This window comes from Streptomyces sp. MST-110588, assembly GCF_022695595.1.
Taxonomy (GTDB): Bacteria; Actinomycetota; Actinomycetes; order Streptomycetales; family Streptomycetaceae; genus Streptomyces.
The window spans coordinates 113,080-169,695 of record NZ_CP074380.1; the positions used below are offsets into that span (position 1 = coordinate 113,080).

Annotated in this window: 52 protein-coding genes and 4 pseudogenes (2 of these 56 cut by a window edge); 27 read left to right on the top strand and 29 right to left on the bottom strand. The window is 70.7% G+C overall.

Annotated features, from left to right (window positions below; translation table 11 throughout):
* Positions 1 to 780: the 5' portion of an alpha/beta hydrolase gene (locus KGS77_RS00575; RefSeq protein ID WP_242577977.1), read on the bottom strand. The gene continues 72 nt to the left of window position 1, outside the view; 780 of the gene's 852 nt are visible here — the first part of the coding sequence; its start codon is at positions 778 to 780; the stop codon falls past the left edge of the window.
* Entirely contained in the window at positions 777 to 1,364 is a 588-nt protein-coding gene (locus tag KGS77_RS00580) for a TetR/AcrR family transcriptional regulator (protein ID WP_242577978.1), read from the bottom strand. Before KGS77_RS00580 ends, KGS77_RS00575 begins: the two co-directional genes overlap by 4 nt.
* Positions 1,365 to 1,824: 460 nt before the next feature.
* On the opposite strand from KGS77_RS00580, the pseudogene KGS77_RS00585 reads away from it, so the two are divergent.
* A pseudogene (locus tag KGS77_RS00585) lies at positions 1,825 to 2,205 on the top strand (tautomerase family protein); the annotation flags it as partial.
* An 82-nt stretch (positions 2,206 to 2,287) separates the two neighbouring features.
* Here the strand turns inward: KGS77_RS00585 and KGS77_RS00590 are convergent.
* Positions 2,288 to 3,520 carry a multidrug effflux MFS transporter gene (locus KGS77_RS00590; protein ID WP_242577979.1) on the bottom strand — a complete coding sequence of 411 codons (1,233 nt, stop codon included), beginning with the start codon at positions 3,518 to 3,520 and terminating at the stop codon, positions 2,288 to 2,290.
* Positions 3,521 to 3,686: 166 nt separating this feature from the next.
* Between KGS77_RS00590 and KGS77_RS00595 the strand changes: the two genes are divergently transcribed.
* The 4 genes from KGS77_RS00595 (at position 3,687) to KGS77_RS00610 (ending at position 8,066) form a co-directional block, all read left to right on the top strand.
* On the top strand, positions 3,687 to 4,397 hold the full coding sequence (locus KGS77_RS00595) for an N-acyl homoserine lactonase family protein (protein WP_242577980.1): 711 nt from the start codon (positions 3,687 to 3,689) through the stop codon (positions 4,395 to 4,397).
* A 42-nt stretch (positions 4,398 to 4,439) separates the two neighbouring features.
* A complete protein-coding gene (locus KGS77_RS00600; protein WP_242587230.1) occupies positions 4,440 to 5,108 on the top strand; it encodes a response regulator transcription factor in 669 nt (222 codons plus the stop codon).
* Positions 5,105 to 6,415 (top strand): HAMP domain-containing sensor histidine kinase, encoded by a 1,311-nt coding sequence (locus KGS77_RS00605; protein ID WP_242577981.1) that lies wholly within the window; start codon positions 5,105 to 5,107, stop codon positions 6,413 to 6,415. The genes KGS77_RS00600 and KGS77_RS00605 overlap by 4 nt, the downstream gene beginning before the upstream one ends.
* A 199-nt stretch (positions 6,416 to 6,614) precedes the next feature.
* Entirely contained in the window at positions 6,615 to 8,066 is a 1,452-nt protein-coding gene (locus tag KGS77_RS00610; RefSeq protein ID WP_242577982.1) for a hypothetical protein, read from the top strand.
* Between the two features lie 45 nt (positions 8,067 to 8,111).
* Here the strand turns inward: KGS77_RS00610 and KGS77_RS00615 are convergent, their stop codons facing one another.
* The 4 genes from KGS77_RS00615 to KGS77_RS00630 form a co-directional block, all read right to left on the bottom strand.
* Positions 8,112 to 9,692 carry an FAD/NAD(P)-binding protein gene (locus KGS77_RS00615; protein WP_242577983.1) on the bottom strand — a complete coding sequence of 527 codons (1,581 nt, stop codon included), beginning with the start codon at positions 9,690 to 9,692 and terminating at the stop codon, positions 8,112 to 8,114.
* Positions 9,689 to 10,564: a methyltransferase domain-containing protein gene (locus KGS77_RS00620; protein ID WP_242577984.1), complete on the bottom strand. Its 876-nt coding sequence runs from the start codon at positions 10,562 to 10,564 to the stop codon at positions 9,689 to 9,691. Before KGS77_RS00620 ends, KGS77_RS00615 begins: the two co-directional genes overlap by 4 nt.
* A gap of 337 nt (positions 10,565 to 10,901) precedes the next feature.
* The gene (locus tag KGS77_RS00625; RefSeq protein WP_242577986.1) at positions 10,902 to 11,780 is read right to left on the bottom strand and encodes an alpha/beta fold hydrolase; all 879 of its coding nucleotides are present in this window, start codon (positions 11,778 to 11,780) and stop codon (positions 10,902 to 10,904) included.
* A complete protein-coding gene (locus KGS77_RS00630; RefSeq protein WP_242577988.1) occupies positions 11,777 to 12,208 on the bottom strand; it encodes a helix-turn-helix domain-containing protein in 432 nt (143 codons plus the stop codon). Before KGS77_RS00630 ends, KGS77_RS00625 begins: the two co-directional genes overlap by 4 nt.
* 160 nt (positions 12,209 to 12,368) lie before the next feature.
* On the opposite strand from KGS77_RS00630, the gene KGS77_RS00635 reads away from it, so the two are divergent.
* The 3 genes from KGS77_RS00635 to KGS77_RS00645 are packed head-to-tail and all read left to right on the top strand — an operon-like array spanning position 12,369 to position 14,350.
* Positions 12,369 to 13,289 (top strand): hypothetical protein, encoded by a 921-nt coding sequence (locus KGS77_RS00635; RefSeq protein ID WP_242577990.1) that lies wholly within the window; start codon positions 12,369 to 12,371, stop codon positions 13,287 to 13,289.
* Positions 13,286 to 13,729: a DUF2716 domain-containing protein gene (locus KGS77_RS00640; protein ID WP_242577992.1), complete on the top strand. Its 444-nt coding sequence runs from the start codon at positions 13,286 to 13,288 to the stop codon at positions 13,727 to 13,729. The genes KGS77_RS00635 and KGS77_RS00640 overlap by 4 nt, the downstream gene beginning before the upstream one ends.
* Before the next feature lie 45 nt (positions 13,730 to 13,774).
* Complete coding sequence (locus KGS77_RS00645; RefSeq protein WP_242577994.1) at positions 13,775 to 14,350, top strand: TetR/AcrR family transcriptional regulator; 576 nt, start codon at positions 13,775 to 13,777, stop codon at positions 14,348 to 14,350.
* On the opposite strand, the gene KGS77_RS00650 is transcribed toward KGS77_RS00645, so the two are convergent.
* Together KGS77_RS00650 and KGS77_RS00655 are read right to left on the bottom strand one after the other, a co-directional pair.
* Positions 14,296 to 15,822 carry an amidase gene (locus KGS77_RS00650; protein WP_242577996.1) on the bottom strand — a complete coding sequence of 509 codons (1,527 nt, stop codon included), beginning with the start codon at positions 15,820 to 15,822 and terminating at the stop codon, positions 14,296 to 14,298. The two genes, KGS77_RS00645 and KGS77_RS00650, sit on opposite strands and share 55 nt — an antisense overlap.
* Positions 15,823 to 15,852: 30 nt before the next feature.
* Positions 15,853 to 16,038 carry a hypothetical protein gene (locus KGS77_RS00655; protein WP_242577998.1) on the bottom strand — a complete coding sequence of 62 codons (186 nt, stop codon included), beginning with the start codon at positions 16,036 to 16,038 and terminating at the stop codon, positions 15,853 to 15,855.
* 243 nt (positions 16,039 to 16,281) lie between these two features.
* Here KGS77_RS00655 and KGS77_RS00660 point away from each other — a divergent pair.
* Positions 16,282 to 17,197, top strand: a pseudogene (locus tag KGS77_RS00660) (MBL fold metallo-hydrolase).
* Here the strand turns inward: KGS77_RS00660 and KGS77_RS00665 are convergent.
* On the bottom strand, positions 17,177 to 18,517 hold the full coding sequence (locus tag KGS77_RS00665; protein ID WP_242578003.1) for an alpha/beta hydrolase: 1,341 nt from the start codon (positions 18,515 to 18,517) through the stop codon (positions 17,177 to 17,179). The pseudogene KGS77_RS00660 and the gene KGS77_RS00665 sit on opposite strands and share 21 nt — an antisense overlap.
* Before the next feature lie 608 nt (positions 18,518 to 19,125).
* Between KGS77_RS00665 and KGS77_RS00670 the strand changes: the two genes are divergently transcribed.
* The 4 genes from KGS77_RS00670 to KGS77_RS00685 all read left to right on the top strand — a co-directional run bounded on the left by KGS77_RS00670 (position 19,126) and on the right by KGS77_RS00685 (position 21,242).
* Entirely contained in the window at positions 19,126 to 19,290 is a 165-nt protein-coding gene (locus tag KGS77_RS00670) for a hypothetical protein (protein ID WP_242578005.1), read from the top strand.
* A gap of 157 nt (positions 19,291 to 19,447) precedes the next feature.
* A complete protein-coding gene (locus tag KGS77_RS00675) occupies positions 19,448 to 19,882 on the top strand; it encodes a hypothetical protein (RefSeq protein WP_242578007.1) in 435 nt (144 codons plus the stop codon).
* Between the two features lie 26 nt (positions 19,883 to 19,908).
* Positions 19,909 to 20,541, top strand: coding sequence for a TetR/AcrR family transcriptional regulator (locus KGS77_RS00680; RefSeq protein WP_242578008.1), 633 nt, complete (start codon positions 19,909 to 19,911; stop codon positions 20,539 to 20,541).
* Between the two features lie 146 nt (positions 20,542 to 20,687).
* Entirely contained in the window at positions 20,688 to 21,242 is a 555-nt protein-coding gene (locus KGS77_RS00685) for a hypothetical protein (protein WP_242578009.1), read from the top strand.
* On the opposite strand, the gene KGS77_RS00690 is transcribed toward KGS77_RS00685, so the two are convergent.
* Entirely contained in the window at positions 21,239 to 21,970 is a 732-nt protein-coding gene (locus KGS77_RS00690; protein WP_242578013.1) for a chitosanase, read from the bottom strand. The genes KGS77_RS00685 and KGS77_RS00690 overlap by 4 nt on opposite strands.
* A 519-nt stretch (positions 21,971 to 22,489) precedes the next feature.
* Between KGS77_RS00690 and KGS77_RS00695 the strand changes: the two genes are divergently transcribed.
* Entirely contained in the window at positions 22,490 to 23,527 is a 1,038-nt protein-coding gene (locus tag KGS77_RS00695) for a hypothetical protein (RefSeq protein ID WP_242578014.1), read from the top strand.
* A gap of 6 nt (positions 23,528 to 23,533) precedes the next feature.
* Here KGS77_RS00695 and KGS77_RS00700 read toward each other — a convergent pair whose 3' ends face one another.
* The 3 genes from KGS77_RS00700 to KGS77_RS00710 all read right to left on the bottom strand — a co-directional run bounded on the left by KGS77_RS00700 (position 23,534) and on the right by KGS77_RS00710 (position 27,074).
* Positions 23,534 to 24,496, bottom strand: a complete 963-nt coding sequence (locus tag KGS77_RS00700; protein WP_242578015.1) for an aminoglycoside phosphotransferase family protein — start codon at positions 24,494 to 24,496, stop codon at positions 23,534 to 23,536.
* 66 nt (positions 24,497 to 24,562) lie between these two features.
* Positions 24,563 to 25,915 (bottom strand): MFS transporter, encoded by a 1,353-nt coding sequence (locus tag KGS77_RS00705; protein WP_242578016.1) that lies wholly within the window; start codon positions 25,913 to 25,915, stop codon positions 24,563 to 24,565.
* 175 nt (positions 25,916 to 26,090) lie between these two features.
* Positions 26,091 to 27,074: an alpha/beta hydrolase gene (locus KGS77_RS00710; protein ID WP_242578017.1), complete on the bottom strand. Its 984-nt coding sequence runs from the start codon at positions 27,072 to 27,074 to the stop codon at positions 26,091 to 26,093.
* A gap of 421 nt (positions 27,075 to 27,495) precedes the next feature.
* Between KGS77_RS00710 and KGS77_RS00715 the strand changes: the two are divergent.
* Positions 27,496 to 28,185, top strand: a pseudogene (locus KGS77_RS00715) (DUF5995 family protein); the annotation flags it as partial.
* A gap of 291 nt (positions 28,186 to 28,476) precedes the next feature.
* Here KGS77_RS00715 and KGS77_RS00720 read toward each other — a convergent pair.
* Positions 28,477 to 29,361 (bottom strand): aldo/keto reductase, encoded by an 885-nt coding sequence (locus KGS77_RS00720; protein ID WP_242578019.1) that lies wholly within the window; start codon positions 29,359 to 29,361, stop codon positions 28,477 to 28,479.
* A gap of 288 nt (positions 29,362 to 29,649) precedes the next feature.
* Here KGS77_RS00720 and KGS77_RS00725 point away from each other — a divergent pair, with 288 nt between their 5' ends.
* Positions 29,650 to 30,573, top strand: coding sequence for a LysR family transcriptional regulator (locus KGS77_RS00725; protein ID WP_242578021.1), 924 nt, complete (start codon positions 29,650 to 29,652; stop codon positions 30,571 to 30,573).
* A 203-nt stretch (positions 30,574 to 30,776) separates the two neighbouring features.
* Positions 30,777 to 30,977: a DUF1918 domain-containing protein gene (locus KGS77_RS00730; RefSeq protein ID WP_242578023.1), complete on the top strand. Its 201-nt coding sequence runs from the start codon at positions 30,777 to 30,779 to the stop codon at positions 30,975 to 30,977.
* Between the two features lie 111 nt (positions 30,978 to 31,088).
* On the opposite strand, the gene KGS77_RS00735 is transcribed toward KGS77_RS00730, so the two are convergent.
* The 3 genes and pseudogenes from KGS77_RS00735 to KGS77_RS00740 form a co-directional block, all read right to left on the bottom strand.
* Positions 31,089 to 33,002: a molybdopterin cofactor-binding domain-containing protein gene (locus KGS77_RS00735; RefSeq protein WP_347404412.1), complete on the bottom strand. Its 1,914-nt coding sequence runs from the start codon at positions 33,000 to 33,002 to the stop codon at positions 31,089 to 31,091.
* Between the two features lie 181 nt (positions 33,003 to 33,183).
* Positions 33,184 to 33,984, bottom strand: a pseudogene (locus KGS77_RS34795) (2Fe-2S iron-sulfur cluster-binding protein); the annotation flags it as partial.
* Positions 33,956 to 34,801 (bottom strand): FAD binding domain-containing protein, encoded by an 846-nt coding sequence (locus KGS77_RS00740; protein WP_242578024.1) that lies wholly within the window; start codon positions 34,799 to 34,801, stop codon positions 33,956 to 33,958. The pseudogene KGS77_RS34795 and the gene KGS77_RS00740, both read right to left, overlap by 29 nt.
* 293 nt (positions 34,802 to 35,094) lie before the next feature.
* Between KGS77_RS00740 and KGS77_RS00745 the strand changes: the two genes are divergently transcribed.
* Positions 35,095 to 35,691 (top strand): dihydrofolate reductase family protein, encoded by a 597-nt coding sequence (locus tag KGS77_RS00745; RefSeq protein WP_242578029.1) that lies wholly within the window; start codon positions 35,095 to 35,097, stop codon positions 35,689 to 35,691.
* Between the two features lie 169 nt (positions 35,692 to 35,860).
* Here the strand turns inward: KGS77_RS00745 and KGS77_RS00750 are convergent, their stop codons facing one another.
* The 7 genes from KGS77_RS00750 to KGS77_RS00780 all read right to left on the bottom strand — a co-directional run bounded on the left by KGS77_RS00750 (position 35,861) and on the right by KGS77_RS00780 (position 42,634).
* Complete coding sequence (locus KGS77_RS00750; protein WP_242578033.1) at positions 35,861 to 37,048, bottom strand: oxygenase MpaB family protein; 1,188 nt, start codon at positions 37,046 to 37,048, stop codon at positions 35,861 to 35,863.
* Positions 37,049 to 37,167: 119 nt separating this feature from the next.
* Entirely contained in the window at positions 37,168 to 38,349 is a 1,182-nt protein-coding gene (locus KGS77_RS00755) for a polyprenyl synthetase family protein (RefSeq protein WP_242578035.1), read from the bottom strand.
* Entirely contained in the window at positions 38,342 to 38,659 is a 318-nt protein-coding gene (locus tag KGS77_RS00760) for a hypothetical protein (protein WP_242578037.1), read from the bottom strand. The genes KGS77_RS00755 and KGS77_RS00760 overlap by 8 nt, the downstream gene beginning before the upstream one ends.
* Positions 38,660 to 38,952: 293 nt before the next feature.
* Positions 38,953 to 40,251, bottom strand: a complete 1,299-nt coding sequence (locus KGS77_RS00765; protein WP_242578039.1) for a HEAT repeat domain-containing protein — start codon at positions 40,249 to 40,251, stop codon at positions 38,953 to 38,955.
* 125 nt (positions 40,252 to 40,376) lie between these two features.
* Positions 40,377 to 40,844: a hypothetical protein gene (locus KGS77_RS00770; protein ID WP_242578040.1), complete on the bottom strand. Its 468-nt coding sequence runs from the start codon at positions 40,842 to 40,844 to the stop codon at positions 40,377 to 40,379.
* 189 nt (positions 40,845 to 41,033) lie between these two features.
* Positions 41,034 to 41,771, bottom strand: coding sequence for a hypothetical protein (locus KGS77_RS00775; RefSeq protein ID WP_242578042.1), 738 nt, complete (start codon positions 41,769 to 41,771; stop codon positions 41,034 to 41,036).
* Between the two features lie 20 nt (positions 41,772 to 41,791).
* Complete coding sequence (locus KGS77_RS00780; protein WP_242578044.1) at positions 41,792 to 42,634, bottom strand: hypothetical protein; 843 nt, start codon at positions 42,632 to 42,634, stop codon at positions 41,792 to 41,794.
* A gap of 436 nt (positions 42,635 to 43,070) precedes the next feature.
* Here KGS77_RS00780 and KGS77_RS00785 point away from each other — a divergent pair, with 436 nt between their 5' ends.
* Both KGS77_RS00785 and KGS77_RS00790 read left to right on the top strand, forming a co-directional pair.
* Positions 43,071 to 44,318 (top strand): ABC transporter substrate-binding protein, encoded by a 1,248-nt coding sequence (locus KGS77_RS00785; RefSeq protein WP_242578051.1) that lies wholly within the window; start codon positions 43,071 to 43,073, stop codon positions 44,316 to 44,318.
* 85 nt (positions 44,319 to 44,403) lie between these two features.
* Complete coding sequence (locus KGS77_RS00790; RefSeq protein WP_242578053.1) at positions 44,404 to 45,189, top strand: class I SAM-dependent methyltransferase; 786 nt, start codon at positions 44,404 to 44,406, stop codon at positions 45,187 to 45,189.
* Between the two features lie 300 nt (positions 45,190 to 45,489).
* Here the strand turns inward: KGS77_RS00790 and KGS77_RS00795 are convergent, their stop codons facing one another.
* Positions 45,490 to 46,677, bottom strand: a complete 1,188-nt coding sequence (locus tag KGS77_RS00795) for an acyl-CoA dehydrogenase family protein (RefSeq protein WP_242578054.1) — start codon at positions 46,675 to 46,677, stop codon at positions 45,490 to 45,492.
* Between the two features lie 1,137 nt (positions 46,678 to 47,814).
* On the opposite strand from KGS77_RS00795, the gene KGS77_RS00800 reads away from it, so the two are divergent.
* From KGS77_RS00800 to KGS77_RS00815, 4 genes are all read left to right on the top strand, one after another.
* Positions 47,815 to 48,732, top strand: coding sequence for an SMP-30/gluconolactonase/LRE family protein (locus KGS77_RS00800; protein ID WP_242578056.1), 918 nt, complete (start codon positions 47,815 to 47,817; stop codon positions 48,730 to 48,732).
* Between the two features lie 143 nt (positions 48,733 to 48,875).
* A complete protein-coding gene (locus KGS77_RS00805) occupies positions 48,876 to 49,061 on the top strand; it encodes a hypothetical protein (protein ID WP_242578057.1) in 186 nt (61 codons plus the stop codon).
* Between the two features lie 12 nt (positions 49,062 to 49,073).
* Positions 49,074 to 49,391 (top strand): GNAT family N-acetyltransferase, encoded by a 318-nt coding sequence (locus KGS77_RS00810; RefSeq protein WP_242578059.1) that lies wholly within the window; start codon positions 49,074 to 49,076, stop codon positions 49,389 to 49,391.
* 101 nt (positions 49,392 to 49,492) lie between these two features.
* Entirely contained in the window at positions 49,493 to 50,035 is a 543-nt protein-coding gene (locus KGS77_RS00815; RefSeq protein ID WP_242578061.1) for a hypothetical protein, read from the top strand.
* 131 nt (positions 50,036 to 50,166) lie between these two features.
* Here KGS77_RS00815 and KGS77_RS00820 read toward each other — a convergent pair whose 3' ends face one another.
* Entirely contained in the window at positions 50,167 to 51,360 is a 1,194-nt protein-coding gene (locus tag KGS77_RS00820; RefSeq protein ID WP_242578062.1) for a glycosyltransferase, read from the bottom strand.
* 512 nt (positions 51,361 to 51,872) lie between these two features.
* On the opposite strand from KGS77_RS00820, the gene KGS77_RS00825 reads away from it, so the two are divergent.
* A complete protein-coding gene (locus KGS77_RS00825; RefSeq protein ID WP_242587231.1) occupies positions 51,873 to 52,574 on the top strand; it encodes a lysophospholipid acyltransferase family protein in 702 nt (233 codons plus the stop codon).
* A 160-nt stretch (positions 52,575 to 52,734) separates the two neighbouring features.
* Positions 52,735 to 54,372, top strand: a complete 1,638-nt coding sequence (locus KGS77_RS00830) for a GMC family oxidoreductase N-terminal domain-containing protein (protein WP_242578064.1) — start codon at positions 52,735 to 52,737, stop codon at positions 54,370 to 54,372.
* Positions 54,373 to 54,767: 395 nt separating this feature from the next.
* On the opposite strand, the gene KGS77_RS00835 is transcribed toward KGS77_RS00830, so the two are convergent.
* Positions 54,768 to 55,196, bottom strand: a complete 429-nt coding sequence (locus tag KGS77_RS00835; protein WP_242578066.1) for a hypothetical protein — start codon at positions 55,194 to 55,196, stop codon at positions 54,768 to 54,770.
* Positions 55,197 to 55,563: 367 nt separating this feature from the next.
* Here KGS77_RS00835 and KGS77_RS00840 point away from each other — a divergent pair, with 367 nt between their 5' ends.
* Complete coding sequence (locus tag KGS77_RS00840; protein WP_242578067.1) at positions 55,564 to 56,118, top strand: DUF6328 family protein; 555 nt, start codon at positions 55,564 to 55,566, stop codon at positions 56,116 to 56,118.
* A 17-nt stretch (positions 56,119 to 56,135) separates the two neighbouring features.
* Here KGS77_RS00840 and KGS77_RS00845 read toward each other — a convergent pair whose 3' ends face one another.
* A protein-coding gene (locus KGS77_RS00845) for an alpha/beta fold hydrolase (protein WP_242578069.1) crosses the window boundary here: on the bottom strand, positions 56,136 to 56,616 show its 3' portion. It continues 278 nt past the right edge of the window; the window shows 481 of its 759 coding nt (coding positions 279-759); the start codon falls outside the window, past its right edge; the stop codon is at positions 56,136 to 56,138.

A 56,616-nucleotide genomic window follows, 5' to 3' on the forward strand; every position in this document is an offset into this window, starting at 1 on the left:
GAACTCCACGAGCGGCCGATCGAGCAGTTCGGCCAGCCGGGCGGCCGGCCCGTACAGCGGCACCTGTTCGCGCGAGGCGAGTCCCGCCGCCGGGACCAGTTTGCCGGCAACAGGCCGCAGGGCTGCGAGGTCCGGCACGGACGACGAGAACGGACACAGGATGTGTTCCAGGAAGACCGGCAGGTTGGCGTGCATCCGGGGAGCCATTTCCTGGATCTCGGGCGGCAGTTCGGTCGCCCGCTCCGCCGGCCGGTCCCCCAGCCCCTCGCTGAACCGCGCCATCGCGGGGGCGGGTCCTTCCTTGCGGAATATCTCGCGCACCTCGGCGAACAGCGCCCGGTGCGGTGCGGGCTCCTCCAGGAGTTCCAGGAGCGGCGGCTCGTGCGCGATCACCCGGTGCAGCCGCTCGGGGTGCCGGGCCAGCAGGTTGAGCGCGACGATGGCGCCCGAGCTGCATCCGAGCACGTACGCGGCCTCGTCCGGCGCCAGGTGTTCGAGCAACCGGTACGCGTCGTCGCTCCACACCTCCACCCGCTGGTCGGCGAGGGGGCCGTCCAGCTTGCTGCGGGACAGGCCGCGCTGGTCGTAGGAGACCACGGTGTACCGGGTGGCCAGGTCGGCGGCCATGGCCTTGTACAGCCCGGCGTCACCGGCGCCACCGGGGATCAGCAGCAGTACCGGGCCGCTGCCGCGCTTCTCGTAGTAGAGGGTGGCGCCGGGCACCTTGAGGGTGCCCGTCGTGGTCATGCCCGTCGTGTCGGGCGTGTGGGGCGTGTTCATTTCTTGTTCCCATCGTCTCGGGAGGGCCAGTTCTTCAAGCACAGATGGAGCGCGTCCAGCGAGCGCGACCAGGATTCCCGGACGTCGCGGGAGTGGCCGAAGCCACCGCTGAGCTCCAGGTGGATGTAGCCGTGGAAGGTGCTGCGCAGCAGGCGGCCCGCGTCGGTCAGGTCCGGCTCGGTGAGGTCGTAGGCGCGCAGCATGCCGTACGTCAGCTCGACGCTGCGGCGGAATCCGGTGGTGTCGGTGATCTCCTCGGGATCGAACCGCATCTGGGTCGCCGCGTAGCGGCCGGGGTGGTCCAGGGCGTACTGCCGGTAGGCGTCCGCGAACGCGACGAGCGCGTCCTTGCCGGACCGTCCGGCCACCGCCGTACCGATGCGGTCGGTCATCTCCTCGGAAGCCAGCACGGCGATCCGGACCCGCAGGTCCCGCAGGTTCTTGACGTGCGAATACAAGCTGGCGTCCTTGACGCCGAAGCGCCGCGCGAGCGCGGACAAGGTGACCTTGTCCAGCCCCTTCTCGTCTGCCATCACCGCAGCCGCCTCCGTGAGCCTGACCGCGGTGAGCCCTGCGCGCACCATGCACACCTCCAACAAGTTCCCCAGGAACCAGAACCTAGGGCCTCTAGGTGAAAACCTAGCACCATTAGGTAGGCAGGGCTACGCATTACTGACGAGTGCTCAGCACCGCCGGACCACCGGGCGGGCGAAGCCTTGTCAGTCCTGGCTCTGCCGGTCCCGGCCTTGTCGGTCCCGGCCGTTGGCCTCACCCCATGACCCGCACCACCCCGCCTCGCCCCGTCGACATCGCCGCACTCTTCCCGGAGCTGGCGCCGCCGGCGCGTACCGCCGTACGGCTGCATCCGGGACGCCAACCGGCTCGACGGCAGCGCGTCTTGCGATTGTACCTACTGGTATGTACGGTCAGGGTGAAGATCACGGGGAGGACCGGAAGGGCCACCCGACAGACAGCCGTCCGACAGACAGCCGTCCGCCGGTCACGAGCCATCACTTCGGCCGCACCACAAGGAGATCCGCCGATATGCCGTTCGTTCGCATCGACGCCCTGGGGGCCGACAGGAATCGGCTGGACGCGCTCAGTCGCGCCGTACATGACGCCCTGGTCCAGACGATCGGCTTTCCGCCCGACGACCGGTTCCAGGTCGTGGTCGGCCACGACGGCGTCGGCAGCACGCTGCACTACGACGACTACCTCGGCGTGCACCGTGACGACGGCATGGTGTACGTGGCGATCACGATGCGCTCCGGGCGGACGCCCGGGCAGAAGCAGGCGCTGTACCGGCGGATCGCCGAACTCGCCCAGGAGTACGCGGACACCGCACCGCGAAACGTATGCGTGGTCCTGACCGAGAACGAGTCGGTCGACTGGTCGTTCGGCAACGGAGTGGCTCAGTACGTCGATTCCTGCGGCACGGCCGGGCCGGCCGTGCCGCAGGAATCGGACGGGCCGGAGGAGTCGGACGGGCCGTCACCGGCAGCCGCCTCTAAGTGCCGGCCGATTCCCCATGGCCCTGCCACGGCCGGGCGAGCGTGAGCAGCGCCGCCGTGGACAGGAGCAGGAAGCCCAGTACCACCACGGCCGTCGACATGGCGGTGGTGTTACCCAGGGCGCCGGGCAGCGGCGCGGCCACCGCGCCGATGACGAACTGGGCGCCGCCGAGCATGCCGGACGCGGCCCCGGGGGCGTCGCTGCCGACCGCGAGGATGATGGCGGTCGACGCGGGCAGCAGCACTCCGAACCCGGACGTCAGGCCGAACAGGCAGGCCCAGGTGACCGGGAACGTGCTGATGCCCAGGGCGAGCAGGGTCACCAGCGTGAGCAGGGAGGCCACGGTGATGACCACGCCGACGACGAGCAGGGAGTTCAGACGTACCCGCCCGGCCAGCCGCCCGAAGAGCACCCCGGCCACCACCGTACCGACGGCGTTCGTGGCGAAGACGAGGCTGTAGCCGGTGGGCGACAAGCCGTAGACGCCCTGGAAGACGAAGGGCGAGCCGCTGATGTAGGCGAACAGGGCGCCCAGTCCGCAGCCCAGGACGAGGAGATGGCCGACCAGTTCGGGACGCCGCAGCAGTCCGCCCATGGCGGCGAGTACGGACCGCAGGCCGCCGGTCCGGCGCCGCTGGACGGGCAGCGATTCGGGCACCCACGCCCGGACCGCGGTCAACAGCAGCAGCCCGGTCACGGCCAGCGCCACGAAGACCAGGCGCCAGGAGCCGATGCCGAGAACGAGGCTTCCCAGGACCGGCGCCAGCACCGGCGCGGTCGAGGCGACCACGCTCAGCGTGGAGAGCCGGCGGGCCGCGTGGGTGCCGGTGAACAGGTCGCTGATGACGGCCCGTCCGATGACGATCCCCGCGCTGCCGGCGATTCCCTGCAGCAGCCGGGCGACCTCGAACACGGCGATGGACGGGGCGAGCGCGCAGACCAGGGACAGCACGGTGAACATGCCGGACCCGGCCAGGAGCAAGCGTCGTCGCCCCATCGCGTCGCTCACCGGGCCGAGTACGACCTGGCCGACGGCGAGCCCGACGAGGCAGGCGGTCAGGGAGAGCTGGACGGCCGTTTTGGTGGTTCCCAGCGAGGTGACGATCTGGGGGAAGCCGGGCGCGTACATGTCGATGGCGAAGGGTGACACCGCCGAGAGACCGGCGAGGACGATGACGAGCCGCCCCGTTCCGGTCGCAGGGGTGGCGGAATCGATGCGGACGGTCATCGGCCTCCATCCGAAGATGTGTGTTCCGAGAGATACATAAGTTAGGCAAGGCTAGCCTTACTCCTGTTGCGGCTGTCAATTGATTTCGAGGCCGCGGGCGAACGCCGTACGGGCGTCCGCCTCGAAAGACACTGGACACCGCGCGGCGGCCTGGCAGGATGGCCGGATGGGGAAGAACACCGCGGTGCACCGTATCGATCTGGGGTACTTCATCCGGCCCGCGTCGGAGACCGGGAATCAGCAGCCGCGCGTCGAACCCGTACTGGCCTACCTCGTACGGCATGAGCAGGGTCTGATCCTCTTCGACACCGGGATCGGTGAGGGGTCCCCCGAAACCGACGCGCACTACCGGCCCCGGCGCCGGCCGCTGCCCGGCGCCCTCGCCGCCGCCGGGGTGGCCCTCGCGGACATCTCCCTGGTCGTGAACTGCCATCTGCATTTCGACCATTGCGGAGGAAACCCGCTGTTCAGGGGCACGACCATCCTCGTACAGGCCGAAGAGCTGGCCACCGCGCGCCGGGGCGGTCACACCATCGACTCCCTCGTGGACTTCCCCGGCGCGGTGTACGAGGAACTCACCGGCGAGGCCGAGATCCGGCCCGGGATCTGGATCGTTCCCACTCCAGGGCACACCGACGGGCACCAGTCGCTGGTGGTCCGCGGCCATGACGGTTCCGTGGTGCTGGCCGGTCAGGCGCACGACTTCGCGTCCGAGTTCGCCGGTGATCACCTGGCGCGCCACGCCGCGTCGGAGGGGGCGCGGGAGCCGCTGCCCCCGTACCGGCCGTGGCTGGACCGGCTCGCCGCGTTCGACCCGCGCCGGGTGCTCTTCGCCCATGACTGCTCGGTCTGGGAGCCGCCGCACAACTCCCCGTGAGGGGGCGTGCTTTACCGGCGGCGGTAATCTGTCGGCGTGCGGTTGCTGCTGGTGGAGGACGACGAGGAACTGCGCTTCGCGTTGCGGGCGGCGTTGCGCGGCGCGGGCTTCGCCGTCGACGCCGTCGGTGACGTACCGCAGGCGGACGAGGCGCTGGCCGTCAACGCCTACGACTGCGCGGTGTTCGACCGTACGCTGCCGGCCGGTGACGCCCTGCGGTACGTCGGTCGCCGCCGGGCGGCGGGCTGGACGCTGCCGGTGCTGTTCCTCACCGCCCGCGACACCGTTGCCGACCGGGTGGCCGGCTTCGAGCACGGAGGGGACGACTATCTGGTCAAGCCGTTCGCGGTGCCCGAACTCGTGGCCCGGGTACGCCGGCTGTGCCGCCGCGGCGACGCCGGGAGGCCGCCGGTGCCGGTACTGCGCTTCGCGGACGTGGAACTGGACACCGCCCGGCGCACGGTGCACCGCGGCGGGGTGCTGCTGAGCCTGACCGCCAAGGAGTTCGCCGTACTGGAGTGGCTGCTCGGCCGGGGCGAGGCGGTGACCACCCGCACCGAGCTGATCGAGCACTGCTGGGACGAGATGGCCGAGCCCAGGTCCAACGTCCTGGACGTGGTCATCGCGCAGGTGCGCCGCAAGCTCGGCCCGCCACAGATCATCATGACGGTCCGGGGCGCCGGCTACCGCCTCACGGAGCCCGGGGCGTGAAACACCCGCCCGCCACCGCCGCCCAGCGGCTCGCCCGGCTGCGCCTGCGCATCACGCTGCTGTTCACGGCCATGTTCCTGCCCGCTCTGGCCGTGCTCGCCGTCGTCGTGGTGGACGTCGACGAGGCGGCGCGCCGCCGGAGCCTGGACGACGGTCTGTACCGGGTGAGTTCGGCCGTGACCAGGCTGGTCGACTACACCGGCGGCCACGTCACGTTCGCCGGCATCACCCCGGACGAGATCGACGGGCAGTGCCCGCAGTTCACCGTGCTGCCCGGTGGTGCCCCGCCGTTCGAGCCGTACCGCAGCAAGAAGACCTGCGTCCAGGCCGACCGCAGGCAGCTCGATCCCGTCGCGATCGCGGCCGTGCGCGGCGGACGTCCGGTGGCCAGGAGCGTGACCGGGCCCAAGGGCGCGCGGCTGCGGGTGACCGCCGAGCCGTTCTGGAACGGCAAGGGGGACGCGTACGGGGGCGCCGTACTGGCCGTGGGTGACGAGGGCGCCGTGCACGCCGCCCACCGGCGGGTCCTGCTCGCGGTGACAGGCGGCGGTCTGGCCCTGCTGGGCCTCCTGGCCTGGGCGGGCCACGCCCTGTCGGGCCGGGTCATGCGCCCGGCCGTCACCGCGCTGGAACAGCAGGAGGCGCTGCTCGCGGATGCCGCGCACGACCTGCGTACGCCCCTGAGCACCTTGCGTACCCTGGCCGAGACCGCGCTGGCGGACCCCTCCCAGCGGGCCGAACTGCTGCCGCGCACCATCCGGCTCGCCGCCGGGATGGGCGGCATCGTCGAGGGCCTTTTGACCCGCGCCCGCCTCGCGTCGGGGGTCATGCCCCTGGACCGCCGGCCGCTGCGCCTGGACCAACTCGTCGAAACCGCCCTGGAGGAGCTGACCGGAGAGCTGACCGGGGGCCTGACCGGGCCCGGCCACCGCGTGACGAGCCGGCTCGATCCCTGTGTGGTGTCGGCCGATCCGGACCTGCTGCGCCGTGCCGTGGGCAACTTGGTCGGCAACGCCCTCCAGCACGGTCACGCGCCCGGCAGACCGGCCCACGTCCACGTCACCGTGGCAGACGGCCGGCTCACCGTCGCCGATCAGGGCCCCGGCATCGCTCCGGAGGCGGCGGACCGGGTCTTCGAACGCTTCCACAGCGGTTCCGGCTCCACCGGCCTGGGGCTCGCGGTCACCCGCTGGATCGCCGAGGCACACGGCGGCAGCCTCGTCCTCACCCCCGCCCCGCCACCCGGCGGTGCCACCTTCACCCTGACCCTGCCCACCGAGCCGCCACCCGCCGGACCGCGACGATGATCTTCATCGAAACCTCATGGTCCGCATGCCAGGTTCGGAACATGCGAGAACGGCACAGGCCAGAACGGCACAGGCTAGAACGGCACCTGCGAGACCTCCGTACCAAGCGCGTCGCCCTGCTGGTGGCAGGGCTGCTCACGCCCGGTCTCCTGACGGGCTGCACCCTGGCGACCGCCGGGGAGTCAGAACCTCACCGACCGTGGCCCATGGCACGGTCACGCTGAAGTTCTACGACGCCGAGGGCCGGGGCAGGGAACTCTCCCCCGGCAGGGCGCGGGCAGTGATGCACGGCAACGGCGGCTCCGACAGCGACGCCCTCCTGGACGCCCGCAACCTACAGGTCCTCCAGGGCTACCCGCTGTACGCATCCGGCTCGCACCTGAGATTCGACCTCCCCGGCAGGCCCGCGGCCTTCGCCGTCAACTGGCCCACCAGCCAGGGATTCTCCACCGTGGTCCTCGACGACGGCGGGCAGGGCTTTCGTACCGGAGCCACCGTCGTCTTCAACCACCAGGCCGCCCGCGACGCCGACCGGCGTCTGCGCGACGCTCTGGCCCGACGCCCCGACCACGTGAAGTCGGAGGTCTTCACCAAGGCGTACCGCACCGCGCGCAGCGAACTGGCCCGGGCGGACCACGCGACCACCGACGCGGACCGCGGCAAGCACGGTCAGCGCGCTTTGAACGCGCTGGATTCCGCGTACGGGCAGATGCTCCAGGAGTACGGCCCCCGGTACGCCAAGGCGCACACCAAGCAGCCCTGGACGGGCCTGACCGTCGCGGACAGCGCCGCCCACAAGGAGTGGGCGCCGCTCGCCAAGCGGCTCACCGCGCCCCACGGCTGGGTCAGGATCGTCTTCGACCCCGACGTCGACCACGATTCCTCCATTCCCCGCCGGTACCGGGAGGCCGTCGAGGCCGCCCACGCCGCCGGGCTGAAAGTCCTGGGCCAGCCCGTCGACTCCACGTACGCAAGCGGCCACGGCCACCCCGGGCTCGGCACCCGCAAGGGCTACCTCGCCCGGATCAAACGCTACGTCGACGCCTTCCCCGGCATCGAGGCGTGGGAGGTCGGCAACGAGGTCAACGGCTGCTGGACCGACTCCCGGACCGACGCCGACGGCAACTGCACCGGCAAGCTGCTGCCGGCCGATGACCGTATGCGCAACAAGGTCGCCGACGCGGCTGCCTACGTCCGCGCGACCCGGCCCCGCTCCCAGGTGGTCCTGACCCTCTACTGGCAGCTCGGTACCACCGACCCGCAGTGGTCGGTCTTCAACTGGGCCCGCGCCAACCTGCCCGCCCGGGTCCGCGCGGACATCGACACGGTGCTGTTGTCCACCTGGCTCGAAGACGCCCCGATGGGCCTGGCCTTCGACCAGGTGATGAACCAGCTCGGCGCGGAGTTCCCCGGGCAGCGCACCGGCCTGGGCGAACTGGGCTACTGGAACCAGGACACCTCCAAGTTCTACTGGGCCTTCGACAAGGACGACCCGGCCGAGGGGCGCCGGCAGGTCGCCGCCCGCTATTACGCCGCCGCGCTCGGCTACCGCTTCGGCGTCGGCGGCACCTTCTGGTGGTACTTCGCCCAGGAGATGCCGCGCGATAAGCGGCTGCGGGCCGCCGTGCGGGAGGTGACAGACCGCCTGTGAGCATGCCTGTGAGCAGGGTGAGCAGGAAGTGGGCCGGTCACCGCGTCACGGGGCGGCGGGCGGGCGGGCGAGCTGTCCGGCCACGGCCCGGGTCTGGCGTACGACGTTGCGCAGATGGTTGGCGAACGGAATGCGGACATGGGTGGCGACACCGGCCACCCAGATCCGCTGCGGCGCCCCCGTCGGCGGGAGCCGCAGCCGCAGATCGGCGTCGAGCCGGTCGATGACTTCGGCCCCTGTGGGCGTGCGGTCCAGGTGCACAAGTCCGGCCGCCTCCTCCCAGGCGAGGCGGGGCCATTCGAAGCCGGTGGCGTTGACGACGTGGTCGAACGTCTGGTGGCCATGGTGGGAGGGCCACCGAACGTGCCACGTACGGCCGTCCGCGCCCACGTCGACGCGCTCGGGGTAGACGGGGCTCAGCCGCAGGGCACCGGCCGAGACGGCGGCCAGCAGCCGCCGCGCGTTGACGGTGCTCATCGCGGTGACGTACCGGTCGATGAACCAGGAGAAGCGGCACAGCAGCTCGTCGCGGCGCCCCGGCGGCAGGGCGGGGAAGAGGTCGATGGCGGCCTCTATCACCGCGACGCTGATCCCCGCCCACGCGCAGGCGCCGGATTCCGCCAGCGCCGTCTCCTCCCGCAGCCGCTGGACCGGATCGGCGGCCCGGGACGTCTGACGGCGCAGCGGCCGGGCATCGAGGTGCCGGATCGCTTCGACGGCGCAGCGGGTGAGCCGGTCGGCCAGGTGCGGGTCCTCGGGGTCCGCGTGGGCCAGCCGCTCCAGCGGCGGGAGTGCGGCCGGGGGCGGGGCGAGGGATTCCCGTACGGCCGGGAGGCGGCCCGAAGGCGAGGTCATGGTGACCTGGTGGCCGTCGCGGCACAGCAGCAGCGCGGCGTCGACGGCCGACTGACGCGTGCCGAGCACCAGGACGCGCGCAGGCCCCTCCAGGCGTTCGCGCAGGGCGGCGGACGGGTAGGGCGCGGCCACGTAGCGCGGGTGGCGTACGTACCGGGCGAAGCCGTCGGGTGTCCGCGGACGGTGCACGCCCACGCACACCACCACATCGCTCGCCGTCACCTCCTGCCCGTCGCTCAGGAGCAAGCGGTATCCCAAGTGCCCGGGGTGTTCCGGGTGTTCCCGGTGTTCGTGCTGTTCCCGGTGTTCGTGCTGTTCCCGGCGCTCCTGGTACGTATCGTCCTCCGGGCGGACGGCGGCGGCAGTGGCCCGTACCTGGTCGACCCCGATGCCCCAGGAAGCGGCCTGCTCGCACGCGTCGAGGAAGCGGCTGTGGCAGTACCGCGCCATCTCGCCGCGCGGCAGAACTCCCTGCGGCCGGGCACTCCGCCCTCTTTCGCGCGCGTAGGCGAGGAAGTCCTCCGGCCGGTCGGCCCGGACGGAATTGATGCTCGTCGCGCTGTTGCACATCAGCAGCGGATCGTCGTCACCGAACGCCAGCCCCCGGCCCACCGTCGGGTGGGGGTCCACGATGCGCACCGAGGCGACGGCGTCGGCGGGCCGCATCGCCATGAGCTGCACCAGCAGGCTCGTACCGGCCACTCCCCCACCGATGACCAGCACATGCCGTCTTCCGCCGCGCTCGGGTCGGCCGCCCTGGAGGGCGCTCACCGCGAGCGGATCCGCTGCCCCGACGGGCCCGCGACCACGCACATCCGCTCCCACGGTCCGGGGTCGGCCTCCGCCGGCCAGCCCAGTTCGGCGTACGGCCGCTGTGCGCGCTGGCCACGGGCGCGCATGAACTCCACGGCCGCGACGAAGTGTCCCCGTGCGCAGCCGTGCCCGTCGGCCTCCAGACGGACGAGCAGGTCGTGGCCGAAGGGGCTGTCCAGCGGGGCGAGCAGGATGCCGCCGGGGCGCAACTGCCGCAGCCAGGCCGGCGGGATGCTGCGTACGGAGGCGGTCGCCAGTATGCGGTCGTACGGGGCGCAGGCCGGATGGCCCTGTTCGCCGTCACCGGTGACGACGCGTGGGCTCATGCCGAGGGCGTGGAGGCGGTGGCGGGCGCGGCGGGCGAGGCCGGCGTCGATCTCGATGGTGACCACGTTGCCGTGGTCACCGGCCCGGTGGGTCAGCAGGGCGGTCGTGTAGCCGGTGCCGGTGCCGACTTCGAGGATCCTCTCGCCGGGTTCGGGCGCCAGGTGACGTACGAGTTCGATCACCACGCCGGGCGAGGAGATGCTGGAGGTGAAGGCGCCGGTGGCCGGACCTGTAGGGGGCACGGCCCCGTCGTCGATCTGGGTGATCAGCGGAACGCCCGGCATGTAGACGGCCTTGAGCCAGGCCCGGGGTTTTTGCGTACGGTCGTAGAGGTTGTAGAGGCCGTCCTCGCCCCGGGCGGGCCACCACACCCGGTCCGGTACGAAGTGTTCGCGCGGCACCGCCAGGAACGCGCGGTGCAGCCAGGTGCAGCCGGCGAATCCGCGGGCGTTGTCCATCTCGCGTGCGCAGCGCTCGCGCAGGGCCCGGGCGGTCAGCGTCACCGTGTGCCTCGGATCCCTGTTCCTCACCCCCCGTGCCCCGGTCCTCATTCCTCCTCGGTGTCGTCGGGCTCGGGCATCGGGTTCCCCGGGTCGCCCGGGCTGGAGTAGGGGCCGCCGACCTGCCCGTCACCCGACTGCCGGTCGTCTCCTTCGGCCATCGCCGTCTCCTCTCCCTGCCGCCGCCCGCCACAGCGCCGCCCACGGACACGAACCGGCCGTGAACCGGCCGCGGAACAGCCGCAGACCGGCCCGCGATCACTGCGGAACAGTCGCTTCCCACCGTAGCCAGACACCACCGGTGACACCAGGGCTTCCGGTGACGACGAACGTCCGTCCGTCAAGGGCGCACCGCGGCCTCGGCCCCGTCGCGAAGGAAGGCAAGGACGGAATCGCCCTGGCCGAGGATCGCATGCCCGGTCTCCGGCAGGAGATGGACGGTCGCGTGGGGAACGCACCGGCGTACACGCCGGACGGTTTCATGGGAGTCGAACATGACATCGCGGGCCCCGACCGTGACCTGTACGGGCATGCCCAGGCCGCGCAGGGCGCTGTCGGGGAACACGGGCAGCCGCTCCGTACGCGGCTTGAACCGGGTGAAGGTCAGCACCACGGAATCCAGGACGGGCCGGAACTGCTCGGCGTCCAGGCCCGTGACCAGGCTCGCCGAGCGGTGTGTCCCCTGCCGTCCGGTCAGACGCAGCAGTACGGCCTTGGCCAGCCAGCCCGTCTTCTGACGGCCCAGCCCACCGGGGCACAGCAGGGCCAGGCGGGTCACCCGGTCCGGCCGGCGGATCGCGTAGTCCGTCGCCACCCAGCCGCCCAGCGACATCCCGACCAACGGGGCACGCGCGATCCCGAGGCCGTCCAGCACCTCGTCCAGCCACAGCGCGTGGGCCTCGGAGTCCAGGGGCGGGCGGGACGGTGCGCTCAGGCCCGGCTCGCCGATGATGTCGACGGCATGGGTACGCAAATGCCGCGCCCAGGTGGTGATGTCCCCCTGCCACGCCGCCGCGTTGGCCCCCGACCCGTGCAGCAGCACTACGGGCGGCGCGTCCCGGGGGCCGGAGACCAGGACGAAGGTCTCGCCCTCGCGGGTCGGCACCCGTACCTGCTCGGCGGGCACCGGCCAGGCGTCCAGCACCTCCTGGTAGCGGCGCCGGATCTCGCGTGCGCCGGCCTCGGACTTGTAGATCGTGCGGATCGTGCCGGCGCTCATAAGGTGAGTACCCCCTCTATGGAGTCGAGCAGCCGGGCCGTGTCGGCCAGGCCGCCCAGAACGATGATCTTCATCCGGGCTCTTTCCTTGTCGTGGACCGTCTCGATCCGCAGTCGCTGCTCCCCCGGGCGCCCGTGAGCGGCTGCGGTCATCAGGAGGGTGGTCACGCGGTCGACCGTGACGGGATCGACCGCGTCGATCTCCACGATGCTCGACACCTCGGAGTGCCGGTTCCGCGCGACCGTCTCCCGCAAAGAGGAGGGCACCGGGCGGCCGGTGAACGCTTCCAGGTCCTCGTGCGTGATCCGGTACTGCTTGCCGATGCGCACCGCGCGCAGGCGCCCGTCACGTACGTAGTTGCGGACGGTGCGCACATGAAGGCCCAGGCGCTCGGCGACTTCATCCACGGAGTAGAGGCGGTCGTTCATGAAACATACCCTAACCTTCCCTATCGGGAGCCACAACAGGGAAGTTTAGGGAATGATGAGGAGCAGTGAGGAATGATGAGGAGTGCTGAGGAACGCAGGGGTACCGAGCGGAGCAGCGCGAAGTGACCGGCATAGGGTGGGCGCAGGACCGACCCAGGAGGTGGATGGCCTGACCGAGACGGCTGAAGCACTGCTGACCGCGTACGAGAACCAGGTGCGGGGCGTGGTGCCGCGGCACCGGCCCTGGGGTGCGGTGGTCGAGCGGGACGGCCCCCTGCTGCGTACCCACTACGGCACCCATGGTTCCGTCGACCACGCCGCTGCCACCACGGCCACCACGGCCACCGCCGCCCTGTGGGACGACCTGCCGGGACTGATCGGCCGGCAGCAGGAAGTCTTCGCCGCGCGCCGCGAACCGGTCGAGTGGAAGGTCCATTCCCACGACACACCGCAGCTCGCGGCCTCGTTGCGCGAGACGGGGTTCACCCCGGGGCCCGAGCGCGCGCTCCTGGTGGCCGGCATCGCCGATACCGCCGATGCCTGGTCACCCGGGGCCTTGCCCCCGGGCACCCGCATACAGGGGTGGCCCGACGGCGAGCCGAGACAAGGGTGCGTACGCCGCATGGCCGCGAACGCACCGGAGCAGCGCAGACCGCTCGCGGAGATGGAGGCCGACGGAACGGGCCGGATCACCGGATCGGAGATGACCGTCCTCGCGCTGGAGCACGAAGGACGGGTCCTGGACGCGCTGTGGGCCGAGCGGCTGGGCGGCACCGGCTTCGCGGCGATCGGCGGGATGACCGGCCCGCGCCCGGAACTGCTGCACGCCACGGCCGCCTGGGCCTCTTGGCGCCTGCCGCGGGTCGCACCCGCGGCAGGCGCGCCGCGTCACCTCCTCGCCGAGGCGCCCTCGCCTGGACATCCGCCTACGTGGCGGCGGGGTTCAAGGAGATCGCCCGGGTCCGTACGTACCGCTGGGCGCCGCCCGGCGAGCCGGCCGCGGACCGTCCGGCACGACAGCTTCTGTCCGGCTCCGAACACGACGCGATCTGGAAGCGGTTCGAGTCACGCTTCGAGGTGACGTATGAGACGGCCCACCGGGGAATCGCCGAGCCCGCGGCCTCGGCCACCTGGCACCTGGCAGCCGTCGACCGACCGGATGATCCGCTGCTGGCCGAGGTGGAGGCGGTCATCGCACGCGGACTGCGGGCCGCGGCCCGTACCGGCGACCGTCTCTACCGCCTCAAGTGGTACGTCAGCGGCTCCCGGATCGACCCGGCCCGCGTCGGCGGCCCGGGACAGCCCGCCTGGTCGAGCTATGCCTACCTCGTCGACGAGAACGTGGTCCAGGTGACCGAGGACCTCCGTATGGGCACGTTCGGCAACTGGCAGGAGGCTTCCCTGTGCGTCTTCGGTGCGGAACTCCTCGCCGAGGTGGATGAGGACCTCACGGATCTGCTCGGCACCGTGCTGCGACGCGGCGGGCGCCCGGCCGGCAACGTCTGGAGCTTCGGTCCCTGACGCCGGCCCACACTAGACGCTCATTCTTAGCGTTAAGCTGGCTGTATGAGTGCGAAACCGGCGGCAACGCGTCCAGGGGGCCGCAGCGCCCGGGTCCAGCAGTCCGTGCACGAGGCCGTTCGCGCACTCGTCGAGGAACGTGGCCGCGAGGGGCTGACGGTCCCCGTGGTCGCCGCACGCGCCGGCGTGACACCGTCCACCATCTACCGCCGCTGGGGCGACCTCCAGGAGCTGCTGGCCGATGTCGCGGTCCAGCGGCTGCGTCCGGACACGGCCCCGGAGGACCGCGGCTCGCTACGGGACGATCTCGACGCCTGGGCCGAGCAGTTCCTGGACGAGATGTCCTCCCCGCCAGGACGCGCGTACATCCGGGACGCCCTCAGCGGCGACCCCGAAGGACGCAACGCCGGCCGCTGCTCCGCGTACGCCGCCGAGCAGCTCGGCGTGATCCTGGAGCGGGCCACGGAGCGCGGCGAGCAGGCACCCGGTCTGGAGGCCGCGATGGACCAGGTGGTGGCGCCCATGGTGTACCGCATCCTGTTCCGCCCCGGCCCGCTGACGGCCGACTACGCGCGTTCCCTGGTCGACACCCTGCTCGCGCGGTCGGCACCGACGGCCTGAGAGGACGCAGCACCCGAAGGCTGCCCGCAGCGGCGGACACCCGGCCCGGCAGCTCCGGCCACAGAACCGCGACTCCTCTCGACGGGCGCGAGTTCCGCTGTCCGCCGGTGAGCGCTCTCATACGCACCGCCGGTCTGGATGAGCAGTGCCTCGCTGAACGGCGCGCCGATGAGCTGCATGCCGATGGGCAGTCCCGCGCTGTCCCGCCCCACCGGCACCGACAGCGAGGGCAGCCCGGTCAGGTTGGCCGGCGCCGAGAGACGTACGTAGCTGTCGGAGACCTCTTCCCGGCTGCCGTCGGGCCAGCGCAGGGCCGGCAGACCGGCGGGCGCGGCGGTGGAGGTGACGGTGGGGCCGGCGATGACATCGACGTGCTCGAACAGTTCCAGCCAGGACCGGCGCATCAGCGTACGGGTGCGCTGAGCCTTGATGTAGTCGGTCGCGGGGAGGAATTCGCCCGCTTCCAGGAGGAGACGTACGTCGTCGGAGTAGAGGCCGGGAGCGGTGCGGAGGGTGTGCTGGTGGTAAGCGGTGGCCTCCGGCACCATCAGCCCCCACTGCGCGGCGCGCACGTACTGTGTCATGGGGATCTCGACCGGTACGGGGACGGCGCCCAGCGCGACGAGGGCGTCGACGGCGGCACGGACCGCGCTCTCGACCTCGGGCCGTACCCGGTCGAAGTAGTAGTTGACGGGCACCCCGATGCGCAGTCCCCTCAGTTCGCGGCCGAGCCGGCGCCCGTAGTCCTCGCGCGGCCGGTCCAGGCCGGCGTCGTCACGCGGATCGCGTCCGGCGAGGGCGTTGAGGACCAGGGCGGCGTCGGGCACGGTGCGGGTGATCGGACCCACGTGGTCCAGCGACCACGACAGGGAGACGACCCCGTGCCGGGGCACCAGGCCGTACGTCGGCTTGAGGCCGACCACGCCCGTCAGCGCGGCAGGGATCCGTATGGAACCACCGGTGTCGGTCCCCAGGGCGAACGTCGCGGCGCCCGAGGCCACCGCGGCGGCCGATCCGCCGCTGGAGCCGCCGGGGGTCCGGCCGGTGTCCCAGGGGTTGCGGGTCTGCGGAGTAGTGGTGCCGTAGGCGAATTCATGGGTGTGCGTCTTGCCGACGAGTACGGCGCCGGCGGCCCGCAGCCGGGCGGTGACGGCGGCGTCCTGCCGGGCCACGTGATCGGCGCGGAGCAGTGAACTGGCGGTGGTGGGAACGCCGGCCGCGTCGATGAGGTCCTTGAGCGCCATCGGGATGCCGTGCAGGGGGCCGCGATGACGGCCCGCGGCGATCTCCTCCTCGGCCTCGACTGCGTCGGCCGTCGCCTTCTCACCGGTGACCGTCACGTAGGCGGAGACCACCGGATCGACGGTTTCGATCCGCTCCAGGACCGAGGCGGTGAGTTCGACGGGAGAGAGCGTACGGTCGGCGACGGCTTCGGCGGCCTGGCTCAGGGTGAGTTCGTACGGGTGCGTCATGGCGGTCTCCTCGCGGGTTCCTGGTGGGATCTAGCCGGCGACGAACGTCGGGGCAGGGGCCGTTTCGCCGAAGTGGATGTCGTGCAGAGCGCCGATGACGCCGTGGATCGCGTTCACGGTGGCGGCGACCTCCGGAAGGCGCGATGCGCACAGCGGGAGCCCCACACGGTGGGCGAGCTTCGCCATGTCCTCGGGCGTCAGGTCGGTGGTGCTCATGAGAGGTTCTCCCTCACTCCTCGCTAAAGCTCATTCTTATCTTTAGCGACGCTACCACGACTAAACGCAAAGTATTTGCTTTTTCGTTCGGTGTCTGGTGTGGTGGGGAACCTGGCCAGGAGCCGCGTTCCGGGCGCCCGGCCGCTCCCTCACGTGTCCGTCCCGCCGCCCCCCACGCATCCACCCCACCGCTCCCTCCCGCACCCACCCCCGAGGAGTGTTCCCGTGTCGTCCCGTTGGCAGATCGGCCGTATCACCGTCCACCGCATCGACGAGATCGCCCTCCCCCGGCCACCGGCCGCTGGCTGCTGCCGGGAGCGACACCCGAGGTGGTCGCCCGCTCCGGCTGGCTCAAGCCGTCCTTCGCCGACGCCGAGGACGGGCTGCGCCTGGCCGTGCACAGCTTCGCCCTGGAGATCGACGGGCTGCGCGTCCTGGTCGACACCGGCATCGGCAACGGGAAGACCCGGGCCAACCCGGCCTGGAACAACCTCGACACCGACTACCTCAAGCGGCTGACCGCGGCCGGCTTCGCGCCCGGAACCGTCGACCGCGTGATCCTCACCCACCTCCACGCCGACCACGTGGGATGGAACACCCGCCTGGGCCCGGACGGTTGCTGGCGGCCGACCTTCCCCCACGCCCGCTACCTGACGGCCCGCAGGGAAGCCGACTACTGGGCCGGGGCCGACATGGAGGAGAGCCGCCGCCAGATGCTGCGCGACTCGGTCGACCCGGTACGCGACCACGGCCTGCTGGACCTGGTCGACGTGGCCGAAGGCGGTACGGAGATCCTGCCGGGACTCACCCTGCTCCCCGCCCCGGCCACACACCCGGTCAGGTCGCCGTCGCGCTGCACAGCGACGGACAGTCCGCACTGATCACCGGGGACTGCGTCCACCATCCGGTCCAGCTCGCCCGGCCCGGCCTGTGCAGTTGCGCCGACGTCGACCCGGCCGCCGCCGTACGCACCCGCACCCGTCTGCTGAACCGGCTCGCGGACACCGACACCCTGCTGCTCGGCAGCCACTTCCCGGCACCGACGGCGGGACGGGTACGGCGCGACGGTGCCGGTACCGGTGCCGGTACCGGAATCGGCACCAGCACCGGCTTCCGCCTGGAGACGGAAGGTCTTCCGTCAGCCGTGGCAGACCAGTGACGCGGGCATCCGGCCCGTGATCAGGTACCCGGTCTCCCGCTCCCGCGCGCAGCCGGAGTTGTAGTAGGAGACATGGCCGTTGACCTCGGTGACCAGCAGCCGGCTGCCGGCGATCTGCTGGTGGAGACGGCGGGCGCCGGGCAGCGGCGTGGCCGGGTCGTGGGTGTTGGCGGCGATCAGGACGGGCGGCGCACCGCGTACGGTGGTCGGCTGCCAGGGATTGACCGGCTTGACGGGCCAGTTGGCGCAGGAGGCCGACATGACCCAGCCCTCGACGGCCGCACCGGTGCGCGGGGCGACCTTGCGGGCCTGGCGCAGGCGGGCCGCCGCATCCGCATAACCGGTGAACTGCGGCGGAAAGTCCAGGCAGGAGATGACGGCGTACGGGCTGTCCTGGCTGCCGAGGTAACTTCCCCCCTTGACGAGGCCGGAGACGTCAGCACTCCGGTCCGCGGCGGCCAGCCGCTGGGCCAGCTCGACCCAGGCGTTCGCGCCCACGCTCTCCTCCACCAGGCGGACCCTCAGGAGTTGCACCGGCAGCGCCATACGGATCCAGTCGCCGTTGACGGTGACGCCCTGGTGGCCGGGCACCGGGATGGGGGCACGATCGGCACGTGCCACGACCCGGTCGTACACCGCGCCCACGTTCTCCCCGTGCAGGGCGCAGGCGGTGTCCTTCTCGCACCACGCGGCGAAGCGGTTGAACTCGCCCTCCATGGCGGCGGCTTCCTCGCGCATGAAGCGGGCGGGCCCCGAGGCGTGGTCGACCGGGCCGTCCAGCACCATGGCCCGGACCCGGCGCGGGAACAACTGCGCGTACGTGGCCCCCAGGTAGGACCCGTAGGACATGCCGAGGTAGTTCCAGCGCTGCTCACCCAGCGCGGCCCGGAACGCGTCCATGTCGCGGGCGGCCGAGACGGTGTCCACGTGCCGCACCAGGTCCCCGTGCCGGGCCAGGCACCGCTCACCGCGCGCCTTCCCGGACCGCTTCATCTCCTCGTACTCCCGCGGGTTCTTGGGGAAGACCACCTGGCCGGGGTCGAGTACCGCGCCGCAGTCCAGGCCCTGGCTGCCGCCCGTACCGCGCGGGTCGAGGCTGACGATGTCGAAGCGTTCGCGCAGCGGTCCCCGGAACAACTGGTCCGCGTATCCGTACGAGAGCACGGTCGCCCCCTGCCCGCCCGGCCCACCGGGGTTGAACATCAGCGCGCCCACCCGGTGCGCCTGGTCGCGTGCCGGGACCCGGGCGACCTTGATGCCGATCTTCTTCCCCGCGGGCTTCTTCCAGTCCAGCGGTACGCGCATGGTGCCGCACTGCACGGCCGATCCCTGGGCGCACGGCTGCCACGCCACCGAGGGGGTGGGCGACGCCGAAGAGGCGGGAGGGGTCGAAGGCGTCGGGGACGCCGGGGACGTCAGGGGGCCGGTCGCGGAAGGTAAGGGGGCGGCGTGGGCGGCGGCAGGAGTGAGCGTTGCCGTCAGCACTGTCGTCAGGGCACTCAGCGCGGTACGGCGCCGCGCAGTACGACGCCGTGCGGTACGTGCCCCGTACCGGTTGCCGCCCCGGTTCTCAACGTGTCTCATACGCCCATCTCACCCCCACGACGATCATGACGGCAACCCGGCCCCCTCACCACCGTCCGCCTTACCGTCCGCCCGAGAACGCGCCGGCCCGTGTGGCACAGACGTATCCGGGTACGCCTCATTGGGCCCGGCACGCCACTCCCCCACCGTGGCCCAATGACCGCGCAGCATCGGCACGTTGGGCCCGCGACCTGCCCTACGGGGGGCGCTCCCCGGTCCCTGGTGCAGTGCGCTGCACCGTCGATCGGGTGGAGCACCCCATCGTTCCACCACCGCGGCGGATGAGATTGTTGATCTCCGCGGCAACCGCGAATGTACTGCACGATTTCTCGGAAGGACCCCTCATGAAGGCTCTGCTCTGGTTCCTGCTCATCGTGGGCATAGCGGCCAATGTCGCCGCCAGCTTGGCCTTCGACGGCGGGAAACAGGCCGTCGTCAGCGTCGGCACCGGCATCGTCGTCATCGGCGCGGGCGTGGGCCTGTACCTGACCCGGACCAACCGTTCGTAAAGCCCGGTCACCTCTGATCTCGCGGCAGTCACGGACACCTTCGGGCCGCCCGCCGCCACGCCGACCACGCTCACCGGCGGATGCCGCCCTCCAAGGACGCCACAGAACACCAGTCCCCCCTATTGACCATACAGTCAACGACCACTACGTTGACCGTATGGTCAATAGCGTTGAAGCAGGGCAGCCGCAGCCGTCAGCACTACTCGCACCGGCACCGCTCACGAAGGCGAAGCGGCTGGTGGGCGCCTACGTGGCGGTCACCTTCGGTACGCTGGCGGCACTGGCCGTCATGACGGTGGCGGCGCCGTCGCTGGCCACCTCCGAGGCATGGGGCCACTCCGTCATCGTCGCCGTGTTCGCGGTCGTGCTGGTGCTGCGCACGCGCGCGGCACTCAAGGGGAGCCGCACCGGCATCCGCGCGCTCACCGTCATCGGGGGTGTTCTGCTGGTGGTGAATCTCCTTGAGGCCGCCCTGCCGGGCGTCTTCCCTGCGTGGATGCGGGTGGAGATGCTGGTCATCGCCGCGATGATGCTGACCCTCGCGATCCTGTCGGTCCAGGCCCGCCGGAACCCGCCGGCCGGTCGCCGATGAGCCGGCCAACGACGAGCAGTGACGACATGCCCGACTCGCCCGCCCGCCCCACGGCGCCAGGTGCACGTCGGCAGCGGCTCGACGAGGACCAGCGCAGGGCACAGATCATCACCGCGGCCGTGGAGGAACTCGCCGACCGCGGGTACGACCGCCTGTCGTTGACCCGCGTCGCCGATCGGGCCGGCGTTTCCAAGGGCCTGATCTGGCACTATTTCGCCGGCAAGGACGACCTGATGGAATCCACCGCCAAAGCGACCATGACAACCATCAGGAACGGGATCGCGGACTCACTGGACCTGACACAGCCCGTCCCGGACATCCTGCGCGCAGCCCTGCGCCGCGCCGCGGCCTTGAGCGTCACCCACCGGGTGGAACTGACCGCACTCACCCGCATCTTCCACAACCTGCGTGGCCCCGACGGCACACCACGCCTGACCCTCGACGCCTACGAAGAGGCATACCAGGCACAGGAGTCACTCTTCCGACGCGGCCAGGCCGAAGGCTCCCTGCGGGACTTCGACACCCGCGTGATGGCCGTCACCTACCACGGCGCGATCGACATGATGCTCAGCTACCTCGGAAGCAATCCCCACATCGACCCGGAGTACTACGCGGACGAGCTCGCGGACATCTTCCTCGCCGGCATCCAACAGAGCTGACATCAACAGAACACAGGCGCCGGGGCGGCACCACGGGTTCCGCGAGCAGTCGACGCGTACCGCCCCGGCCCGGCCCGGCACCGGGACGATCTCTGCGGCTACGCTTTCACGGAGCGTCCGACAGTGAGCAAGCCCCGGGGGAAATCGTGGACCGACCGCTGCTGTTCCTCGACGTGGACGGGCCGCTCAACCCCTATGCGGCCCAGCCGGAGCGGCGTCCTGACGGCTACACCACGCTCAGGGTGCCCCAGGCCGGCGAAATCCCGGTGGGACACGGGAGCCTCTCGGCCCGGCGGCGGCCCCTGCGGGTCTGGCTCAACCCTGAGCACGGGCGGTCCTTTCTCCGGCTCGGCTACGAGTTGTGCTGGGCCACCACCTGGATGGGCGACGCGAACCGGTGGATCGCCCCGGTGCTCGGCCTGCCCGAACTCCCCTTCGTCGACTTCGGTGACGCCTTGTTCCAAGAACGCCCCGACGGGGTCCACTGGAAGACCGGTCCCCTGGTGGACTACGCGAACGGCCGTCCTTTCGCCTGGGTGGACGACGAGCAGAGCGATCTGGACCAGGCGTACGTGACCACCCACCACCCCGGGGCCGGGCTTCTGCACCACGTCAACCCGCGGGTCGGCCTGCGCGAGACCGACTTCCGCACGCTCGCCGACTTCGCCCGGTCCCTGGACACCCCCCGAGCCATCGGCTAGTGGATGGTGTGCCGGGAACCGAAAGCGGTGACGGTGAAGGGGCCGTCGAGGTCGTAGTTGCCCGTGCGGGCGATACGGCGCAGGGCTGCGACCCCGTCCACGGAATCGCGCCATTCCTTGGCGGTGTCCGGGTTCTCCGGGTGGGTGAGGTCGCTGGTCCGTACGTCGAAGAACGCGTCGAGCCAGTCCTTTTCACCGGCTTCGGACGGAGTGCCTGCCTTGGCGGAGGTGCGCTTGACGAGAGCCGGCAGGGCGTCGTCGTCGCTGCCGGTGCCGTGCTGGATGGCGGCGTCGTACAGTTCGGCGCGGGCCAGTGCGGTCCGCAGGCCGAGCCGGTCGGCCTCGCGCATGGCGGGCTTGTAGTAGCGGTCGTCGACCTGCTCGTCCTGCACATGCCGGAACCGGGGGTCCTTCGCCGCCTGCTTCCAGGCCGCGATGTAGTCGGCCTCGGGCAGGCCGCCGGTGTCCGGGTCGCCGTGCGCCTGCTGTTCCAGCGCGGGGACGAAGCGGGCCAGCGGGTTGCCGGGAGCCTGCCGGGTGTAGGCGCGGATCACCTTGAGCGCATCCCCGTCGCCGGTCGTGAAACCGGCCCGGCCGGCGGTGACCCCGCGCCCGTCGTCCAGGTTCTCGGCGTATCCGTACTGGATCTCCGGGGTGCCGTTCTCGAACACGCTGACCAACTGGTCGGCCCGGCGTCGCTGGTCGGCCGTCAGTGCCGGGGCGCTCACGGAAGCACTGCCGCCGGGCCGCTTCGGGCCATCGTCGGCACCCGGTGCGCCGGACGCACCGGCGCCGCAAGCGGTCGGCCCGGCGGCAATGACCAGGGCCAGCAGAGCCGTTCGGAGCGCGCGTCGGCGGCACGCGTACAAAGTAGCCATATGGGCTGAATCTTATACCGGCACGGGAATGGCAACGGGAACAGGAAGAAGGAAAAAGGAAGAGGGTGTCTGCGCGAGGACCGTCTGTCCGCTCAGCAGCGACAGTGGCAGCGACAGCACCGGCACGAATCCGTACGTCCGCCGAGCGAGCGGGGCGTGCAACGTCTGCCATGTTGACCGGTGGACAGCCTCGGCACAGTCTGGTCTGGCGGTGCTGTGCGGTGCGGTGCGAGGTGTCACGCCGACGGGAACCAGGAGTGACGCGGGCATGCAGGTCATGCAGGTCACGCGGGTAGGGGCCAGGATGTCACGCGCCGGCAAGCTCCCGGCCCCTGCCTGTTGAGCGCGGCCTGGGAAGGGGAGACCGGTATGACGCCGTCGAAGGGTGCGCGAAGCCCGTCCGAAGAGGTCCGCAGGCGCCGTCGGCAGGGGGCGGCGGCCGGGAGCGCGGCGGCTGCGGCGGTTCTGCTGGCGTCGTTGGCCGTACAGGCCGGGGCGAAAGCGGCACCGCCGAGCACGACCGCCGACATCATGTTCTTCGTGGGGCAGTGCGTCATGGTGTGGTCGCTCCACATCGGCCATGTCGTGTACATCAGGCGGGCGAGCGTGCCGGGCCTGGCCATATGGCTGCGCCGTTTCCGTTCCGGCTACGGGAACCGCATCCGGTTCCACCGTGCACTGGGCGAGGCGTGCTTCGGCTTCGCCCGCCCGGTGACCATCCAGGACTCCTCGTTCAGCGCCTCGTTGACATCGGCTCTGCCGCGGCTGTGGTTCATGGTGCCGCTCGCCCTCGCGTTCTGGGTCACCGGCACGCTGGCCGTCGCGTTACTGCTCTTCATCCAAGGAATCACCTCCACCGCTGTCTTCGTCGTCGGGTTGCTGGCCTGGACCGGAGTTTTCTCCCGGGCCCTGCTGGCCCTGGCGCACCGCAGAGGCGTGATCGAACGCAAGTGGACCGATGCGCAGATCACCCGGCATCTCGACCGGGTCAGGCGCGGCAAACGGCTGGTGGGCCGGGGTGTCGAGGTGCTGAAGGTGGCACGGAGCGATGACCGGTGGAGAGAGGTCGTCAAGCAGGCGCTGTCACGCGCCGACCTGGCGGTCATCGACATCTCGGACCTCACCCCGTCGATCGCCTGGGAGACCGGCCAGGCTTTCGACCGGCTTCGCGCGCACCGGATTCTCCTCGTCGCCGAGGAAGGGAGCGTACGGCCGAAGGTGCTGTCCGGCCGGCTGACGGCAGCCGGGATCAGTGCTGCGACCGTGGAACGCGCCCTTGGGTCCGTGGTGTTCTATCCGGCTGACCGGCGGACGACGGTGATGACGAGGAGGCTCCGGTACCCGGAACTCGTCAAGCGCCTGCGGCAGGAAATCACCTGGCGGATCGACACCCCGGGGGGAAGGTGACCGCCGCTACCGGAGGCCGGTGAGAAGCGGGGCGTAGTAGCCACCGTCCTCCTCGGCGAATGCCGTGAGCATCGCGGCGGCGTCGGCGCGGTCGGCTTCGTCGGCTTCGTCGGGGTCGTCCGCGGCCAGTGCGTTCGCCAGCACCCACATCTCCAGCATGATGGAGTAGCCGACGAGTACGTCCGGTCCGCCCGCCGCGTCGAGCGTGGATGCCACGATGCGGCCGACCACCTCCCGCAACGGCGCGCGTTCCTCGGGGCGGCCCGGACCGTAAGCGATTTTGGCGAGTTCGTTGAGATCGACCGCGACGGGTGCGACGACGGCGAACTCGAAGTCGAGGAGCGCCACGACGTCACCGTCGTGCCACAGCGTGTTCGGGGCGCAGAAGTCACCGTGGTTCAACGCCTTGCGCGCCTCGGGCAGGGCGGTCCAGAAGCGGTCGAGTGACCGGCTGAGCCCTTTGACCTGGGCAGCGGTGAGTTCTTTGACCGTCAGGAGCAGGTCGAGCGCGGCGGTTGCCGCTTCCGCGCTCGGGGGGAAGAACGGTGAGCGGGAGCGGGCGAACGGTGTGGCCGCGGCCACGTCGACCCGGTGGACGTGACGCACGCGTTCCCACATCTGCTCGATGGCGCGCGTACGGGCGGCGTGGTCCAGCGACGGCCAGATCTCCTCCAGGTTCTCCCCGGCGATCCGCCGGGTCAGCATCCACTCGCGGCCCCGGCAGACGCCCGAGCCGACGATCGCGGGGTAGCCGACCTCTGCGGGGAGCAGCCTGGCCAGCCGCTCCTCGCGGCGCAGGTCGCCGGTACCCGGCCGGGCCGCGACGCGGACGACCAGGTCATCGGTCAGCCATGTGGTGTTGGTCCAGCCCCGGCCGCGCCGGGCGGCGGCGAGGTCCGCTCCGTACCTGCGCAGGACCTCCTCGGCAACTCGCCGGGAATCAGTGGCGTCGATGCTGTCGTGGGTCACGTCGCGGACGCTAATGGATCGTGTGATGGCATACCAGTCGATATCGATTGCTGCGGTGTCAGGCGCTCAGGCGATCAGCATCGTCGACGGGCGGGGCCGCGGCCGATGTGCCCCCGGCCGGCGTGGCCGCGGCTGACATGGCCGCGGCGATGCGGTTGTTGCTGAGCGGGCGCAGGAGCGCGGGGCCCAGGAGGACCAGGACCGCGCCCCCGACGTAGAAGGGCCAGGAGAGGCCCACCACACGGGCCGACAGGCCGCCGACGAACGCGCCCAGGGCCGAGGCGCCGGTCGACAGCGTACGGAAGACAGCGGTGACACGTCCCAGCATGTGAGGGGGATGAGCCGGGCCCTGGTACTGACGGAGACGACGGACTGGGTGATGACGACGAAGCCGTCGAGGGCCATCAGGGCGCTGAGGACCACCGGATGGCCGGCCCGGCCGAGCGAGGCGGTGGCCAGGCCCGACACCACCGTCGTCCACAGCAGGGTCGTACCGGGGCGGGTGAGCGCGCCGACCCGGTCGCCGTACACGCCTGCGAGGAAGGCTCCCACGGCCCCGCCGGCGAGCACGAAACCGTACGTCGCCGCGGTCGCGCCGAGCCGCTCGACGACCGTGAGGGACAGCAGGCTGTACGTGGCGGCGCTGACCAGGTTGCCGACGCCGAGCAGCACGCACAGGGCGACGAGCATCGGCGACCCGGTGAATCCCCGGACGCCTTCGCGCAGGTCCGTCGCGAAGGAGGAAGCCGCCCGGGCCGGGCCGCCGGGCACGTCCCGTACGCCTTGTTCCACCGTCTCCCCGCGCCTCCGGGCCCGTATCCGCTGGCGCTTCCGTCGCGCGGTGGGAAGCAACAGCATCAGTGCGAAGGCCACGGCGTAGCCCATCGCCCCCAGAGCGAATGGAGCGGCGAGGGCCAGGCCGAACACCGCTCCTCCCAGTGGCGGACCGACGAAGCTGTTCGCGACGGTGTAGGTGGCCTGCAGCCGGCCGTTGGCCCGTTCGAGCTGGTGGTCGGCGACGGTGCTGGGGACCAGTGCCGAAGAGGTGTTGTCGTACAGGGTCTCGGCCAGTCCGAAGAGGAAGGACAGACCGTAGAGCATGACGATGTGGACATGGCCGGTGGCCAGGCCCACCGCCAGCAGACCGACCCCGACGGCACGGGCCGCGCCCGCCACGCGCAGCAGCAGGACGCGGTCGGCGCGGTCGGCGAGCGTGCCCATCGGGATCGACAGCAACAGCCAGGGCAGGTACTGGATGGCGGTGACGGCCGTGATGGCGACCGGGTCGCGTGTCAGGGTCAGGGCGACCAGTGGCGTGGCGGCCTGCAACACGCCATCGGCGAGGTTCGATGTCGCTGTCGCCGCCCATAACTTCCGGAACCGCCGCCAGGCTACGCGGTCGTGCGGTGGGTCCGTCATTGACCCGTCTCCTCAAGTCGGCGCGGCTGTCGTGATATCGCCGCCACGGCAAAGGCCGCCATGGTAAAAGCCGCCGCGCTCACGGAGAAGTGATTAGTTCCGAGAGGTGAATGGTTCCGGCTGTTCCGAGGCACGCGCGCTCGCCCCGGACGCGCGAGCCCCGCTTCGAAAGCTCTCAACGAGGCAGCGCGGCGAGCCAGTCGGTGAGGAGCCGGTTGACCTCGGCCGGGCACTCCTGCTGGATCCAGTGGCCGGCGCCATCGAGGACGCGGGAGGTGACGAGCCCGGGCAGCGTGGTGGGGTACGCCTTGATCGCATCGGCCATCCAGGTGGTGGAGGCGTCCAGGGCTCCGCCGATGAACAGGGACGGCTGGGTGACGGGGGCGCCGTCGAAGTCCGCGAGGTCCTCCCAGTCCCGGTCCATGTTCCGGTAGCGGTTGAGCGCGCCGCTCATACCGGTACGTTCGAACTCGCCGGCGTAGACGTCCAGATCGTCCTCGGAGAGCCAGGCGGGCCGCCGCCCGGCGGGAAAGCGCTCGCGGAGGGTCCCGCCCCGGCTGAGGAAGTGCGGGTCCGGTGCGCCGGCTGACGGCATGGTGTCGGCGGACATGGCGGCGTAGAACCCCGCGAGCCAGCCGCGTACATCGGGCTCGATCTCGGCCTCGGCCCGCCCCGGGCTCTGGAAGTAGGAGACGTAGAACTCCTCGTCCCCGCCGCCCAGCCGGGTGAAGATCTCGCTCGGCCTGGGCCCGCCGCGCGGCGCGTAGGGAACACTGAGCAGCCCGACCGCGCGGAAGACCTCCGGTCTGATCAACGCGGAGGTGGCGGCGATGTTCGCCCCCCAGTCGTGGCCGACGATGATCGCGGACTCCTCCCCCAGGGCGTTCACGACCGCCACGTTGTCCTCCACGAGCTCGGACATCCGGTAGGCGTCCATGTCGCCGGGCCTGGAGGAACGGCCGTAGCCGCGTACGTCGACGGCGACCGCGCGGTATCCGGCCGCCGCCACCGCCGGTAGCTGATGGCGCCACGAATGCCAGGACTCCGGGAAGCCGTGAACGAACAGCACCAGCGGCCCGGCGCCCTGCTCGACCAGGTGGGTCCGGCCCGCGGGTGAGGAGACCAGCCGGTGCGTGACATCCATGGCCTGTCGTGTCATGAGTCCTCCAAGGTTCTCGCTCCACCGGTCGCCGAGGCCGACGGTCAGGGCCGGGGGCCGGCGGTCCGGGTCTGGTCGTCAGGGACCGACGGTCAACGGTCAACGGTCAACGGTCAACGGTCAACGGATTGATCATGCAGGGAACGCGGTGCCCCGGCCAGCCTTGTTGCCACTTCGGCAACACCACTCGGCCTCGAACGCAGCCCCCGCCCTGCCGAGTACGCCGCGTACACCCCGTACGCCGCTCGTTGCCCGTACGCGAATCGCTCGTTGGTCCCCTCGACGCGCTCGACCGGCCGCGACGACCCGACAAGCGGGGGGCAGAACGGTGTTCAAGCTCAGGACAGCCAGAGTGGCGGGTGCGCTCGCGCTGTCGGTGGTGCTGTCCATGACGGGAACGGTGGCCGCCGATGCCTCCCAGATGTCAGTGGCACGCCACGGCGATCTCGTCTGTCAGGGGCCGGTCCTCGGCTGCGTACGCGACGCGAGGCGCACCCTGACCCGTCTCCGCGACGGCCTCGGCTGCGACCACAAAGCCCCCTTCCCCTCCATCTACGTACATCTGGAGCAGTCGTTGGAAAGGGCCGCCGCACGGCCGGGCGCGTTCGACGAACCCGCATGGCTGGCCGGCAGCCTCAACACCGGATTCGTGAACCTGTACCTGTCCGCCTACGACGCGGACCAGGCCGGCAGACCCGTGCCGCGCGCCTGGCGGACCGCCTTCCGCGCCGCCCGCAGCGCCGACGTCAACGCCGGCCAGGACGTGCTGCTCGGCGCCAACGCGCACATCCAGCGCGACATGCCGTACGTCCTGGCCCGGCTCGGCCTGCGCCGCCCCGACGGCTCCTCACGCAAGCCGGACTACGACCGCTTCCAAGCCGTCCTCGACCGCGCCTACGGACCTGCCGTACGAGAGATCGCCCGCCACTACGACCCGGTGGTGGCGCTGGCCGACGAGCGCTGGAACCCGATCGCCGGCTACACCGCCCACGAACTCTTCCATCTGTGGCGCGAGCAAGCCTGGGTCCACGCCCGCCGGCTCATCGACGCCGACGGCGCCGCGGCGCGCGCCCGTGTCGTCCACGCGATCGAGACGAACGCGGCCCACTGGGCCGGTCTCCTGGCCGTCGTCCAAGTCCCCGGCTACCGCTCGATCCGCGACACGTACTGCCGGGCCCGTCCGCCGGCCTCGACGCCGGTCCCGGCGCGGTCGGGTGGGCCGGGCTCATTCTCCTCCGTCGCACCGGGCGAGGCGGCCCCGCGGCCCAGGAGGCACCTGACGACGCGCCCGTTCCCCGTATCCGTATCCGTATGTCACCCGAGCCCTGCACTCGCGCGATGGAGGAGTTGCACCTCCTCTTCAGCCGACCGGGCTCCAAGGCGAGCTGCCCTTCCAAGGGTCCTAGTTCGGCAGCGTGCCGTCCAGTTCCTTGACCTCCGTCCCGCTCAGTACGAGTTCGGCGGCCTGGGCCGAGTTCTGGACGGATGCCGGGCGGCTGGCACCCGGCACCGGGATCATCACCGGTGAACGGGCCAGCAGCCAGGCCAGGGCGATCTGCTGCGGGCTGACCCCGCGTCCGGCCGCGATCCGGTGGAAGGCCGTGCCCGCGGAGGCCGGGCCCGACGGGCCGTCGAGAGAGCTGCGGGTGATGCCGCCGAGCGGGCTCCAGGGCAGGAAGGCCAGGCCCAGCTCCGTGCACAGCCGCAGTTCGGCCTCGCTGTCACGGACGGCCGGCGAGTACTGGTTCTGTACGGAGACCAGCCCGTCACCGAGGATCGTCCGCGCCTCGTGGATCTGGCCGGTGTTCACGTTGGAGATCCCCGCGGCGCGGATCGTGCCCGCGTCGAGCAGTTCGCGCAGCGCGCCGACGGAGTCGGCCCAGGGGACGTTTGGGTCCGGCTTGTGCAGTTGGTAGAGGCCGATCGCCTCCACGCCGAGCCGCTTGAGCGAGGACTCGGCGGCGCGCTTGAGGTGTTCGGGGCTGCCGGTGACCGTCCAGCTCCCGTCGCCGGGCCGGCCCCGGCCGCCCTTGGTGGCGACGAGTACGTCCGAGGTGTCACCGCTGTAGCAGGCGAGGGCACGGGCGATGAGAAGTTCGTTGTGGCCGCTCTCGCCCGCGTGCCAGTGGTAGCTGTCGGCGGTGTCGATGAGCGTGACGCCCGCGTCGAGGGCCGCGTGGAGGGTGGCGACGGCCCGCTCTTCGTCCGGGCGGTCCTCGATGGACAGCGGCATGGCGCCCAGGCCGATGGCGCTGACGGTGGTGTCTCCGATGGTGCGGTACTGCATGGGTGGTGTTCTCCAGCTCGGGCGACGGGCAGGGCAGGTGTGGCGGGGGTAGTGGGTGGGTGCAGCAGGTGTGGTGGGGGCCGGGTGCGGCCCCGGAAGACCCGGGCGGCGACGGCGGCCGGCACCGGGGTGTAGCAGACCTGATCGACGACCACGTCGAAGGTGCGGGCGCCCGGCGCCGCGCCCCGGCTGCCGCCGATGACGCAGATGCTTTGCATGCGCCCACCTTGGCAACCTAGGCTCATCAGCAGAAGTACCGGCTTACTGCACAGGCGTTAAGGAAAACTGTTGATCGACGTCCAGCGGCTGCGGGTTCTGCGAGCGGTGGCCGAGCACGGCAGCTTCAACCAGGCCGCCGCGGCCCTGCTCATCACCCCCTCGGCCGTCTCCCAGCACGTGGCGGCCCTGGAGCGCAGCCTCGGCACCCAGGTCGCGGCGCGCAGCACACGAGGCGTCACCCTCACCCGGGCCGGTCAGATCATGGTCGAGGCGGCGGAGGCGGTCACCGCGGAACTCGCCTACGCCAGGCAGCAGATCGACCGGCTCGGTACGGGCCGGACCAAGCTGACCGTCGCCACGTTCACCAGCGGCGGCAGGATCCTGCTGCCCGGTGCCCTCGCCCGGCTTGCCGCCGCGCACCCGGACACCGAGATCCACGTCATGGAGGGCGAGCCGGAGGTCACCCTGCCCCTGGTCCGGCAGGGCACCGCGGACCTCGCGCTCGCCTACCACTTCGACGGCCCGCTCCCGGTGCGGCCCGGCGACCGTACGGGCATGGAGTGGAGCGAGCTGCTGGACGATCCGCTGTACGTCGTCCTGCCCCGGGGCCACCGGCTGGCCGGCCACGGCTCCCTCGACCTGTCCGAACTCGCGGCCGAGCCCTGGGTACTCGGCTGCCTCAAAACCGAGGCGTACCTGCGGCGTTACGCCGAACTCGCCGGCTTCGCCCCCCTGGTACGGGGCAGCACGACCGACTACTTCTTCGCCTGCTCGCTCGTCGCCGCGGGCGTGGGGATCTCGCTGGTGCCGTCCATCGCGCTCACCCCGGCACCGGCAGATCTCCACATCGTTCCGGTCGGACCGCCGGGCCCGGCCCGCCACATCGGTGTCGCCACCGCCGCCCGCAGCCGCCACCAGCCTCAGGTCGCCACGCTGATCCGGGTTCTCCGGGAGCAGGCGTCGGCCATCGGTGCGAGTCGTCCATCGATGTGAGGTGGCCGGCACTAGGTGACCAGCGCGAGGTGACCGGCAGGCATCAGGAACAAGTCCCGTCACTCGCCGTGACGGTCGCCGAATAGCCCTCATTCCGTACGTGCGCGGATACGCTCTGTCCCAACGGCGCGGCGCGATCGCCCAACGGCGTTCATCGGTCACCGCGCACGGACTCAACGGACTCAGCAGAGAGGGACGCAACGATGCACGCCTCAAAAGGGGACCGTCTGGTGGTGCACGGACGAGTCGTGGGCAAACAGGATCGCGTCGTGGAGATCGTCGAGGTGCTCGGCCCGAACGGCACGCCGCCCTACCGCGTACGGGCCGAGAACGGCCATGAAACCATCATGACTCCCGGACCGGACTCCGTCGTCGACCACCGCAAGGGATCGGGCCCGGCCTGACGGCGGCACCACGCCGCATCACCACCACGCCAAGGGCCCGCCCACGCGGGCCCTTGTGCACCGGCGGACAGAACAGAGGAACGGAGCAGAGGAACGGTGGGAGAGGCCGGTTCAGCCTCTGTCGTGCCGGGAGTGGTGGAGCGTGTCCCACACACGGTCCGCCCGCAGCGGCAGGTCGGTGAACCGGACGCCGGTGGCATCGCGTACGGCGTTGGCCAGCGCCGGAGCGACGGGCAGGTAGCAGCCCTCACTGAGGGACTTGGCGCCCATCGGTCCGACAGGGTCGGACGTCCGCACGAAACGCACCCGGCCGACGGGTACTTCGGCGAAGGCCGCCAGCCGGTAGTGGCGGAGCGAGGTGGTGGTGACCTCGCCGCGTTCGTCGAGGGCGACCTCTTCCCACAGTGCCGCGCCCAGGGCCTGGGCGATGGCCCCCTCGGCCTGTCCCCTGGCCTGCGCGGGGTTGAGCACGTGACCGGCATCGATGGCCTGCACGCTGTCCAGGACGCGGATCTCGCCGGTGGCCGGGTTCACGGCCACCCGCGTCCAGTGGGCCTGGAAGCCGGCCGAGCGTGCGGTGCCCTCGCAGCGTCCGGTGGCTTTCAGGGTCCGTCCGGAGGTACGGGCGGCGGTCCGCGCCAGGTACGCCAGCGACAGCGAAGGCGCCGGTCCGCACACCACCGAGTCCTCCCGCAGGCGGCAGCCGGAGCCTGTGAGTCCGGCCGTAGAGGTGAGTTCGGCGGCGTAATCGCAGATGGCCGCGGCCAGGCATCGGGCTGCCCGGAGGGCGGCACGGGCGGTGACGACCGTACCGGCGGAACCGAACATGCCGGAGTCGTGGCCGAGGCTGCCGGTGTCGGCCTGGTGGACGGTGATGCGGCCGGGTGTGGTGGCGAGGGCGTCGGCGGCGAGCTGCACCAGCGTGGTCGTCGTGCCGCTGCCGATCTCTGGCACGCCGGCCGTCAGACGGTAGGTGCCGTCCGGTTCGAGGGAGATCTCCACCGTACCGACGTGTCCGCCGATCGGACTGGTGATGAGCATGGACACGGCGCAGCCCTCGCCGGTGAGCCAGCCCGGCGGCGCCGGAACTGACGGCGGGTCCGGCCCGCCGGGTTCCGCAGCCACGCCGCCTGATGCGGGATCGACCCGGCCGTGCACCGAATCCTCTTCGCCGGGAGCCGAGCCCTTCTCGCCGGAGGCCGAGCCTGCCTGGCCGGCTGCCTCGCCGGCCGCTGCCGCCGTACGGGTACGGATCGCGGCGAGGCACTCGTCGAGCCCGAAACCGGTGATGTCCACGTCGTCCCCCGGCGCCGCCCCGCCCGTGACCAGCGGGTCACCGGCGCGGATGACATTGCGCCGGCGGAAGGCGACCGGGTCGACCGCCAGGCGGCGGGCCAGCTCGTCGACGGCGCACTCCACGGCGAAGCCGACCTGGCCGCGGCCGTAACCGCGAAAGGCACCGGCCGGGACGGTATGGGTGTAGACGGCATAACCGTCGACCTTCTTGTTGGCGCACCGGTACAGCGCGAGCGGTTCGGTGCAGCCGCAGGCGAGCACGGCCGCGCCGTGGTTTCCGTAGGCCCCGGTGTCGTACACGGCCCGTACGCGCAGCGCGGTGAGGGTGCCGTCGCGACGGGCGCCCGCCCGGACGGTGACGGTGCAGGAGTGACGGGTGGTGGCACCGGTGAACTGTTCGGCGCGGGTGTACTCCAGTTTCACCGGGCGGCCGGTGCGCAGTACGGCCAGCGCCACGACGTCCTCCACCAGCATCTCCTGCTTGCCGCCGAAACCGCCGCCGACCCGGCCGGCCACCACCCGTACCCGGTCCTCCGGCAGGCCGAAGAGAGCGCACAGGATGCGCCGGACGAGGAAAGGGGCCTGGGTGCTGGTCCGGACGACGAGCCGGCCGGCGTCGTCGAGCCGGCCGAGCGCCGCGTGTGTCTCCAGATGGGCGTGCTGGGCGGGGGATACGGAAGGTCTGCTCGTACTGGACGTCGGCCTCCGCGAAACCTTTCTCCACGTCACCCGCCTCCCCGTGGATCTCGGCGGCGATGTTGCGCGAGGGGCGGGCGATGCCGGACCCGGGGCCCTTGTCGTGGACGACGGGCGCACCTGGTTCCATGGCGCGTTCGGGGTCGTGGACGGCCGGCAGCACTTGGTAGGTGACGCGCAGACGGCGACAGCCTTCCTCGGCCGCGGCCTCGGTGTCCGCCACGACCGCCGCCACCCGCTGTCCTATGTGGCGCACGATGTCGTCCAGGATCCGGGTGTCGGCCGGGTCGTCCTCGGGGTGTTCGTGCTGTGCGGTGGAGAAGTGCCGCCCGGGGTCGTCGTGGTGCGTCAGTACGGCGCGTACGCCTGGCACCCGCAGCGCGTCGGAGAGGTCGATGTCCGTGATGCGGGCGTGGGCGTGCGGCGATCGTGCCAGCTTCAGGTGCAGCATCCCCGGTGGCGGATCGACGTCCAGGGTGTAGCGGGCCGCTCCGGTGACGATGTCGCGGCCCGCCGGGTCGGCTGCTGCCGTCGAAGCGGCGGGCCGCACGCCGCAGGCGGCGTCCTCGACGGCCCGGTAGCCGGTACAGCGGCACAGGTGCCCCTTCAGGGCCTGCGGGAGGTCGGCGAGCGCCTCGTCCCCGAGGGCCTGGGTGGTCATGATCAGGCCGGGCGTGCAGAATCCGCACTGGAAGCCCCGGACGTCGAGGAACCGTCGCTGCACGGGGTGGAGGGCACCGGATGCGCTGCCCAGCCCCTCGACCGTGGTCACGGTCCGCCCGTGCGCCCGGAAGGCGGGGTACAGACAACTGGGTAGGACCATGGAACCCACCTGTACGGCGCAGGCACCGCAGTCACCGGTGTCGCACCCCTTCTTCACCCCGTACCAGCCCTGCTCGCGCAGATAGGTCCGCAGGCACTGACCGGCGCGCGGCGGCTTCACATACCGCCGCCCGTTGACCCGTACCCAAAACCTCACCCCTCCCTCACCCCTTTCCCGCCCCTTCCGCCTCATCCTCCCCTGCCGCCCCTGCCTCTGTGGCCAGCTCACACCGGATCTCCTCGGCGAAACGGAACGTCAAGTGCCGCCGCCACGCCGCTTCCCCGTACACGTCATGGCACCACTCCCCCGGCGCCACCGCCCGTTCGAGCGCCGCCCGTACCTCGATGCCGTCAGGCCGCGGACCGAAACACAGGCGTACGGGGCGCACCGTCGAAGCGGTCACGGTCAGCGACACGGCCCCGTCCCACGCGTCCAGCAGGCCGGTGACCAGCGCGGCCGAGGCGCCCAGCCGGTACAGCGAAGCCCGCCGGAAAGCCGTGCGCCCGGCCAGCGAGCGGCCGGGCAGGGTGACCGAGCGCAGGAGTTCCCCTTCCCGCAGAGCCGTGCGCCGCGCGCCGGTCACCAGACGGGTCACCGGCATGGTGCGCTCGGTACCGTCCTGGGGGACGTACAGCAGGCATACGGCGTCCAAGGTGGCGGTGAGCGAGATCATGGGGGCGATCGGCAGCGCGGCGCACAGGTTGCCGCCGACGGTGGCCGTCCGCCACACCGCCGGCGACGAGGAGAAGGCGCGGCAGCACTGCGCCACCAGCGGCGTGTCGGTGATCTCCCGTACGAGTTCGGCCACCGTGCAGGTCGCGGCGATCTCCAGCCCCGCCGGGGTCCGCCGCAGCGGCTGCCACCCGGTGTGGCCGAGGTCCACCAGCCGGCGCAGTCGGGGGCGTGGCTCGGCGAAGAGGTACGTACCACCCGCCAGGTACGCGTCACCGGCCCGCCACCGGCCCTGCTGCCCCAGCTGGCTCACCTCTTCCACGGTGTGCAGATCCACGCCTCACCCCGCCAGGTCCCCCGAGCGCAACTCGCAACTCCACCGAAACAGTCCACCAGTCACCCAGCCCCCTCCCCACGCACCTTCCTCACCCCTCATCCACGCCCCTGCTTCCACCCATTCGCTCCACCACCTCACCCATACGCCGAGCACCGACGTCAGGGCCCTTGCCCGGCCGGAGTGCGAGGGCAGGCGCGTGCGCTCGGCGACGGAGGAGGCGGTTGTGCGCCGAGTCAAAACCCGGTTCGATCAGGGCGCGGCGAGCTGCCGGCCGATACAGAGGAGTGAGACCCATGCGCGTAGTGATCAGTGAGTTCATGAGCCTGGACGGGATCGTGCAGGCCCCGGGCGGACCCGATGAGGACACCGACGGGGGCTTCGCCCACGGTGGCTGGTCGCACCCGTTCTTCGATCCTGAGGTGGTGGGCGGCGCCTTCTCCGACGCGCTGACCAAGGCCGAGGCGCTGCTGTTCGGGCGCCGTACGTGGCAGACGATGGCCGGGGCATGGCCGGAGCGAGGTGGCGAGCCGTTCGCCGACCGGATGAACTCCATTCAGAAGTACGTGGTGTCCGATACGCTCGACGATGACAAGCTGACCTGGAACAACACCACACGTATCCCCGGTGACGACGCCATCGCCCGTGTCCGGGAGCTGCGCCGGGCCGATGGCGGCGATCTGCTGATCATGGGGAGTCCCACGCTCGTACGCGCCCTTGTGGCCGAGGATCTGGTCGACGAACTCCGGCTCATGATCATGCCGGTGCTCCTCGGCGGCGGCAAGACGATCTTCCCGGCCGACGGCAGGCTCCGCACGCTGGAGCTGGTCTCCTCGGTCACCAGTGACACGGGGGCGCACGTCTGTACCTACCGGCGGGTTGCCGAGCGGTAGGGAGAAGGCACGGGACGGCGTACGCTCACGGCGTCCCGGTACGAGGCGGTCGGCCGGGCCGCCGGCCGAGCGGTGCGTCAGTCGACCGGTCGGCCGGTTCGTCGGTCGATCGCTCCGCCGGCCGGCCGGGCCCCCGTTCCACCGCGATCGTCCAGGCGCGTGCCGCCGGTCAGAACGCCCCCGCCGATGTCGGAGCCGGTGGCACCCACCGCTGGTTACGTGCTTGCTGCGAGCGCACACCGTAGTCGGACTTGAGCTCCTCCGGAATGGCGTACTGCATCACCCGGCCGCGTGTGAGCGAGCCGAGTTCGAAGGCGGAGAGCAGGCTGCCCGCCTTGTCCAGTGCCCACTCCCCCAGCGGGCTGCTGTCCTCGATGGTCTCCAGCGCGCCGAGGACGAGAGGCACGGCCTTGGCCGCCGTGTCCCAGTGGCTGCGGGGAATCTGCAGCCAGTCGGCGATGGTGTCGCCCACGAGGAAGCGGATCGTGGCCGGCACGATCGGGTCGAAGATCGTGCCGGGGACCACGTCCTCGTACATCCGCATCAGTTGGTTGTTCAGCCGTACGCCGTCCTCGGACGGGCCCAGGTTCCGTACGAGGTAGAGATCGGCGTACGCGCGGGCCTCGGTGAGGTTGTCCGGCGCCGCCTCCATGTCGCAGCCGAGCATGGAACCGACGACCCGCCAGGCGTAGTAGTACGCCTCCGCGCCCTCCTCGCTCATATGGATACCGAGGCGGTGCATCGCGTCCAGTACGAGGATCGAGAAGCAGATCTGCCCGCCGATCATGTCTTCCTGGCACAGCGGCGTGCCGTGGCGCTCCGTGTCCCAGCGCCCTGATGTGGTCAGGTGGTGGCGCACCGCGGCGTGCAGCAGGCGGACCTTCTGGGCAGCCGGGATGAACTTGCTGCCCTCCTCGAAGGCATTGGTCTGCATCAGGTACGTGACGAACTGCCCCGTGTTCGCCATCCGGCGTGAGGGGTAGTCCATGGAGTGCGTCGAGGCCAGCAGTTTCGCCACGCGCGGTACGGCATAACTGGCCGGCATCGCCGCGAAGGACAGGCCCGTGTTGATGTGGGCGGCGTTGTCCATGAAGAACAGCCGTGCGCGCTCCATGGCGTCCCAGTCCACCCACTTCGGGGGCATTCCGGTCGTTTCCAGGTAGGACGCCGCCGACTGCGGCAGGCCATCGGGCAGTTTGTGTCCCGCGGTGGTGAAGAAACGCATGAGGGTGTTGAAGTCCCGTACCTCTCCGCGTTCGAACATGGCGGCCACGGTGGCGTCGGCGAGCGGGTCACCCTGGGTGCGCAGATCGTCCAGTGTCGCGTCGGTGTACCGGGCGGTGGTCTCAGTGGTCACGGGTTCCTCGTCTCTCTCACAGGGACTGGTCGGTTGCCGAACACGCAGGGACTGATCGGTTGCGCGCACTCTCAGAGACCGGTCGGCCATGAACTCACCAGGAGCGGTCGGTCATGCATTCACAGGGATCGGTCGGCTGCTGAGACCGCCAGTGCACCCAGCGCCGCACGCGCGTCCGCCGGCAGTGCCACGGAGTCCAGCGCCGCGCGGGCCCGCGCGATCCGCTCCGCGATCATCTCCTCGGTACGCCGGCGGGCGCCGCTGTGCTCCATCAGCTCCCGGACGAGTGCCGCGTCGGACTCGTCCAGGCTCGGGCCGGCCATGGTCTTGGCCAGCAGCCGCCGGTCGTCCGGGGAGAGGAGCGATACGGTCAGCGCGAGCAGTGCGGTGGGCTTCTTGTCCCGCAGATCGTCCAGGTTCGACTTCCCCGTCTCGGCCGGGTCGCCGAAGGTGCCCAGCAGGTCGTCGCGGAGCTGGAATGCCTCACCCAGCGGCAGCCCGTACCCGGTGAAGGCGGCGAGAACACCCCGGGAGGCACCGCCGAGGGTGGCACCCATGTGCAGCGGTCGCTCCACGGTGTACTTGGCCGTCTTGTACCGGGCCACCTCCAGGGACTCGGCGACTCCGGGTACGACACCCCCGGTGCGCAGGATCTCCAGGAACTCCCCCGCCACGGTCTCGCGCAGGAGCGATGACCACAGGGGCACCGTCCGTGCCACATACGCGCCGGGCAGGCCGCAGGTGGCGAAGACCTGGCCGGCGTAGCCCATCAGCAGGTCGCCCAGCATCATGGCCAGCGCGGTGGAGCGGCCCCGGCGGAGTCCGCAGGGGTCCCCGGCCGTCATCTCCCGGCCTCCGGTCCCGGCACCGCCTCCGGTACCGATACCGCTGTCAGTACTGGTGCCGACTTGGCTCTTGGTGAAGGCGTTCTCGGCGAAGGCGTTCTCGGTGAACGCGCTCTCGGCGAAGGCGCTCTCGGCGAAGGCGACATGGGCCGTCGGCAGGCCGTGCCGCAGCCGGCTGTCGTCGATGATGTCGTCGTGGGTGCACGCGGCGGCATGTACCAGTTCCATGGCCGCCGCCGCCTTGATCACACCGTCGCAGTCCGGCTGGCCGCAGGCGCGCCAGCCCCAGTACAGGAAGGCGGCGCGCAACCGCTTCCCGCTCATGAGCGAGCTGCGCAACTGCGCACACAAAGGGGCGAGTTCGCTGGAGACGCGCAGCAACTCGGCTTCTTCCTCGTCGGCCAGCCGACGCAGGTACGTATCGATCCGCCGCTTGAACCCCGTGGTGTCATGCATGGGTCGACTCGGCCCTCTTCGCCGCCCGGCAGGCCATCAGCTCAAGGTAGTTCTCGGTGCTCGGGGTGACGCGCCGGGAGGCGAGCTCGCCGCGGATCCGCAGGTCGTTCACCCCGTCGCTGAGAACCTCCCGCAGATCGGACCGGCGCAGCACCTGCTGACCCCGCTCCGCGGTCCGCCGCAGCCGTTCGAGCACGAGATCGGCGAGACCCACGGCGAGCAGGGCCGCTTGCTCAAGTCCGGCCGTGGAGCTCCGGCCGGTTGCTGCGGCAGGTGCGGCGGCGTCGGTGCGTTCTTCCTGTTCGGGCATGTCCGTACTCCCGTACTCCCGTGCCGATGCGATCGTCTGATCGTCCAGGAACAACCAGTGAACCGATCGACGCGGGCGGGTGCCGCTGTTCCGCCACTCGATCCCCCGCGAGTGGTGCGTATTTCATACGAAGGAGTGACGATCACCCCATCCCGCGGACACCGTCTCCCCTATCCGCTATAGCAGTTATGCCGGTGACTCCTGCGAGCCGGTCATCCGGTCACCAACTCCTGTCCGACTCCTGCTCGCAAAGAGCCTTCCGCCCCGGGGCCCGGCCGCTGCCCTCCCCGACCTCATATGCGGAGCACTCCGGTGAACGGGGTGTGACCGACGCCCTCGGCGGTGACGGCCAGCCAGCCGTGGCCGCTCATGGACGTGTCGTAGCCGACACTCTCGGGGTCGATCGAGAGGTGACACGCGGCGATGCCCGCATTGATCACCCCTGAGGCATTGGTGACGGAGTCCAGGTCGTCGTCCCTCTCGTCTTCGCCCTCTTCATCAAGGCTGGAATCGTCGTCATCGTCCTTGACCTGCTTTTCCCAGTCCAAAGGTTCGCCGATCCACTCCGGATCGCTGTAGCGCCAATAACCGCGCTCCAGAACACCGTCCTTGGCCACGGCCCAGAGCATCGAGTCGCTGTGATCGTCCTGGAAGTAGACCTGCGCCTCGCCGCACACCGCGCTGAGCCGCTCGATGATGTCGTGGAAGTCCCAGTGCTGTTCCCACAGGGCCGTATCGGCGTAGATCAGCCGCCAGCCGTCGAGTTCCGGCGTCACGAAGACCCGGTAGACCAGCTCTTTCTTTCCGTCGGCGGCCTGGACGAGGGCCATGTCGTCCTCCATGGCCGACAGGCCCATGGATATGGTGCAGGGGCGGCGGTCGTGCAGACCCATGACATCGAACAGCCCCTCATACGTGGCCGCGGGGACGGCCAGCCATCGGTACTCGGGAAGGCTCTGCGGCTCGTCCTGGGTGATTTTGATGCGTACGAGCCGTTCGAGAGCCCGCAGGTCCTTGGCGTCGATGTCCGCCTCGCCACCGACCAGGGCGAGCGCGGCCAGCGCCTGACGGCGCAGGTGGGCGGGGCCTTCGCGGCGGATCTCCCGCAGGCGGGGAGCGGCACTGCGACCGATGGACCGGATGGCTTCACCGGCTCTGTGACGGGTGCGGGAGTCCCGGTCGTCGAGGAACGGCAGCATGGCGGGCACCGCCCCGGCAGCCTCCGCACCGATGTTGCCCAGGCCCCACAGTGCTTCCTGCCGGATGTCGATCCGCGGATGTGCCAGCGCGGCGACATACCGGTCGATGCAGCGCGCGTCGAAGGCACGCATGGCCTGCCCCAGCTCCCACCGGTCAGGCACCTCCTCATCGCGGGCGATCGCCGCCAGCACGGCGTCGAACGCCGGCGGCCCGATCAGCCGCAGCGCCTTCACCAGTTCGAGCATCACCTTCCGCGGCACCGTGGGCAGCGCGGCGACGAGCCCGGGCACCGCCTCGGCGCCCGGCTCGGCCAGTTGACGTACGATCCTCGCCGTCGCCGCATCGTCGTGACGTGACTCGGCAAGCTCGGTTATGAGTGCTCCCTGATCCATGGCTGGACAGTAACCGAACCCGGTGACAGCGCCATCGCCCCCGGTCGACGTGCAGGCCTCGCCCCGTCCTCGGTGTCACACCAGGGCGCCGGGGCCCGCCCGACGAGAACGTCGTTCGCGGCATCTCAACGGACCAGGGAAGCGGCACGGGACACGAACGCCTCTATGGCCTGCCTGGAACTGGCGTCCAGTGTGTCCTGTTCCGACTGAACCTGTGCGGTCGATATTTCCCATGTGCATTGGTAAGCCCGCTCGGCCGCGAGGACCACGTCCCGGTCCTCGGTGAGCAAGGTGACCCGGTAGAGCGCCTGCCGTGCCGCGGTACGGAGGTGGTGGGCCTGATCGCGCGCGGCGATGAACGCCTCCCCGTCCGGGTCCGCCAGTTTGCGGTACCAGCGGTCCGCCTGGCCTCGGCGGTACTCCTCCACCGCCGCGGCGTACGCGCTGTATGTGGCGATGCGTTCCTGCCGTAGCGCCTCGGACCGGGTGAATATCTCGCTGCGCCGGGACGCCAGGCGCTGGAAGACATGCGTGACCACGGCTCCCAGGAGGGTGCCGCCCACCGCTACCACACTCGTCCAGACAGCTTCCATGGCGCCAGCCGATCACACGAAGAGGCGGTGCGCCGCCGCATCCGGACCGCGAGTGGCGCGGATCACCGGCGGCCGGCCCCGTCGCGTACACGCTCCATACGATCGACGTACTTGCCCCGGTCCCGACCCGGCCACCCGCCCTCGTTACTTACTCCGGGCCTCCGCTGCTCGCCGCCGCCCGTACTCGCGTCACGTACCGACACGGTCCGGTGCCAGCAGGAACTGGTCGTAGAAGCGTGTCTTGAGTTGCAGGGAACGCTCCTCGGCCTCCCTGAAGCAGGCGGTCGATCCCTGGCGGGCGAGGAGTTCACTCAACCGCGTGGCCAGACGGTCGGAGTGGGTGGTGGACAGCAGGGAGACGGTGGCGAGCGGGTGTGCTTTGGCGTCGTGGACGTAGTGCGGGTAGTAGAAGCGCGAGCGGTTCTCGCCGTTGCGCGTCAGTAAGGGCCCTATCCGCTCCCACAGCCGCCCGTACTCGACGGAGACCAGGACCTCGCCCCAGAAGCGCAGGATCGTCAGCAGCCGTACGTCCGCGTCGGCGTCGCGGGCGCCCGCGTCGGCGATCAGTTCGAAGGTGTCGTTGATGGCCTTCTTGGTGGCCTCCGTCGGCTTCGTTTCGACCAGGGCCCTCCTGGAGATGCCGAGCTGTAGCAGGTCCTCCTTCATGTCCTCGCGGTGCGAGCGGGTGTTCCCGTGGCTGTCCGGGTACTCCTCGCGCAGGATCGTCCGTGCGATCCGCAGGCCCACCTCGTCACGCAGCAGATCGATCGCCAGGTCGTAGGACGGGGTGAACGCGAGCGAGACGAAGCGGCGCTGAAGCAGGATCGCGGCGAAGTCCTCGTCCGGGAGCCGGGGGATGTTCGCCAGTACCGGGTGTTCCTTGAACCGCTCGATGAGTTCGTCCTCAAAACCGTCCAGCTCTCGCATGTCCGTATCCTCTCCCCCGTTCACAGACTGATGGTGTTGACGGATGCACGCCAGTCACGAAGGTCCACGTCGCAGCCGACCCTCCACAGCATGTCCAGTTCCTTCTGGACTCCCCTGCCCATGACGGTCTCGCCGCCGTCGATCTCTATCTGGGTGGAGTCGATGGCGAGCTGGCCGTGCAGAAACGAGCTGACCAGGTAGTGCTCGTCGGCCTTGTAGACGGCGACCGACGGCAGGGAGTTGTAGACCCGCACCTGGAGCCGTGCCCGGTCCCCCTCCGGTACCTCCCGGAATATGGATTCCAGGATGGACAGACAGCGTTCGACGCTCGCTTTCACGTCTTCGTCGAGGGCGGGATCCCGTACGGTACGCAGCGCCTCGTCACGCAACCGCGCCACGGGCGAGGCCGGGTGCAGCAACAGGATGCGTACCTGGACGCGCCGGTCGACGATGGCTTTCCTCAGCGCGCTGCTGAACCAGTGGAGGTTGGGCACCCAGGTCTGCAGGATGGTGACCTCGCGGCCGGCTGCCTCCACCAACCCGGTGAACTTCTCCTCGGGGAAGTGCCGGTGCACCTGCACCACGCCGCCGTAGTGCTCCTGCTTGAGATCGCGCGCCACGGCATCGATGTCGAGCTTGGAGAGCTGTGTGTTGACGTGGTCGAGCACTTTCAGGCGATCGACCTCCAGCAGGAGGAACAGGGTCACCGTACTGAGGATGAGCAACGTTATCTTCGGCAGCGCGCCGCCGGGTGCCAGCTTGTCGAGCCACCCGAGGAGGTCGGCGAGCAGCACCACGATGCCCGCCGTGGCCATCAGGGCCAGCGCGATCCGTTCGACCCGGTAGCGAATGCCGCTTCCCATCCCCCGCTCCAGCCTCTGATTGGCCGTCACCAGCCTCCTGGCCGACCGTAGCCCCCAGCCCCCGGTTGGCTGTCATCGGCGACGACCGTACACCGCGACACTGACAACAAGAGGCGTTTTGCGGCAAAGCGACAACACTGACGCGAGAACGCCGCCGGCTCCCCGCGCCGCCGGCTCCCCGCGCCGCCGGGCGGGCGACGCACAGCGGACAGGACGATGCGGCCGGGCTCTCAGCTCATGTGCTTCATCCCGTCTTTCCTTCGCCTCGGTTCGCTTCCTTACGCACCCCTTCGCTTCCTGTCGTTTCCTGCTCGTTCTCGTACGTCCGCCGGAAGGGTGACCGCGCGTACCCGTACCGTCCGCCGGCCGGTTATCCCCAAGCGCGTGCGCGTGAGTGTGCACGTCACAGCAGGGAGAGCGGACGTGGAGGCGGACGATGCGGGTACGAAGGCGGGCGTGCGGGGAGGAAGGCCGGGCGGAGCACGGGACGGCACACGGGGCGGACCTGGTCGTGGGGGTCGTGGCCGCACGGACCGGACGGCTGGCGAGCCTGGGAGACCCGCTGGCGTTCGCCGTGTCCCTCGTGGAGCCACGGCTCACCCGGATCACCAACGGCCACCGCACCCATGCCGTACGCCTGGTGTGCCGGGACAGCCGGTCCACCGCGGAAGGGGCGCGGCGGGCGGTACGCGAACTCGTCGCGGACGAGGGCGCGCGGATCGTCCTGACACTGGCCGGTACCCAGGTGCTGCCGGCCGCCGCCGACGCCTGCGAGGAAGCGGGTGTGCCGTGCGTGTCGAGCACCTTCCCGTGGCAGGTCTACTACTACGGGCGCGGGGCGAGCGATGTCGCGCCGTTCCGCTGGACGTATCACTTCTGCTGGGGGCTGGACGCGATCGCCGCGACGTTCGCGGACCTGTGGGAGCTGGCGGGCGGTCCGGGACGTACGGTGGGGTGCCTGTGGAACGACGGTCCGCAGGGCGGCTGGTCACGTGACACGGAGCGGGGGTTCGCGGGTACGGCGCGGGCGCGCGGCCATCACCTGGTCGACCCGGCCGCGTACAGCGAGCCCGCTGCCGACCTGTCCGGCCACGTCGCGGCGTTCGAAGCGGCGGGCACGGACATCGTCACGAGCGCGGCCACCGGGCGCGACCTGGCGCTCTTTCGCGCCACGGCAGTCGAGCGCGGCAGCACACCCCGGCTGATCACCTGCTCACGCTGGCTGGCCTACCCTCCCTCGGCCACCAGCGGTGACCGGCAGCGGCCCGCGCAGGCGAACGTGGCCACCCTGGTCTACTGGACGCCCTCCCACCCGTACCGCTCCTCTTTGGACGGCATGACCGCCGCCCAGCTCGCCGAGGCGTACGAACAGGCCACGGGCCGGCAGTGGCTCCAGCCCCTCGGGCCGGCGTACGCGCTGTTCGAGGTCGCCGCGTACGCCCTGCGGACCGCCGAGGACCCCACCGACCCGGCCGCGGTGGCCGCGGCGGTCGGCCGTACCCGTCTGGAGACCGTCGCGGGAACGCTGGACTGGACGGCGGGGCCGGTGCCGAACGTCGCGACCGTGCCGCTGGCCGGCGGGCAGTGGCAGCCGGGCCGCCGCCACGACTACGAGCTGGCGGTCCTGACCAACCCGCACGTCGACGGCCTGGTCGCCGACGCCGACCTGATGCCGCTGCGGTAGCGCGGTGAGAGCAGGCCGAGCGCGCCGGGACGGGGAAGTATGCGAAGCAGGCACATCAGCGGGGCTCGTCCATGGGGAGGTTGACATGCCCGCACGGCCCGATGGCCGCGACACGGTACGCGTCCTGGACGTGAGGAGTGCGGACTACCGGAGGGCGTTCGAACTACTGCTGGCCGGTACGGACGAGAAGGCCGTGACCCACGCCCGGCTGAGCGCGCTCGTGGCGCGGCTGCCCGCCCGTTCGGTGTTCGTGGACATCGGCGCCGGTGCCGGTGACACCACCGCACACGTCGGCCGGTCCTTCGCCCGGACCGTCGCGGTGGAGCCCAACGCCTCCCTGCGCGAGGCATTGCGCCGGGCCTGTCCGGAGGCCGAGATCCTGCCCCGGCCCGTGGAGTCGGTCGAGCTGCCGGCCGGGTCGGCGGATCTGGTGCTGTGCTGCCATGTGCTCTATTACCTGCCTCGCGCGACCTGGGCGGCCACCGTACGCCGGATGCTGGGCTGGCTGCGGCCGGGCGGGGAGATCTGGATCCTGCTGCAGAACGCGGACAACGCGTGTCTGCGCATGGTCCGGCACTTCACCGGTGCCCACTTCGACCTGGCGCCCCTGGCCGCCGAACTGCGCGAGGGCCGTGACGGTCCCGTCGCCGCCTGCTCCCTGGAGAGGCTGCCCTGCGCCTACCGCACGGCCCGGCTCGACGACGCCGTCGACGTCGCCGAGTTCATGCTCAATGTGCCCTCACTGGCCCGGCAGGACCCGCTGCCCGCCCTGCAAGAGCTGTGCGATTACGTACGGCGTGAATGCGCCGACCCGGCCGGGGGCTACCGTATCGACCACTCGCAGGATCTGCTGCGCGTACGCCGTGCATGAGTGCCTGCGCCGGGCCCGGTCGGATCGGACCGTGCGGCCTGGTCAGGCGGTGTCCATCGGTCAGGGAGTCGTCGGTCATCGGGAAACTCCGTCCAAGAGGGGCGGCGGTGGACGGCGGAGAGCCGGGCAGGCGGACGGACGCGGCGTCGGCCGCCCGGCTGCTGGGGTCCAGTGGCGCCAGGAGCGTCCAGATTCCGGCCGGGTCGGTGAAGTTGGTGATGAAGTTGATGATGACGTTGGTGGCGGTCAACAGGAGGGGACGGGCCGAAGGTAACGGAACGCTGTGGAACCGTGGCGGCGTCAGGCCAGTTGGACCGGGCGGTCGAGCAGGACGAGGGGGCCCGTCGCGGTCAGCAGGTGGTCGTTGGCGCAGGTCAGCGCGGCCGAGCGCAGGTCACGCAGATGGCGTTCCAGGGGAACCGGTGCGTCCTTGAGGTAGCCGGTGGGCAGTCCAGTGAGCTGGATCATGCGGTCCACTGCGCTGAATGTCAGCTCGGATACCGCCACTTTGAGGGTGTTGAGGTGGATTTGCACGGCCGGGGTGCCCAGCGGCTCCCCGGCCGTACGCAGTGCCGCGACCTCGTCCCGTACCCGGTGCAGATAGGCGCCGGCCAGCTCCAGGTCGAGGCGGACCCGGGCGAGCCGTTCCGCCGCCAGGTCCGAACGGGGCTCCGCGCCGGGCTGCCGCCGCGGAGAGCGTGGCAGGCCGACCAGTCCGGCCAGGGCGGAGCGGGCCGTGCCCAGCCAGCACGCGGCCCATCCCAGGTGCCCGGTCACGGTCATGCTGTCGGTCGCCACGTCACGGAATCCGCCGGGCTCGCCGACGACTTGGTCCGCCGGTACGTCCCCGCGCAGCCGCACGCCCACACCGCGGGTGCCGCGCATGCCCAGCGCGTCCCACCCGGTGCGGATCTCCAGCCGTAGCTGTGCCCGGTCGGCGTAGACCAGGCTGACCCGGTTGCCGGTGCTGTTCTCGTCGGCGCGCATGGTGACCAGGAAGCCGTCGGCGTGTTCGCCGCCGGTGACCACGGGCGCCTCGCGGTCCAGGGACAGCAGGCGGCCCTGTCTGCGCAGTGGCGCCGTCGCGCCGAGCAGGTGTCCGACTTCGTCCGGTCCGGTGGTCACCGAGGTGAGATACAGCTCCCCGCGCGCGATGCGCGGCAGCAGGGCGTCCCGCAGCCGCGGGCCTGCGTGCCGGACGAGCACGTCGGTCTGCTGGCAGTGGGTGGCCCAGATCATCGCCGTGGACAGGCAGCCTCCCGCGAGGATCTGCGCCACCTCGGTCAGGTCCCGCAGGTCACCGCCCAGTCCCCCGTACCGCCGTGGCACCAGCAGGCCGAACAGCCCGCCGGCCCGCAGCGCTTCGACCGAGGCCAGCGGGAAGACCGCCGCGGCGTCCGTTTCGGCCGCGTGCCGTTCGAGCACCGGTCGCAGGGAGCGAGCGGTGTCCGGCGCGGTCGTCGGCACCGTCGCCTCGTCAATGGTCATTTCTTGCTCCAACGGGGATCGCGGATCGGGGTACGGACCCGCGTACGGAATCGGGTACGGGCTCAGGGTCGGACACGGGGCATGGGATGGGCGGGCGCGACACAGTTCCAGGCGGGTGGCTAAGACGGCCCGGCGGTGACGCAGCGGGTTCTCGCGTCCCCGGAAGTCCGCGAGGAGCCCCGCCTCGCGCCCGGTCCGGGCCGGTCGGCGCCACGCAGTCCGCAGTACGGTGCCGGGGTCCGCGTCCGCGTCCGCGGGCATGCCGCACGGGGAGGATCGACGTGCTCGTCGCGTTCGGTTCCCGGGGACAGGTGAACAGGTCCGCGCTCCGGCGCGGGCGGCAGCGGCTCGCGGACGGCCAGGCCCAGCAAGAGCCGGAGAGCCGCACAGGCGGACTGGCGGACAGGCGGACAGGCGGACAGCACAGCGGGTATCACCTGAACTGGTGGCGACGCCGGTCCAGATCCGTCGGTCCGGCCTTACGGACCTCCCGGGATTCGCGTTCGGACAGGGCAGAGGACATGGGCCGCTGACTCCTCGCCGCGGTACGGAACGACGTCCGCAGAGCGAGAACGGGGCCCCTCACCTTTCCCGGCGTACTCGCCGATGGGGTGGCAGGACGCGGTGGTGCACTGCCCAGATGTCCCACAGTGCCCCATTACCGGAGGTCGCCGCCAGGGGGAATGCGGGGGCGCGAGAAGCGGTACGGGTTCCACGGGAACGGCCGTGTGCCATACCGCGTGCCCCTTCCGGTCACCGCGCGCGGGCGTGCCCCGACGGGGCGGCGCGGGACGGCCGACGTACAGATTTCACTCTTGCGAAGCGTTGCCTGGGCGCGTCTTCGCACGACCGGACGGCCCGGTGATCACACACCGACTTCACACACCGGCTTCACACACCCGCTTCGAGAACCCGGCGGGCCGGCGAGGCGGGTGGCGTCTACAGCCGATGGGCAGTCATCGCCGCCCGCCCTATTTATCATCGTAAGCCACCAAATAGACGCCCTCTGTTACCTTGCTCTCACGGATGCCACCCACCGCGCGCGGACCCCGGCGCGGCGGCGGGCGCTGAATTCGGCCGGTCGACCGAACGACCTCCGACAAATCCAGGTAACGATCGAACAGGAATGGACGGACCATGTCCGGCGAGACGATCAGCGATCTGTACGAGGTCCGTGACGAGCGCTTCCGTACCGGCGGCTGCGCCAGTGGTGACGTACGGCTGGAGCGGCTGTACTCCGACTGCCGCTGGGCCGAGGGGCCGCTCTACCTGCCCGCCTGGCGGCAGCTCATCTGGAGCGACATCCCCAACGACCGTCTGCTGCGCTGGGACGAGGCGAGCGGCACGGTCGGCGTCTTCCGCTCCCCCGCCGGGTACGCCAACGGCAACACGCTCGACCGCGAGGGCCGGCTGATCACCTGTGAGCAGGGCAATCGCCGGGTCACCCGCACCGAACACGACGGCCGCGTCACCGTCCTCGCCGACCGCTTCGAGGGCAAGCGGCTCAACAGTCCCAACGACGCGGTCGTACGCTCCGACGGCTCCATCTGGTTCACCGACCCGGACTTCGGGATCATCAGCGACTACGAGGGGCACCGCGCCCGGAGCGAGACCGGCAGCCGCGACCTGTATCGGATCGACCCGGCGGCAGGCCGGGTCCACCGGGTCGCGGACGGCTTCGGCGGCCCGAACGGCCTGGTCTTCTCCCTCGACGAGCGGCAGTTGTACGTCGCCGACACCCACGCCCGCCACATCCGCGTCTTCGACGTACGCGAGGATCTCACCCTCTGGAACGGCAAGGTTTTCGCCGAGCGCGCCGACGGCGGTTTCGACAATATCCGCTTCGACGACCAGGGACGGCTGTGGGCCGCCGCGTTCGACGGGGGCGTCCACTGCTACGCCCCGGACGGCACCCTCATCGGACGGCTGCGCACCCCCGAGCCGGTCTCCAACATCGCCTTCGGCGGTCCGAAGAACAACCGCCTCTTCATCACGGCGACGACTTCCCTGTACTCACTCATGATGAGCGTGACGGGCCTGCCCCGGGTCCGCTGAGCGGCGCTGCCGATGCGACGCCTCCACCGGCGCGCCGGCTGGCCGGCCTACGGTGACCCCAGCCGCACGGTGCGCGGGGCGTTCGGGTCCCGGCGAGGCAAAATCGTTGGTCCGTGTCGTGTCCGGATCGGTACGTTCAGGCCGTGGAAGAACTTGTGGCGACGCCGGGAAGGTCCGTGAAGCCCGTACGCGATGAGGAAGCGCCGGAGATACGGCTCGCGGTCCCCTCCGACGCGGCCGGGATCGCGCACGTGCACATGACCTCGCGAGCGGTGACGATGCCGTACCTGCCCCCGGAGGGATACAGCCGTGACGAGGTGACCCGGTAGATCGAAGGCACCGTGCTGGAAGAGTGCCGCACCTGGGTCGCGGTGGGCGGAGGGCGGATCATCGGCTACGCCGCCCTCGGAGGCGACGTACTCGAACACCTCTATCTGCACCCGGACGTCCGTCGCCGAGGCATCGGCACGCTCCTTCTCGACGAGGCCAGACGGCACAGTCCGGGCGGGCTTTCTTTGCGCGTCTTCCAGCAGAACGAGGCCGCCCGCGCGTTCTACGAGCGGCACGGCTTCACCGTCCTCGACACCGATGACGGATGTCGCAATATGGAGAACCTGCCCGATATGACCCTGCGCTGGGAGCCGTCGCCCATGCGCTGATCTCTACCGGGTGGCGGCCGGACGGACGCCGGAAGGTAGCCTGCACCGGTCAACACCACGTTGACCTTCGTCCGTACCGTCGACCCTGGGGGACTTCAGCAGTGTCCGCACCGCCGCCCTATCAGAATCAGCCGCCGCAGCAGCCGTACGGATACCAGCCTCCCCCTCAGCAGCCGTACGGTGCGCCGCAGCAGCCGTACGGGTATCAGGGGCCGCCGCAGCAACCGCAGCAGCCGCAGGGGTATCCGCAGCAGCAGGGCGGGCCGCAGCGCCCGCAGAGGAGTCCGCTGCGGGCGCTGATCACCGTCGTCATCGTGCTGGCGATCTTCGGCGGTGGCGCCTGGTACGTGTGGAACTACAACACCAGCCGCAATGGCGGCAAGGCCAAGGCGGAGGCGTCGCGGTCCGCGCGAGCCGAGGAGAACAAGACGCACCAGCCGAAGATCGGTGACTGCGTCAAGGTCGACAAGAGCAGTGGGGAGCCGGTGCCGACGATCGTCGACTGCGGCTCCTCCGAAGCCCAGTACAAGATGGGCGATGCGCTGCACGGCGCCGAAGAGAGGTGCGGGCCGAAATTCGTGTACAGCATCCAGGTCACCAGCAGGCGGAGCGCCCCCTACACGATGTGTTTCACCAAGGTCTGACCGTCGAGCTCCGAGACGTCCGGCCGTCAGCCGTCAGCCGTCACCCGTGGACAGCGGGTGACGGCTGCGTCGTATGTCCGCCTGCCTTGCCGATCGGTTGATCGATCGGTCGATCGATCAACCGATCAGGTTCAGGCCATCGATGACATGGCGTCGTCCGCGATCCGGCCGAGTCCCGGCAGGGAGTGGGAGCGGCGCTGGAAGCCCTGGGCGCGGGCGCGGTGGGACGGGTCCTCCAGTACGGTGCGCGCCGCCGCCGTCAGCGAGCGGCGGGTGACGTCCTGGACGTCGATGCGGCGGCCGAGGCCCAACTCCTGCAGCCGCGTGGCGTTGAAGGACTGCTCGGCGAACAGCGGCACGGCCACCATGGGGACGCCCGAGGCCAGTGCCTCACGGGTCCCGTTGAAACCCGCGTGGGTGATGAACAGGTCGCTGGACCGCAGGAGCAGCTCCTGCTGGACGAACGACGTCAGATGGACGTTGTCGGCGCGCGCTCCCTCCCACCGCGCCGGGTCCTGGTTCGCCCCCAGAGCCACCACGCCGGTGACGGGCAGTTCCGCCAGCGTCTCGATGATGGTGTTCAGGAGCGGGGCGGCACCGCCGGGGAACCGGCTCATGTTCGATCCGAGGGTCGCCAGTACGAGCGGCCGGTCCGCCGGAAGACGGGCGATCTCGGGGTCGAGGGGGTCCACGGCGTCCGTGTCCGTCGTCGGCACACGGTAATAGCGGGCGCCGGGCAGCCGGTTGCTCTCGGGGTAGAAGTCCTCCGGAACGACGCCGGCACGGAAGGCGCGGAAGGCGTGCCAGGGGTCGCTGACCGGCTCCAGGCCCAGTTCCGTGCGCTGCCGGTTGAGCTGCTCGGTGACGGCGGGGTGGGCGTAGGGCGCCAGCGGGGCGATGTCCAGTACGCCGTGGGGGATGCCGAGACGTTCGGCGGCCAGGTAGCCCCCGTACTCGGTGGACTCGCGCACGATCAGGTCGGGCGTCCATTCCCGTATCGCGTCCATGAGGTCGTGTGCGGTGGGCAGAGCCAGTTGTCCGACGAAGGACGACGCGAAGAACTCCGGGTCGAGTTCGATGGTGACGGTGCCGAAACTTTCCAAGCGCGGCTGCATCCGTAGTGCGTTCTTTTGCATCAGGTCGGCCATGGACACGACGTTCGGCAGCGCCAAAGGAGTCAGTCCGCGCTTTTCGACGTGTCCGGCGACGGCGGCACCGGTGGCGACGGCCACCTCGTGACCCGCCCGGCGGGCACTCTCGGCCGCGGGCAGGACGAGAGGTGCGAGATGCGAATAGCTCGACTGGGCGGTGAAAAGGACGCGCATGGTGCCTCGCTTTCTGGGCTGCCGCGCAGCAACCGTCCGCTGCGGGCTGACATTGGGGCACAGACAGACAACTGCCTGATGATATCGCCCGCGTTCCGCGCCGCCTTCGGCCGCCTGCCGTATACGCGGTGAGCTCCGTACCCGCCACCGCGGGGCTCCGGGGAAAGGTGTTGCCCGGTCAACTTCCTTACCGGGGGCCGCCGGTCATGTCTGACAGTGGATCCGGAAGTTCTCAAGGAGCCGCCCCTTCTCCGGCCTTCTCCGGCCTTCTCCGCCGCTCTTCGCCGCCCTCGCCTCTCTTAGCTGCTCTCCCCCGCTCCCCGGCGGCCTGTCCCGGTGCGCCGACAGGCCGTGCCGCGGCGAATGCGTCGGTGAAGTCGACGTCGACGTCGACGATCCCGCGACGCAGCGAATGCGCCACGGTGTGGCTCAATCGGCGTACTCCCTTCCCGCCTGCGCCGGTGACTATCGTCCTGCGGCGCGGGGGCACTCAGGGAGAGAGGGTCACTGGCGTGTTCTATTGCCTGTTCAAACACGTGGTGCTGGTACCGCTGCTGCGGTGGCTCTTCCGGCCGCGGGTCGAGGGGCGGGGGCATGTTCCGGAGCAGGGCGCGGCGATCGTCGCGGGAAATCACCAGTCCTTCTCCGACCAATTCATGCTGGGCGTGGTACTCAAACGCCGCATCACTTTCCTGGCCAAACAGGAATACTTCACGACCGGCGGCCTCAAGGGCCGGCTGACCGCTGCGTTCTTCCGTGGTCTGGGACAGATTCCGGTGAACCGGTCGGGTATGGCCGCCGGACGGGCCGCTCTGGAGGAAGGACTGAAGGTCCTGGGCCGCGGCGAATTGCTCGGCATCTATCCGGAGGGCACGCGCTCGCACGACGGCCGGCTGTACAAGGGGAAAGTCGGGGTGGCGGCGATGGCGCTCCGGTCGGGCGCGCCCGTGGTGCCCTGCGCGATGATCGGTACGTTCCAGGCGCAGCCGGCCGGCCGGCGGCTGCCGCGCCTGGTGCCGATCACGGTGCGCTTCGGTGAGCCGCTGGACTTCTCCCGGTACGCGGGGATGCACGACCAGCGCGCCGTCCTCCGGGCCGTCACGGACGAGATCATGTACGCCATCCTCAAGCTCTCCGAACAGGAGTACGTCGACGTGTACGCTGCCGACGCCAAAAAAGCGGGACGCGAAGCGGAAATGAGCCGCGCCTCCTGAGGGACGTGTTGTCGTTGATGCCGACGGGAAAGGGGAGACCCCGGACGATGCGGTGATCCACCGCCGGGTGGTCCGGCCGTCAGACCGGTGGACCACCCGGCCCTGGATACGCCGGCATGTCGCCGGACCCCGTCCGGCCGATGAAGGAGGAGCAGACGTCGTGAACCAACGGGACGGCACCTGGGACGTCATCGTCGTCGGAGCCGGATCGGCCGGCGGAGTACTGGCGTCGCGCCTGAGCGAGGACCCCTCCCGTTCGGTACTGCTGCTGGAGGCCGGGCCGGACTACGGCACCACGGTGGCCGGCCTCCCCGAGGACGTGGCCACCAGCCCGGCCTCCACACACACCCACGACTGGGGCTTCACCAGCGAACCGGGCGCACTGGGCCGGCCGGTGTCACTGCCCCGTGGGAAGCTGGTGGGCGGCTCCTCGGCCATCAACTCCGCGATCGCCCTGCGCGGGCAGCCCGGGGACTATGACAACTGGGCGGCCGGAGGAAACACCGGCTGGTCCTTCGCCGATCTGCTGCCCGCCTTCCGGCGCGTCGAGCGGGACCTGGATTTCGCCGGTCCGTGGCACGGCGCGCAGGGCCCCGTACCCGTACGGCGGCACGGTCCCGGCGAGCTGAACGAACCGCAGCGCGCCTTCCACGACGCCTGCGTCGCCCTCGGCCACCCCGTCGTGACCGACCACAACGCCCCCGGGGCGTGCGGCGTCGGACCGGTACCGGTCAACCGCGTCGACGGCGTACGGCAGAGCACCGCGCTGACCTACCTCGCGCGGGCACGCGACCGCGCGAACCTCACCGTACGCGGGCAGGTGCTCGTGGACCGGGTCCTGGTACGCGGCGGACGGGCGAGGGGAGTACGGCTCGCCGACCCCCAAGGGACGGAACTGCGCGCCGGGCAGGTGATCCTGGCCGCCGGTACGTACGGCAGCCCGCCCGTCCTGATGCGCTCCGGCATCGGTCCGGCGCACCACTTGCGGGACCTCGGCATTCCCGTACTGGCCGATCTGCCCGGTGTGGGCGGCAACCTCCAGGACCACCCGGCCGTCACCCTGACGTTCACCGGAACCGTTCCCGCCCCGGCCGACCCGCGCGAGCCGGTCCTCCAGACGTTCCTGACCTGCCGCGTCGGCGAAGAGCGGAACGACGCCGGCCCGTCCGGCACGGCCGCCCTCGGCGCGAGCGACCTCACCGCCGGCCCCGGTACGGCCGGTCCCTCCTGCGCTCCTGACCTCCAGATCTTCCCCCAGGGACCGGAGGCGGACCCGGACGGCGGCCCGCGCGAGTCCGTGGTGACGCTGTGGGTGGCGCTCCTGCGGCCGTACTCCACAGGCCGTCTCCTGCTGCGCTCGCCGGACCCCCGCCACGCCCCGCGCATCGATGTGGGATTCCTGCGCGACCCCCGGGACAGCCACCGCCTCGTGGAGGGCATGCGGCTGGCCCGGCGCATCGCGGCCACCCCGCCGCTGGCGGACCTGCTCCGGGCGGAACGGTCCCCGGGCCCCGGCGTGTCCACGCCCGAGGAGCTGACCGAGGCGCTGCGCCGCACCGTCAGTGGCTACCAGCACGCCGCCGGGACCTGCCGCATGGGCCCGTACGACGATCCGGAGGCGGTGGTCTCCCCCACCGGGGCCGTACACGGCGTCGAAGCGCTGTACGTCATCGATGCGTCCGTCATGCCGGGTCTGCCGGCTGCCAACACCCATCTCACCACCATGGCCATCGCCGAGCACTGCACGCGGGCGCGGTGGGCCGACGGGGCGGTGCCACGCCCGCCCAGCACGGACTGACCGCATTGGTGCGATCACTTCGGCACGACCGCTTCCATGCGTCTGATTCCATGCGACCGCTTCCATGCGACCGCTTCCATGTGCCATTGCCATGGAGTACCTGGGGGCTTCCTACACCTCCATTTCCCCGGGACTGGAAATGAGGGGGTAAAGGTTTCGGCGACTCGTGGGATGGCGAGCCGCCGGGCCCTGCTCCCTCAATTCCTGCGGTACCGGTGCCCTAAGGGGTTCTTTCAGAATGCCGGGTTCTTGTGGGCGAGGGTCATGCGGTGGGCGAGCTGGAGGAATGCGTCGTGCAGAGGGAGGGAGCGGTCTGTCGTACTAGCTGAAGGCCGAGATGGCCGGGGCTGTCCAGAAGGTCACAGTCGGCCCGTAGGCGCCGTCCTCCTCGTCGCTCACCTTGACGGTGATCTCCCGGTCGGGGTAGCGCGCGGACAGCACTCCCTGCCAGCACTCCCCAGGGCCAGCGCGAGTTGGGGCAGTTCCTCTCCGAGCTGATCGTCATCCGCCAGGGGGGTGTTGGCGAAACTGTCCCACAATTCGACGTGATTGACGACGGCTTCGACACGTCGCCGATCGTCGCCCAGGTTCGTGAACCAGTCGTCGACGGTGCCCTGACTGAAGCGCTCCTTGAGGAACACGCAACCGCGGTACTCGACTGTCTCGGGGCAGAACAGCCAGGCCGCGGCCAGGACGAAACGCAGACCGCCCTCGAAGTCGAGGTAGTTCTCCGGACAGAGCTCCTCGTCCTTCCAGTCGGTACGCCACCGCCTGAAGAACGCGGGCAGCTCACGCTCGGACCACGCCGGTTTGCCGGTGCTCACGGAATCTCCCAGGGGAACGCAGCCCGTACTGAACTGACTTCGATGGGCGCACGAAAACGTCGCCGGTCGTCGGATGGTATGACGCGCGTCTTCCACGACGTGCGGGGGCTCCCCCTCCATGCGGGCCGCCCTCCCGGTCCACGCGCTTCACCGGCCGCGGCCGGAGCCGTCCTCACCCTTCATGTGGCCGGCTCAGACTGAGGATGGACCTGCACAACCGTTTCGGCATGGCTCGGTCGGCATAACCGCATGGATAACGGGCATCCGGATTGCCTGGGACGCGGAGGGTGCCATGACCACGACGGGTACGGAGCGGCCGGCCGGGCCACGCACGGCGGACCGCGGATGCGTGGCTGAGGGCGGATGCGTGGCCGAGCGCGGATGCTTGTCCGGTTACGGCCCCGGTCAGGGTCATGGCCCTGGTCACGACCCTGACCACGAGCCGCCGGAGACGGCCCGTGATCGCGTCAACCGCAGGTGGCACGAGATCCTCCAGGAGACGCGGGTCGCCCAGACCGGCGTACAGATCCTCTTCGGCTTCCTCCTCAGCGTGGCGTTCACCCCCCTGTTCCGGGACCTGACGGCCTTCGACCGCACCGTGTACGTGATCACCGTGGTACTCGGCGCGGCGGCCACCGCGTCACTGATCGCGCCGGTGTCGATCCATCGCTTCCTGTCCGGACAGCGTATGAAGGACGAGGTGGTGGAGTCGGCCTGCCGGCTGATGAGGTGCGGCATGGTGCTGCTCGCCCTGACCATCGGCTGCACCCTCCTGCTCATCCTGCACGTCGTGCTGCCGAGCCTCCTCGCCGAGATCATTGTCGGCGGCGTCATGCTGTGGTTCGCGCTGTGCTGGTACGTGCTCCCGCTGCGGCTGCGCCGTCGCTCCGGCCGTCGCGAGACCGTACCGACCGACACATGAGGCGACCGGCCGCCGCGCTACCCGCCCGAGGCGAACCGCTCCACGGCCCGGCAGACGGCGGCCCGGTGTTCGGCGAGGTAGAAGTGTCCGCCGGAGAAGGTCTCCATCCGGAACTCCGCGGTGGTGTGTGCCTTCCACTCCCCGGCCTCCCGCACGGTCAGGCGCGGGTCCCGGTCGCCGGTCAGGCACAGGAGCGGGATGTCCACCGCGGAACCGGGGTCGGGCCGGTACCGGGCGATGGCGCGGTAGTCGTTACGGACGGCCGGCAGGATCATCCGTACGATCTCCGGGTCCCGCAGCAGCTCCTCCTCCGTACCGCCGAGCCGCGCGATCTCCGCGAGGATCTCCTCGTCGGTGCCGCGGTGGACGCTCTCGGCACGCCGCCCGGTGGACGGGGCGCGCCGCCCGGAGACGACCAGCCGGCGGTCCACCGGCCCACCGGGGGTCTCCTGCGGGCCGGCCAGGCGCCGGGCGACTTCGAAGGCCACGGCGGCGCCC

What these genes read in the sequence shown, in the direction of transcription:
- KGS77_RS00580 (WP_242577978.1), bottom strand. Translation starts at nt 1,364, where the DNA reads ATGGTGCGCGCAGGGCTCACCGCGGTCAGGCTCACGGAGGCGGCTGCG.
- KGS77_RS00590 (WP_242577979.1), bottom strand. Translation starts at nt 3,520, where the DNA reads ATGACCGTCCGCATCGATTCCGCCACCCCTGCGACCGGAACGGGGCGG.
- KGS77_RS00595 (WP_242577980.1), top strand. Translation starts at nt 3,687, where the DNA reads ATGGGGAAGAACACCGCGGTGCACCGTATCGATCTGGGGTACTTCATC.
- KGS77_RS00625 (WP_242577986.1), bottom strand. Translation starts at nt 11,780, where the DNA reads ATGAGCGCCGGCACGATCCGCACGATCTACAAGTCCGAGGCCGGCGCA.
- KGS77_RS00630 (WP_242577988.1), bottom strand. Translation starts at nt 12,208, where the DNA reads ATGAACGACCGCCTCTACTCCGTGGATGAAGTCGCCGAGCGCCTGGGC.
- KGS77_RS00645 (WP_242577994.1), top strand. Translation starts at nt 13,775, where the DNA reads ATGAGTGCGAAACCGGCGGCAACGCGTCCAGGGGGCCGCAGCGCCCGG.
- KGS77_RS00650 (WP_242577996.1), bottom strand. Translation starts at nt 15,822, where the DNA reads ATGACGCACCCGTACGAACTCACCCTGAGCCAGGCCGCCGAAGCCGTC.
- KGS77_RS00655 (WP_242577998.1), bottom strand. Translation starts at nt 16,038, where the DNA reads ATGAGCACCACCGACCTGACGCCCGAGGACATGGCGAAGCTCGCCCAC.
- KGS77_RS00670 (WP_242578005.1), top strand. Translation starts at nt 19,126, where the DNA reads ATGAAGGCTCTGCTCTGGTTCCTGCTCATCGTGGGCATAGCGGCCAAT.
- KGS77_RS00675 (WP_242578007.1), top strand. Translation starts at nt 19,448, where the DNA reads ATGGTCAATAGCGTTGAAGCAGGGCAGCCGCAGCCGTCAGCACTACTC.
- KGS77_RS00680 (WP_242578008.1), top strand. Translation starts at nt 19,909, where the DNA reads ATGCCCGACTCGCCCGCCCGCCCCACGGCGCCAGGTGCACGTCGGCAG.
- KGS77_RS00695 (WP_242578014.1), top strand. Translation starts at nt 22,490, where the DNA reads ATGACGCCGTCGAAGGGTGCGCGAAGCCCGTCCGAAGAGGTCCGCAGG.
- KGS77_RS00705 (WP_242578016.1), bottom strand. Translation starts at nt 25,915, where the DNA reads ATGACGGACCCACCGCACGACCGCGTAGCCTGGCGGCGGTTCCGGAAG.
- KGS77_RS00710 (WP_242578017.1), bottom strand. Translation starts at nt 27,074, where the DNA reads ATGACACGACAGGCCATGGATGTCACGCACCGGCTGGTCTCCTCACCC.
- KGS77_RS00720 (WP_242578019.1), bottom strand. Translation starts at nt 29,361, where the DNA reads ATGCAGTACCGCACCATCGGAGACACCACCGTCAGCGCCATCGGCCTG.
- KGS77_RS00730 (WP_242578023.1), top strand. Translation starts at nt 30,777, where the DNA reads ATGCACGCCTCAAAAGGGGACCGTCTGGTGGTGCACGGACGAGTCGTG.
- KGS77_RS00745 (WP_242578029.1), top strand. Translation starts at nt 35,095, where the DNA reads ATGCGCGTAGTGATCAGTGAGTTCATGAGCCTGGACGGGATCGTGCAG.
- KGS77_RS00755 (WP_242578035.1), bottom strand. Translation starts at nt 38,349, where the DNA reads ATGCATGACACCACGGGGTTCAAGCGGCGGATCGATACGTACCTGCGT.
- KGS77_RS00760 (WP_242578037.1), bottom strand. Translation starts at nt 38,659, where the DNA reads ATGCCCGAACAGGAAGAACGCACCGACGCCGCCGCACCTGCCGCAGCA.
- KGS77_RS00765 (WP_242578039.1), bottom strand. Translation starts at nt 40,251, where the DNA reads ATGGATCAGGGAGCACTCATAACCGAGCTTGCCGAGTCACGTCACGAC.
- KGS77_RS00770 (WP_242578040.1), bottom strand. Translation starts at nt 40,844, where the DNA reads ATGGAAGCTGTCTGGACGAGTGTGGTAGCGGTGGGCGGCACCCTCCTG.
- KGS77_RS00775 (WP_242578042.1), bottom strand. Translation starts at nt 41,771, where the DNA reads ATGCGAGAGCTGGACGGTTTTGAGGACGAACTCATCGAGCGGTTCAAG.
- KGS77_RS00780 (WP_242578044.1), bottom strand. Translation starts at nt 42,634, where the DNA reads ATGGGAAGCGGCATTCGCTACCGGGTCGAACGGATCGCGCTGGCCCTG.
- KGS77_RS00785 (WP_242578051.1), top strand. Translation starts at nt 43,071, where the DNA reads ATGCGGGTACGAAGGCGGGCGTGCGGGGAGGAAGGCCGGGCGGAGCAC.
- KGS77_RS00790 (WP_242578053.1), top strand. Translation starts at nt 44,404, where the DNA reads ATGCCCGCACGGCCCGATGGCCGCGACACGGTACGCGTCCTGGACGTG.
- KGS77_RS00795 (WP_242578054.1), bottom strand. Translation starts at nt 46,677, where the DNA reads ATGACCATTGACGAGGCGACGGTGCCGACGACCGCGCCGGACACCGCT.
- KGS77_RS00800 (WP_242578056.1), top strand. Translation starts at nt 47,815, where the DNA reads ATGTCCGGCGAGACGATCAGCGATCTGTACGAGGTCCGTGACGAGCGC.
- KGS77_RS00820 (WP_242578062.1), bottom strand. Translation starts at nt 51,360, where the DNA reads ATGCGCGTCCTTTTCACCGCCCAGTCGAGCTATTCGCATCTCGCACCT.